Origin of the sequence: Streptomyces sp. NBC_01723 (assembly GCF_036246005.1) — a bacterium.
Lineage (GTDB): Bacteria > Actinomycetota > Actinomycetes > Streptomycetales > Streptomycetaceae > Streptomyces.
In genome coordinates this window covers 2,834,464-2,891,726 of record NZ_CP109171.1, presented here as the reverse complement: position 1 = coordinate 2,891,726, position 57,263 = coordinate 2,834,464, and the positions used below count along the sequence as shown (strand labels likewise).

Annotated in this window: 49 protein-coding genes, 1 tRNA gene and 1 pseudogene (2 of these 51 only partly in view); 21 read left to right on the top strand and 30 right to left on the bottom strand. The window is 72.1% G+C overall.

Features of this window, described 5'->3' with window-relative positions; genetic code table 11:
• On the bottom strand, positions 1–262 hold the 5' portion of the coding sequence (locus OIE75_RS13415; RefSeq protein ID WP_307012319.1) for an ABC transporter substrate-binding protein. 1,064 nt of this gene lie to the left of the window's left edge; the window shows 262 of its 1,326 coding nt (coding positions 1–262); the start codon lies at positions 260–262; its stop codon lies beyond the left edge, outside the window.
• Positions 263–627: 365 nt separating this feature from the next.
• On the opposite strand from OIE75_RS13415, the gene OIE75_RS13410 reads away from it, so the two are divergent.
• Positions 628–1,683 carry a LacI family DNA-binding transcriptional regulator gene (locus OIE75_RS13410; RefSeq protein ID WP_307012318.1) on the top strand — a complete coding sequence of 352 codons (1,056 nt, stop codon included), beginning with the start codon at positions 628–630 and terminating at the stop codon, positions 1,681–1,683.
• 186 nt (positions 1,684–1,869) lie between these two features.
• On the opposite strand, the gene OIE75_RS13405 is transcribed toward OIE75_RS13410, so the two are convergent.
• The 4 genes from OIE75_RS13405 to OIE75_RS13390 form a co-directional block, all read right to left on the bottom strand.
• Positions 1,870–1,942: transfer RNA gene (locus OIE75_RS13405), tRNA-His, on the bottom strand.
• Positions 1,943–2,065: 123 nt separating this feature from the next.
• Complete coding sequence (gene orn, locus OIE75_RS13400) at positions 2,066–2,668, bottom strand: oligoribonuclease (RefSeq protein ID WP_307012317.1); 603 nt, start codon at positions 2,666–2,668, stop codon at positions 2,066–2,068.
• Between the two features lie 197 nt (positions 2,669–2,865).
• Complete coding sequence (locus OIE75_RS13395; RefSeq protein WP_329471008.1) at positions 2,866–4,056, bottom strand: helix-turn-helix domain-containing protein; 1,191 nt, start codon at positions 4,054–4,056, stop codon at positions 2,866–2,868.
• A gap of 386 nt (positions 4,057–4,442) precedes the next feature.
• On the bottom strand, positions 4,443–4,769 hold the full coding sequence (locus tag OIE75_RS13390; RefSeq protein WP_307012314.1) for a hypothetical protein: 327 nt from the start codon (positions 4,767–4,769) through the stop codon (positions 4,443–4,445).
• A 293-nt stretch (positions 4,770–5,062) separates the two neighbouring features.
• On the opposite strand from OIE75_RS13390, the gene OIE75_RS13385 reads away from it, so the two are divergent.
• Positions 5,063–5,590, top strand: coding sequence for a universal stress protein (locus OIE75_RS13385; protein ID WP_122619963.1), 528 nt, complete (start codon positions 5,063–5,065; stop codon positions 5,588–5,590).
• Positions 5,591–5,739: 149 nt separating this feature from the next.
• Positions 5,740–6,297 (top strand): GPR1/FUN34/YaaH family transporter, encoded by a 558-nt coding sequence (locus tag OIE75_RS13380; RefSeq protein WP_329471006.1) that lies wholly within the window; start codon positions 5,740–5,742, stop codon positions 6,295–6,297.
• A gap of 157 nt (positions 6,298–6,454) precedes the next feature.
• Here OIE75_RS13380 and glmS read toward each other — a convergent pair whose 3' ends face one another.
• From glmS to OIE75_RS13365, 3 genes are all read right to left on the bottom strand, one after another.
• Complete coding sequence (gene glmS, locus OIE75_RS13375; protein ID WP_307012310.1) at positions 6,455–8,272, bottom strand: glutamine--fructose-6-phosphate transaminase (isomerizing); 1,818 nt, start codon at positions 8,270–8,272, stop codon at positions 6,455–6,457.
• A gap of 33 nt (positions 8,273–8,305) precedes the next feature.
• Positions 8,306–8,563: a hypothetical protein gene (locus tag OIE75_RS13370; protein WP_122619966.1), complete on the bottom strand. Its 258-nt coding sequence runs from the start codon at positions 8,561–8,563 to the stop codon at positions 8,306–8,308.
• A 76-nt stretch (positions 8,564–8,639) separates the two neighbouring features.
• On the bottom strand, positions 8,640–9,521 hold the full coding sequence (locus OIE75_RS13365; protein WP_329471004.1) for a DUF4429 domain-containing protein: 882 nt from the start codon (positions 9,519–9,521) through the stop codon (positions 8,640–8,642).
• 102 nt (positions 9,522–9,623) lie between these two features.
• Here OIE75_RS13365 and OIE75_RS13360 point away from each other — a divergent pair, with 102 nt between their 5' ends.
• Positions 9,624–11,225, top strand: coding sequence for a beta-N-acetylhexosaminidase (locus tag OIE75_RS13360; protein ID WP_329471003.1), 1,602 nt, complete (start codon positions 9,624–9,626; stop codon positions 11,223–11,225).
• An 84-nt stretch (positions 11,226–11,309) separates the two neighbouring features.
• On the opposite strand, the gene OIE75_RS13355 is transcribed toward OIE75_RS13360, so the two are convergent.
• From OIE75_RS13355 to OIE75_RS13310, 10 genes are all read right to left on the bottom strand, one after another.
• Positions 11,310–13,079, bottom strand: a complete 1,770-nt coding sequence (locus OIE75_RS13355) for an IucA/IucC family protein (protein WP_329471002.1) — start codon at positions 13,077–13,079, stop codon at positions 11,310–11,312.
• Positions 13,076–13,636 carry a GNAT family N-acetyltransferase gene (locus OIE75_RS13350; protein WP_307012303.1) on the bottom strand — a complete coding sequence of 187 codons (561 nt, stop codon included), beginning with the start codon at positions 13,634–13,636 and terminating at the stop codon, positions 13,076–13,078. Before OIE75_RS13350 ends, OIE75_RS13355 begins: the two co-directional genes overlap by 4 nt.
• The gene (locus tag OIE75_RS13345; RefSeq protein WP_329471001.1) at positions 13,633–14,913 is read right to left on the bottom strand and encodes a lysine N(6)-hydroxylase/L-ornithine N(5)-oxygenase family protein; all 1,281 of its coding nucleotides are present in this window, start codon (positions 14,911–14,913) and stop codon (positions 13,633–13,635) included. Before OIE75_RS13345 ends, OIE75_RS13350 begins: the two co-directional genes overlap by 4 nt.
• Entirely contained in the window at positions 14,897–16,339 is a 1,443-nt protein-coding gene (desA, locus tag OIE75_RS13340) for a lysine decarboxylase DesA (protein WP_329470999.1), read from the bottom strand. The genes OIE75_RS13345 and desA overlap by 17 nt, the downstream gene beginning before the upstream one ends.
• Positions 16,340–16,512: 173 nt before the next feature.
• Positions 16,513–17,373: a siderophore-interacting protein gene (locus tag OIE75_RS13335; protein ID WP_329470998.1), complete on the bottom strand. Its 861-nt coding sequence runs from the start codon at positions 17,371–17,373 to the stop codon at positions 16,513–16,515.
• A 25-nt stretch (positions 17,374–17,398) separates the two neighbouring features.
• Positions 17,399–18,442, bottom strand: a complete 1,044-nt coding sequence (locus tag OIE75_RS13330) for an ABC transporter substrate-binding protein (protein ID WP_307012296.1) — start codon at positions 18,440–18,442, stop codon at positions 17,399–17,401.
• A gap of 121 nt (positions 18,443–18,563) precedes the next feature.
• Positions 18,564–19,724, bottom strand: coding sequence for an acyl-CoA dehydrogenase family protein (locus OIE75_RS13325; RefSeq protein WP_307012294.1), 1,161 nt, complete (start codon positions 19,722–19,724; stop codon positions 18,564–18,566).
• Between the two features lie 6 nt (positions 19,725–19,730).
• Positions 19,731–20,696, bottom strand: coding sequence for a hydroxymethylglutaryl-CoA lyase (locus OIE75_RS13320; protein ID WP_329470997.1), 966 nt, complete (start codon positions 20,694–20,696; stop codon positions 19,731–19,733).
• Complete coding sequence (locus OIE75_RS13315; protein WP_329473981.1) at positions 20,693–22,639, bottom strand: acetyl/propionyl/methylcrotonyl-CoA carboxylase subunit alpha; 1,947 nt, start codon at positions 22,637–22,639, stop codon at positions 20,693–20,695. Before OIE75_RS13315 ends, OIE75_RS13320 begins: the two co-directional genes overlap by 4 nt.
• Before the next feature lie 25 nt (positions 22,640–22,664).
• A complete protein-coding gene (locus tag OIE75_RS13310) occupies positions 22,665–24,281 on the bottom strand; it encodes a carboxyl transferase domain-containing protein (RefSeq protein WP_307012289.1) in 1,617 nt (538 codons plus the stop codon).
• Between the two features lie 97 nt (positions 24,282–24,378).
• Between OIE75_RS13310 and OIE75_RS13305 the strand changes: the two genes are divergently transcribed.
• From OIE75_RS13305 to OIE75_RS13295, 3 genes are all read left to right on the top strand, one after another.
• Complete coding sequence (locus tag OIE75_RS13305) at positions 24,379–24,990, top strand: SACE_7040 family transcriptional regulator (protein ID WP_307012287.1); 612 nt, start codon at positions 24,379–24,381, stop codon at positions 24,988–24,990.
• Positions 24,991–25,087: 97 nt separating this feature from the next.
• Positions 25,088–26,245 carry an acyl-CoA dehydrogenase family protein gene (locus OIE75_RS13300; protein ID WP_122619978.1) on the top strand — a complete coding sequence of 386 codons (1,158 nt, stop codon included), beginning with the start codon at positions 25,088–25,090 and terminating at the stop codon, positions 26,243–26,245.
• Positions 26,246–26,275: 30 nt separating this feature from the next.
• Entirely contained in the window at positions 26,276–27,148 is an 873-nt protein-coding gene (locus tag OIE75_RS13295; protein WP_329470995.1) for an acyl-CoA thioesterase, read from the top strand.
• Between the two features lie 14 nt (positions 27,149–27,162).
• Here OIE75_RS13295 and OIE75_RS13290 read toward each other — a convergent pair whose 3' ends face one another.
• Together OIE75_RS13290 and OIE75_RS13285 are read right to left on the bottom strand one after the other, a co-directional pair.
• Positions 27,163–27,951, bottom strand: a complete 789-nt coding sequence (locus tag OIE75_RS13290; protein WP_307012283.1) for a phosphatase — start codon at positions 27,949–27,951, stop codon at positions 27,163–27,165.
• A 62-nt stretch (positions 27,952–28,013) separates the two neighbouring features.
• Positions 28,014–29,576, bottom strand: a complete 1,563-nt coding sequence (locus tag OIE75_RS13285) for a PucR family transcriptional regulator (protein WP_329470994.1) — start codon at positions 29,574–29,576, stop codon at positions 28,014–28,016.
• 194 nt (positions 29,577–29,770) lie between these two features.
• Here OIE75_RS13285 and OIE75_RS13280 point away from each other — a divergent pair, with 194 nt between their 5' ends.
• Genes OIE75_RS13280 through OIE75_RS13270 form a run of 3 tightly spaced genes read left to right on the top strand, consistent with a single transcriptional unit; the run spans position 29,771 to position 33,958 of the window.
• Complete coding sequence (locus OIE75_RS13280; RefSeq protein ID WP_307012280.1) at positions 29,771–31,234, top strand: sodium:solute symporter; 1,464 nt, start codon at positions 29,771–29,773, stop codon at positions 31,232–31,234.
• 52 nt (positions 31,235–31,286) lie between these two features.
• Positions 31,287–32,276 carry an agmatinase gene (gene speB / locus OIE75_RS13275; protein ID WP_307012279.1) on the top strand — a complete coding sequence of 330 codons (990 nt, stop codon included), beginning with the start codon at positions 31,287–31,289 and terminating at the stop codon, positions 32,274–32,276.
• On the top strand, positions 32,273–33,958 hold the full coding sequence (locus OIE75_RS13270) for a thiamine pyrophosphate-binding protein (protein ID WP_329470992.1): 1,686 nt from the start codon (positions 32,273–32,275) through the stop codon (positions 33,956–33,958). The genes speB and OIE75_RS13270 overlap by 4 nt, the downstream gene beginning before the upstream one ends.
• 13 nt (positions 33,959–33,971) lie before the next feature.
• Here OIE75_RS13270 and OIE75_RS13265 read toward each other — a convergent pair whose 3' ends face one another.
• The gene (locus tag OIE75_RS13265) at positions 33,972–34,793 is read right to left on the bottom strand and encodes an endonuclease I family protein (RefSeq protein ID WP_329470991.1); all 822 of its coding nucleotides are present in this window, start codon (positions 34,791–34,793) and stop codon (positions 33,972–33,974) included.
• Between the two features lie 217 nt (positions 34,794–35,010).
• Here OIE75_RS13265 and OIE75_RS13260 point away from each other — a divergent pair, with 217 nt between their 5' ends.
• The 3 genes from OIE75_RS13260 (at position 35,011) to OIE75_RS13250 (ending at position 40,740) form a co-directional block, all read left to right on the top strand.
• On the top strand, positions 35,011–38,730 hold the full coding sequence (locus OIE75_RS13260; protein WP_329470989.1) for an ABC transporter ATP-binding protein: 3,720 nt from the start codon (positions 35,011–35,013) through the stop codon (positions 38,728–38,730).
• A gap of 77 nt (positions 38,731–38,807) precedes the next feature.
• Positions 38,808–39,200: a hypothetical protein gene (locus tag OIE75_RS13255; protein ID WP_122619989.1), complete on the top strand. Its 393-nt coding sequence runs from the start codon at positions 38,808–38,810 to the stop codon at positions 39,198–39,200.
• A gap of 115 nt (positions 39,201–39,315) precedes the next feature.
• A complete protein-coding gene (locus OIE75_RS13250; protein ID WP_307012273.1) occupies positions 39,316–40,740 on the top strand; it encodes a S28 family serine protease in 1,425 nt (474 codons plus the stop codon).
• 22 nt (positions 40,741–40,762) lie between these two features.
• On the opposite strand, the gene OIE75_RS13245 is transcribed toward OIE75_RS13250, so the two are convergent.
• The 3 genes and pseudogenes from OIE75_RS13245 to OIE75_RS13235 all read right to left on the bottom strand — a co-directional run bounded on the left by OIE75_RS13245 (position 40,763) and on the right by OIE75_RS13235 (position 44,388).
• The gene (locus OIE75_RS13245; RefSeq protein ID WP_329470987.1) at positions 40,763–41,437 is read right to left on the bottom strand and encodes a hypothetical protein; all 675 of its coding nucleotides are present in this window, start codon (positions 41,435–41,437) and stop codon (positions 40,763–40,765) included.
• A 124-nt stretch (positions 41,438–41,561) separates the two neighbouring features.
• Positions 41,562–43,409: a glycoside hydrolase family 3 protein gene (locus OIE75_RS13240; RefSeq protein ID WP_307012269.1), complete on the bottom strand. Its 1,848-nt coding sequence runs from the start codon at positions 43,407–43,409 to the stop codon at positions 41,562–41,564.
• 252 nt (positions 43,410–43,661) lie between these two features.
• A pseudogene (locus OIE75_RS13235) lies at positions 43,662–44,388 on the bottom strand (alpha/beta hydrolase).
• A 174-nt stretch (positions 44,389–44,562) separates the two neighbouring features.
• Here OIE75_RS13235 and OIE75_RS13230 point away from each other — a divergent pair.
• The 3 genes from OIE75_RS13230 (at position 44,563) to OIE75_RS13220 (ending at position 46,685) form a co-directional block, all read left to right on the top strand.
• Positions 44,563–44,967, top strand: coding sequence for a winged helix-turn-helix transcriptional regulator (locus OIE75_RS13230; RefSeq protein WP_307012265.1), 405 nt, complete (start codon positions 44,563–44,565; stop codon positions 44,965–44,967).
• Positions 44,968–45,231: 264 nt separating this feature from the next.
• Positions 45,232–45,750 (top strand): hypothetical protein, encoded by a 519-nt coding sequence (locus OIE75_RS13225; RefSeq protein WP_329470984.1) that lies wholly within the window; start codon positions 45,232–45,234, stop codon positions 45,748–45,750.
• 92 nt (positions 45,751–45,842) lie between these two features.
• Positions 45,843–46,685, top strand: a complete 843-nt coding sequence (locus OIE75_RS13220) for a DUF4097 family beta strand repeat-containing protein (RefSeq protein WP_329470983.1) — start codon at positions 45,843–45,845, stop codon at positions 46,683–46,685.
• Positions 46,686–46,695: 10 nt separating this feature from the next.
• Here the strand turns inward: OIE75_RS13220 and OIE75_RS13215 are convergent, their stop codons facing one another.
• Entirely contained in the window at positions 46,696–47,613 is a 918-nt protein-coding gene (locus tag OIE75_RS13215; protein WP_329470981.1) for a LysR family transcriptional regulator, read from the bottom strand.
• A gap of 96 nt (positions 47,614–47,709) precedes the next feature.
• Here OIE75_RS13215 and OIE75_RS13210 point away from each other — a divergent pair, with 96 nt between their 5' ends.
• Positions 47,710–48,654, top strand: a complete 945-nt coding sequence (locus tag OIE75_RS13210; protein ID WP_307012261.1) for an EamA family transporter — start codon at positions 47,710–47,712, stop codon at positions 48,652–48,654.
• Entirely contained in the window at positions 48,651–49,292 is a 642-nt protein-coding gene (locus OIE75_RS13205) for a GNAT family N-acetyltransferase (RefSeq protein WP_329470979.1), read from the top strand. The genes OIE75_RS13210 and OIE75_RS13205 overlap by 4 nt, the downstream gene beginning before the upstream one ends.
• Here OIE75_RS13205 and OIE75_RS13200 read toward each other — a convergent pair.
• Positions 49,276–50,076, bottom strand: coding sequence for a sugar phosphate isomerase/epimerase family protein (locus OIE75_RS13200; protein ID WP_329470977.1), 801 nt, complete (start codon positions 50,074–50,076; stop codon positions 49,276–49,278). The two genes, OIE75_RS13205 and OIE75_RS13200, sit on opposite strands and share 17 nt — an antisense overlap.
• A 205-nt stretch (positions 50,077–50,281) precedes the next feature.
• A complete protein-coding gene (locus OIE75_RS13195; protein ID WP_329470975.1) occupies positions 50,282–51,328 on the bottom strand; it encodes a LacI family DNA-binding transcriptional regulator in 1,047 nt (348 codons plus the stop codon).
• 191 nt (positions 51,329–51,519) lie between these two features.
• Between OIE75_RS13195 and OIE75_RS13190 the strand changes: the two genes are divergently transcribed.
• The 3 genes from OIE75_RS13190 to OIE75_RS13180 are packed head-to-tail and all read left to right on the top strand — an operon-like array spanning position 51,520 to position 54,691.
• A complete protein-coding gene (locus OIE75_RS13190) occupies positions 51,520–52,671 on the top strand; it encodes a Gfo/Idh/MocA family protein (protein WP_307012252.1) in 1,152 nt (383 codons plus the stop codon).
• Positions 52,668–53,828, top strand: a complete 1,161-nt coding sequence (locus OIE75_RS13185; RefSeq protein ID WP_307012250.1) for a dihydrodipicolinate synthase family protein — start codon at positions 52,668–52,670, stop codon at positions 53,826–53,828. Before OIE75_RS13190 ends, OIE75_RS13185 begins: the two co-directional genes overlap by 4 nt.
• 47 nt (positions 53,829–53,875) lie before the next feature.
• A complete protein-coding gene (locus OIE75_RS13180; protein WP_307017914.1) occupies positions 53,876–54,691 on the top strand; it encodes a sugar phosphate isomerase/epimerase family protein in 816 nt (271 codons plus the stop codon).
• A gap of 162 nt (positions 54,692–54,853) precedes the next feature.
• Here OIE75_RS13180 and rbsD read toward each other — a convergent pair whose 3' ends face one another.
• The 3 genes from rbsD to OIE75_RS13165 all read right to left on the bottom strand — a co-directional run.
• Entirely contained in the window at positions 54,854–55,243 is a 390-nt protein-coding gene (gene rbsD, locus OIE75_RS13175) for a D-ribose pyranase (protein ID WP_307012248.1), read from the bottom strand.
• Entirely contained in the window at positions 55,240–56,142 is a 903-nt protein-coding gene (locus OIE75_RS13170; RefSeq protein ID WP_329470971.1) for a ribokinase, read from the bottom strand. The genes rbsD and OIE75_RS13170 overlap by 4 nt, the downstream gene beginning before the upstream one ends.
• A gap of 103 nt (positions 56,143–56,245) precedes the next feature.
• Positions 56,246–57,263: the 3' portion of an ABC transporter permease/substrate-binding protein gene (locus tag OIE75_RS13165; RefSeq protein WP_307012244.1), read on the bottom strand. Its footprint extends 938 nt past the window's final position; only the last 1,018 of its 1,956 coding nucleotides appear in the window; its start codon lies off the right edge, out of view — the gene reads right to left on this strand; it ends in the stop codon at positions 56,246–56,248.

Genomic DNA, 57,263 nt, shown 5'->3' with positions numbered 1-57,263 from the left:
TCTCGTTCCGCTCGGTGACCGTCTCCTCGATGTTGATGTCCGGGTTGAGCTTCTCGTACTCCTCGTAGAGGCCGGCCTCCTTGAAGCCCATCGTGCCGAACAGACCGAGGGTGATCGTGGTCTTGCCGCCGCCGTCGCCCGACGACGAACTGTCCTCGTCCTTCCCGTCATCGGCACAGCCGGCCAGCAGCCCGGCCCCCAGCGACGCGATGGCCGCCATGACCACCACCTTGCGGGCGGGTCGTATACGTGCTGCTCGCATTGCGTCCTCCTGTTGCCCTGACGTGCCGACCCCCCGGCCAACTACATGGTTGGACCCGCTGCTTCATGTCGTTCGTTCGTTGCTGCGGCTCGGGCGGGGAACGTGCGGGATGTGTATGTGCCAGGTAGTGTGGGAGCGCTCCCACAAGTGATGTGTTGAAGAGTCGTCGGTCCGGGCGGGGGTGTCAAGGGAGCGGACGCGACGAAACGCGTTCAGTTATCGGCCTGTTAACTGGAGGTGACGAGCGCTACGGAGGCACCTCCGCCACGGCGGGAGCGGACCCGGAGCCGGTCATTACACCCGACCGGCCTGTTAAATTCCAGGCCAGCCGCAGAGTGCGGGGGTGTCGACGGGAGGCGGAGCCGATGGCAAGCCACGGAGTACGTGGTCGGAGCGGTGGCCGGCCCACCCTCGAAGAGGTGGCGGCGCGGGCGGGCGTCGGCCGCGGCACGGTGTCCCGGGTGATCAACGGTTCGCCCCGGGTCAGTGACGCCACCCGGGCGGTCGTCGAGGCGGCGGTCGCGGAACTCGGCTACGTCCCGAACACGGCGGCCCGGGCGCTGGCGGCCAACCGCACCGACGCGATCGCGCTGGTCGTGCCCGAACCGGAGACCCGGTTCTTCGCGGAACCGTACTTCTCGGACATGCTGAAGGGCGTCGGCTCCGAACTCTCCGACACCGAGATGCAACTGCTCCTGATCTTCGCGGGCAGTGACCGGGAGCGCGAGCGGCTCGCCCAGTACCTGGCCGCGCACCGTGTGGACGGCGTCCTGCTGGTCTCGGTGCACGCCGACGACCCGCTGCCCGACCTGCTGACCCAGCTGGAGATCCCCGCCGTGATCAGCGGCCCGCGCTCGGCCACGGAGTCGCTGGCCTCGGTGGACTCGGACAACTACGGCGGCGCCCGCTCCGCCGTCGAGCACCTGCTGACCCGGGGCTGCCGCCGCATCGCCCACATCACCGGCCGCCTCGACGTCTACGGCGCCCAGCGCCGCGTCGACGGCTACCGCGAGGCCCTGCGCGACGCGGGCCACGCGGTGGACGAGGGGCTGATCGAGGCCGGTGACTTCACCGAGGAAGGCGGGCGCCGCGCGATGGAGGAGCTGCTGCGCCGCAGTCCCGACGTGGACGCGGTCTTCGCCGCCTCGGACGTCACCGCGGCGGGTGCCCGCCAGGCGCTGCGCGAGGCGGGGCGGCGCATCCCGGACGACGTGGCGCTGGTCGGTTACGACGACTCGGCGATAGCCCGCCACATGGAGCCGCCCCTGACCAGCGTCCGCCAGCCCATCGAGGAGATGGGCCGCGCCATGATCGACCTGCTGCTGGCCGAGATCGCGGACCGCCGTCCGGCGGCATCGCGGGGGCTGGAGCGGCACCAGGTGGTGCTGGCGACGGAGTTGGTGGAGCGTACGTCGTCCTGAGGGGGTGCCGCGGTGACGCCGACGGGCGTCGGGGCCCCGGCCCCGGGGTGGACGTCGGCGCCCGCCCGGCGGGGCGGGGCCGGCTCCGGTCCGTGATCCACCGCCCGCCGCGGCCCGGTGGGCGGCGGACCGCCCGGAACGCCGTCGGCCGGTGACCTTCGTGAAGGTCACCGGCCGACGGATCAGGGTGAGTGACGGGACTTGAACCCGCGGCCACCTGGACCACAACCAGGTGCTCTACCAACTGAGCTACACCCACCAAGGCCGGTGCTCGAATCCCGCGTGGGCGGGGTTTCCCGACCGGCTGAGAAAAAGTGTACAGGGTCCGAAGGGGTGCTCGCGCCCGGCTTTCCGGGCGCCGCTCCCCGGCGTGCCGGGGCCCCTACCTGGCCGCTACGACGTGCTTCGCGGCGATCGCCTTGGCGGTGTCGGAGTCCGGTCCGGGCTGCGGGACGAAGACCGCCTCCCGGTAGTAGCGCAGTTCGGCGATGGACTCGCGGATGTCGGCGAGCGCGCGGTGGTTGCCGTTCTTCTCGGGGCTGTTGAAGTACGCCCGCGGGTACCAGCGGCGGGCCAGCTCCTTGATCGAGGAGACGTCGACGATCCGGTAGTGGAGGTAGTCCTCGAGCGTGGGCATGTCCCGCAGCAGGAAGCCGCGGTCGGTGCCGACCGAGTTCCCGCACAGGGGGGCCTTGCCGGGCTCCTTCACGTGCTCGCGTACGTACGCGAGGACCTGCGCCTCGGCGTCCGCGAGCGTCGTGCCGCCGTCCAGCTCCGCGAGCAGGCCGGACGAGGTGTGCATCTCACGCACCACGTCGGGCATCGTCTCCAGGGCCCGCTCCGGCGGGCGGACGACGATGTCGACGCCCTCGCCGAGGATGTTCAGCTCGGAGTCGGTGACGAGGGCGGCAACCTCGATGAGCGCGTCGTCGGACAGCGAGAGGCCGGTCATCTCGCAGTCGATCCACACCATGCGATCGTTCATGCGGCCACTGTACGGTGGGCGCCTGTTTCCCGGGCCCCCGGCGTCGGTGTGGACGTCACGGGGGCTGCCGCCCCTGAACCCCCCGCTTCGGCCCGACGGCCTCGTCCTCAAACGCCGGACGGGCTGAATCGGTCCGCCCGGCGTAGAAGGTGAACGCCGGACGGTTGAAAAGCCCGTCCGGCGTTCCGCGCGCTACGTCACGACGCGCCCCGCTGCCCGGGGACGCCGGCCGTCGCCGGGACCGGGGCCGGGGTGCGGCGGGACTGGAACGGGACCGAACTCTCCGGCGGCAGCGCGGCCGGTTCCGCGGGGGCGAGGGGCCTCGGCGCCCCCGCTCCCGCCGGATCCTGGTCCACCGGGCGCTCGCTCTGCGGGCGCCGTGCCCGGTAGGCGGCACGGTAGGCGGCGGGCGAGGACCCCAGCTGGCGGCGGAAGTGACCGCGCAGGGCCACCGGCGAGCGGAATCCGCAGCGGCCCGCGACCTCGTCCACCGAGTAGTCCGACGTCTCCAGCAGGCGCTGCGCCTGCAGCACCCGCTGGGTGATCAGCCACTGGAGCGGCGCGCTGCCGGTCAGCGACCGGAAGCGGCGGTCGAAGGTGCGGCGGCTCATGTAGGCGCGCGCGGCCAGCGTCTCCACGTCGAACTGCTCGTGGAGGTGTTCCAGCGCCCAGGCGACGACCTCGGCGAGCGGGTCGGCGCCGATCTCCTCCGGTAAAGACCTGTCCAGGTAGCGCTCCTGGCCTCCGCTCCGGCGCGGCGGCACCACCAGGCGGCGGGCCAGCGCGCCGGCCGCCTCGTTTCCGTGGTCGGTGCGCACGATGTGCAGGCACAGGTCGATCCCGGCGGCGGTGCCCGCGGACGTCAGCACGTCGCCGTCGTCCACGAACAGCTCGCGCGGGTCCACGTGCACCGACGGATAGCGCTTGGCCAGCGTCGGCGCGTACATCCAGTGCGTGGTCGCCGGGCGGCTGTCCAGCAGGCCGGCCGCGGCCAGCACGAAGGCGCCGGTGCACAGGCCGACGATGCGGGCGCCCTCCTCGTGCGCCCGGCGCAGGGCGTCGAGCGCCTCCTCCGGTGGCGGCGAGGTGATCGACCGCCAGGCCGGCACGACGACGGTGCCCGCGCGTGAGATCGCCTCCAGGCCCTGCGGCGCGGTCAGTTCGAGGCCCCCCGTGGTCCGCAGCGGGCCGTCCTCACCGGCACACACCAGCAAGCGGTAGCGCGGCACGCCGGCGTCCTGGCGGTCGATCCCGAACACCGACAGCGGTATGGAACTCTCGAAGATGGGGCCGCCGCTGAACAGCAGCACCGCGACGATCTCCTTGCGGCGTCGCCCGGAGAGCTTCCGGGCGGTGCTTTCCGGCGCGGCAGTGGAGTCGTGGCTCATACTGCTAAGCCCCCCTCGGTGGTCGCGGCACCCTCTACCCTTCGGGTCTGTCGCTCCAACACGTTTCCCCTCGGTCCTGCACGAGTCCCCCGCCGTAGACAGTCAAGATCGAATCTACTGTGTCCCGTCGCGCCGGGATGGCCGGTTCGGCACTTGGGACATTGTCGACATGGCAACTTGGCGTGAAGCAGTCGATCACGAAGCGTTGCACTCTGGGGCGCCCCAGGGAAGTGCGCCTTGTGTCAGTGGCCAATCCCCGTAGGGTGCGCGGGGTCCCCGAGACCCTGTCCGTGCAGGTGGAACGGGGGTTTGGGGGTGGTGAGGGGGGTAGATGAGCCACCCCTGGAAGTTGGCTGAAAAGAAGCGGAACTGTGCGCGGAAACCGGTCAGTCGACCGGTGTGTTTTCCCCAGCGTGCCGTCCGCGCCCGCGCGCCCGCGCCGCGGGCCTGCGCCGGCGGCCGCCCCGCCCCGGGCGCCCCCCGCCGCACGGGTGCGCGGCGAGGCGTTCGGACCGCCGCAGCAGCAGACGGCACACGCCGGTGACGGCGGCCAGGCCGAGGGCGGTGCCGGCCGTGCCGGCGAAGGACGTGCCGTACCAGAGGAGCGCGACCGGGACCAGGAAGCAGCTGAACGCCGCCCAGCGGACGAGGTCGGTCACGCCGTCACGGGAGGGTGCGGACGTCGGCTCGGCGGGGCGGTGCGGTCCGGACACGAGTGCTCCCTGGGGCTGGCTGCATGGAGATCAACGCCCGCGCGGCGCGTCGGTCACGACCGGTCACCGACAGTTGAATCCTGTGCAAACCGCCTGTACAGGGCAGCAACCATTGCGTTGCGGGCGCCCCTCGGGCATGCTCCGGTGAACCCCGCGGCGGACCCTCCGCGGGATCTGGGCGAAGGAGGCGTGGCGCCGTACCCTTGGGGGTATGGGGTTGGGAAGACCATTCCCGGACACAGCTCAGCCGCCCACTGTTGGCCCCCCTAGAGGATAAAAACGCCGAGACAGCCATGGCCGGTCACGAATTCTTCGAACCCGCGGACCGCAAGCGGCCCGTCGCCGAACCTACGGCGGCCGAGCCCCTGGCGGCCGAAGAGCCACGTCAGTCGTGCGACCCCGCCTTCAAGCACGGGGTCGTGGTCGGCTTCGACGGCTCCACATCCAGTGAGCGTGCCCTCGCGTACGCCATCGGCATGGCGTCCCGACTGGGCTCCGGCCTGGTCATCGTGCATGTCGCCAACCGGCTGCCCACCACGGTGTGGGCCGGCTGCGAGCCTCCCGTCTTCGTGGACGTGCCGGACCACCGCACCGAGGTGCTGGGTCTGGAACTGGCGTGCGCCGACTATCTCGCCGACGTCTCCTGGATCCTGGTCGAGCGCGGCGGCGACATCTGCCACGAACTCGAAGAGGTGGGCCGGGAGTACGCGGCGGACGCCATCGTCGTCGGCTCCAGTCACGGTCTCGTGGGCCGGCTCTTCGGCTCCGTCGCCGGGCGGCTCGCCAAGCGGGCGAAGCGGCCCGTGGTGATCATTCCGTAGCGTCCCGGGGCGGCTCGGCCGTCCCCGCCGTCCCAGGCGGCGCCCCTGTTCATGCAGCGTGAAGCTACCGACGCGTAGAGGTATTTGTGCCTTTGTGAAGGGCATATACGTGTCACCGCACAACCGCACATGCACGAAGGGAGCCCGCCGTGGACAACGACGTCTCCGCGGGAAGCACCACCACCATCGTCGGCCGACTCGCCCTCGGCATCACCCTGCTGGCCTTCGGCCTCGGTCACACCGCCGTGATCGACCAGGTGACGGCGGCGGACGCCGTGACCGTCGCCCAGTACGTCGGCGGCGTCGCGCTCTTCGTCGCCGGTCTGCTCGCACTGCGCGACCGCGACACCGCCTCCGGCGCGGCCTTCACCGTCCTGGGCGCGCTCTGGTTCACCTGGGCCGTCTCCGCCGACAACCAGGTCTCCGCCAACGCGGCGGGACTCTTCCTGCTCCTGTTCGCCCTCGTCGCCCTCACCCTCACGTTCGCCGGCGGCGACGCGCTCGGGCAGGGGACGTACGGGCTGCTCTGCGTGTCCCTGCTGCTGCTCGCCGTCGGTTCGTTCGCGGACAGTACGGCGCTGGGCAAGGCGGGCGGGTGGTTCGCCGTCGGGGCGGGGGCGGTCGCCTGGTACGCGGCGACCGCGGTCCTGGCCCACTGGCCCACGTCGATGCCGAGGCGCGCTGCGGGCCGGGGAGTGACGGTGTAGCTGCCGCCGGCCGGGGGGTGTGGCGGCTCCCCGGCGATGGGACGGCCCCCCGCGTGTCTGGTGGCACACGTGGGGGGCCGTTCGGTTGTCTTGCCTGTGCGGTGCGTCGTGGCTGGTCGCGCAGTTCCCCGCGCCCCTCAAAGCCACAAACGGGCCGCTACTCCACCGTGACCGACTTTGCCAGGTTCCGCGGCTTGTCGATGTCCCTGCCCAGGGCCAGGGCCGTGTGGTAGGCGAGGAGTTGGAGGGGGATGCCCATCAGGATGGGGTCCAGCTCGTCCTCGTTCTTCGGGACGACGATGGTGTGGTCGGCCTTCTCCTGCTCCTGGTGGGCGACGGCGAGGATCTGGCCGCTGCGGGCCTTGATCTCCTCCATGGCCGCGCGGTTCTTCTCCAGCAGGTCGTCGTCCGGCACGATCGCGACCGTCGGCAGGGCGGGCTCGATCAGGGCGAGCGGGCCGTGCTTCAGCTCGGAGGCCGGGTAGGCCTCGGCGTGGATGTACGAGACCTCCTTGAGCTTCAGGGAGGCCTCACGGGCGACCGGGTAGCCGCGGACGCGGCCGATGAAGAGCATCGAGCGGGCGTCGGCGTACTGCGCGGCCAGCTTCCTGACGTCCTCCTCCTGCTCCAGCATCTCGGCGATCTGCGCGGGCAGCTTGCGCAGGCCCTCGATGATCCGCTTGCCGTCGCGGACCGAGAGGTCGCGGGTGCGGCCCAGGTGCAGGGCGAGCAGCGCGAAGGCGACGCAGGTGTTGGTGAAGCACTTGGTGGAGACGACGCAGACCTCGGGCCCGGCGTGCACGTACATGCCGCCGTCGGCCTCGCGGGCGATCGCCGAGCCGACCACGTTGACGATGCCGAGGACGCGGGCGCCCTTGCGCTTCAGCTCCTGCACGGCGGCCAGCACGTCGTACGTCTCGCCGGACTGGGAGACGGCGATGTACAGGGTGTCGGGGTCGACGACCGCGTTGCGGTACCGGAACTCGGAGGCGGGCTCGGCGTCCGCGGGGATGCGGGCCAGCTCCTCGATCATCTGGGCGCCGATCTGGCCCGCGTGGTACGAGGTGCCACAGCCGAGGATCTTCACGCGGCGCACGGCGCGCGCGTCGCGGGCGTCCAGGTTGAGGCCGCCGAGGTGCACGGTGGAGAAGCGGTCGTCGATCCGGCCGCGCAGCACGCGGTCCACGGCCTCGGCCTGCTCGTGGATCTCCTTGTGCATGTAGGTGTCGTGGCCGCCCATGTCGTAGGAGGCGGCCTCCCACTCCACCGTGGTGGGCTCGGCGGTGGTGCGGGTTCCCTCGGTGGTGTACGTGCGGAAGTCGTCCGCCTTGAGGGTGGCCATCTCGCCGTCGTCGAGGGTGACTATCTGGCGGGTGTGGGCGACCAGCGCGGCGATGTCCGAGGCGACGAACATCTCCTTCTCGCCGATGCCGAGGACGACCGGCGAGCCGTTGCGGGCGACGACGATGCGCTCGGGGAAGTCGGCGTGCATCACGGCGATGCCGTAGGTGCCCTCGATGACCCGCAGGGTCTCGCGGACCTTGTCCTCCAGCTTCTCCGCCTCGGAGCGGGCGATGAGGTGGACGAGGACCTCGGTGTCGGTCTCGGAGAGGAACTCGACGCCGTCCGCCTCCAGCTTGCGGCGCAGGTCGGCGGCATTGTCGATGATGCCGTTGTGGACGACGGCGACCTTCTGGTCGGCCGACATGTGCGGGTGGGCGTTCGCGTCGGACGGGGCGCCGTGGGTGGCCCAGCGGGTGTGGGCGATGCCGGTGGTGCCCTTGAAGCGCGCCGGGACCTTGGCCTCCAGGTCGCGGACCCGGCCCTTGGCCTTGACCATCTTCAGGCCGGCCGCCTTCGGGGACGTGACGACGATGCCCGCCGAGTCGTAGCCGCGGTACTCCAGGCGCTGGAGGCCCTCCAGGAGCAGGGGCGCGACGTCACGCTTGCCGATGTATCCGACGATTCCGCACATGTATACGTAAACCTCGTGTTCCTCTTCGGCTTCTCAGCCGTAGACGATGCGGCGCAGCTGACGGAGCGACAGCTCCGCCGGTGCCACCGCCCGGTATTTCAGCTCCGCCCCGATCCGTTCGAAGATCGTCGCGTTCACCAGGCCCTGGGTCTGGAGTTCGCGGTGGCGGCGACGGACGAATTCCTCGGTCGTCTCGTCGAAGTAGGCGAGCACGTCCTGGATCACACGCAGCGCCTCGCCCCGGTTCAGGGGGGTGGACCGCGTCAGATGATCAACGAGTTCGTCGTGCACCCGGTAGATCCTGGAGTACGGGACACGGTTATGCAAGAATCCTGCCCGATTTCGGGCAGGGGTCGGCGGAGGCCGGTCAGAAGCGCTTCAGTACCGCCTGCTTGGCCAGGTTGAACTCCTCCTCCGTCAGGACCCCGGAGCGGTGCAGTTCACCCAGCTCCCGCAGCCGGCGCAGCAGCGCGTCGTGGTCGTCCTCGGCCGCGGGGGCCAGGGTCGGTGTGTCCCCGGGCGGGAGGGTCTTCTCCGGGGCGGCGGGGGCGGCCGGGTGCGGGAGGCGGGCCTGCACGGCCGCGGCGACCAGGGCCATCAGCGGGTCCTTCTTGAACCCCCACAGCTCCACCGCGTTCGGGTCGTACTTGGGCGGCACCTTGCTCGGCGCGCCCCGCACGGTGAACCGGAGGTGGCCGTTCTCCATGCCCACCTCCGGCTGCCACTCCACCGAGAGGATGTCGCCGAGGGGGAGGGTGCGCGGGCCCCCGGCCGACTTGGCGTCCTCCGCCTGCCACTTCCACTCCAGGCGCACCCGCTCGCCGTCGAAGCTCGCGATGCCGTCCCCGGCCGACACCGACAGCGGGACGGCGGGGCCCGGCAGCAGGTACGCGTCCACCGGGCCGGACGGAACCTGGTCCAGGAGCAGGGCGTTGCGCACCTCGTCCACGAAGTACTCGGCCACGCCGTACCGGTCGGACTCCACGAGGAGCTGGTACGGGTCGTGCGGCTCGGTCAGCCGGCCGCCCGTCGCGTGCAGCAGCGGGTCGGCGCCGTCCCGCAGGCGCAGCCGCAGCCGGCCGGACTTGCGGCCCTGCTCGAACGATATGCCCGCCAACGCCGAGAGCGGGACGAGCAGTTCACCCAACTCCCGGCGCAGCAGGGCGACGCTCTTGTCGCGTCCAGGAGTCAGCCGCAGCGAGTCGCCGTCGAAGACCCACGTTCCGTCCTTCTGGATGATTTCCGCCATGCGCGGATTGTTTCATCGCTTCTGTGGGCGGCGATGGTGCGGGAGAGTGGTCTACACCCGTCCCCAACCCCCTTACCGCACACCCGCGAAGGGAGCGCGCACGTGAGAGCTCATCGACGGCACCACCGAACGACTCCCCGCACCAGCCGGCTGCTGGGATCGCTGCTTCTGGTGGCGACGGCCTGCGCCATCACCACCGGCGCGGCACCCGCGCACAAAACGGCCGCGACCCCCCTGGACCAGGTGATCCCGGCCCCCGCCTCGGTCGACCCGGGCGGTGCCCCCTACCGCATCACCCGCTCCACCCACATCCGCGTCGACGACTCGCGCGAGGCCCGCCGCGTCGGCGACTACCTGGCCGGGGTCCTGCGGCCGTCCACCGGCTACCGGCTGCCCGTCACCTCCCACGGCCACGGCGGCATCCAGCTGCGCCTGGCCAAGGGCTCCTACGGCGACGAGGGCTACCGCCTCGACAGCGGCCGCTCCGGCGTCACCATCACCGCCCGCGCGGCGGCCGGCCTCTTCCACGGCGTCCAGACCCTCCGTCAGCTCCTGCCCGCCGCCGTCGAGAAGGACTCCGTGCAGCCCGGCCCCTGGCTGGTGGCCGGCGGCACCGTCGAGGACACCCCCCGCTACGGCTGGCGCGCCGCCATGCTGGACGTCTCCCGGCACTTCTTCACCGTCGACGAGGTGAAGCACTACATCGACCGCGTCGCCCTCTACAAGTACAACAAGCTCCACCTGCACCTCAGCGACGACCAGGGCTGGCGCATCGCCATCGACTCCTGGCCGCGCCTGGCGACGTACGGCGGCTCCACCGAGGTCGGCGGCGGCCCCGGCGGCTACTACACCAAGGACGACTACAAGGAGATCCTGCGCCACGCCGCCTCCCGCCACCTGGAGGTCGTGCCCGAGATCGACATGCCGGGCCACACCAACGCGGCCCTCGCCTCCTACGCCGAGCTGAACTGCGACGGCGTCGCGCCGCCGCTGTACACCGGCACCAAGGTCGGCTTCAGCTCGCTGTGCGTCGGCAAGGAGGTCACGTACGACTTCGTCGACGACGTCGTGCGCGAGCTGGCCGCGCTCACCCCGGGCCGCTACCTCCACATCGGCGGCGACGAGGCGCACTCCACGCCCCACGAGGACTTCGTCGCCTTCATGAAGCGGGTGCAGCCGATCGTCGCGAAGTACGGCAAGACGGTCGTCGGCTGGCACCAGCTGGCGAGCGCCGAACCGGTCGAGGGCGCGCTCGTCCAGTACTGGGGCCTGGACCGCACCAGTGACGCGGAGAAGGCCCAGGTCGCCGAGGCCGCGCGGAACGGGACCGGGCTGATCCTGTCCCCGGCCGACCGGACGTACCTGGACATGAAGTACACCAAGGACACCCCGCTGGGTCTGTCCTGGGCGGGCTATGTCGAGGTGCAGCGGTCCTACGACTGGGACCCGGCCGCCTATCTGCCGGGCGCCCCGGCCTCCGCGGTGCGCGGTGTCGAGGCGCCGCTGTGGACGGAGACCCTCTCCGACCCGGAGCAGCTGGAGTTCATGGCCTTCCCGAGGCTGCCGGGCGTCGCCGAACTGGGCTGGTCCCCGGCGTCGACGCACGACTGGGACACCTACAAGGTGCGGCTGGCCGCCCAGGCGCCGCGCTGGGAGGCGATGGGCATCGACTACTACCGCTCGCCGCAGGTCCCCTGGACCTGATCCGGACCTGATCCGGACTCGCGGACATGACGACGGGCACCCCGGAGGACCGTCTCCGGGGTGCCCGCCCGTCCCTGGGCCCGGCTACCGGCCCGCGAGCGGGTTCTCCAGCCGGCCGACCAGCTGGAGCGCGCCGGACGGGTCGGCGAGGTCCACCATCTGCCGGTTGTCGCGCAGCTGGAGCCGGTTGAGGCAGGACAGCGCGAACTCGGGCGCGAACATGTCGTACCGCTCGAACTTCTCGGCCAGTTCCGGCACCGACTCCTGGTACTCGCGGGTGACCTCCGCGACCGTCCGCCAGAAGGCGTCCTCCTCCACGATGCCCTCGCCCGCCAGGTTCGCGGCGAGGAAGCGGAAGAAGCAGTCGAAGACGTCCGTGAAGATGGACAGGAGCTTCTTGTCCTCGGGCACGTCCACGGCGATCCGGGCGACCTCCGGCGGCAGTGCCGCGTCCGGGTCCATCACCGCGATCTCCTCGGCGATGTCCTTGTAGATCGCGCGCCGCACCACCCCGTCCTCCAGGACCAGGATCACGTTCTCGCCGTGCGGCATGTACACCAGGTCGTAGGCGTAGAAGCTGTGCAGCAGCGGGACGTAGTAGGCGCGCAGGTAGTGCCGCAGCCACTCGGCGGGCGCGAGGCCCGACCGCTCGATCAGCGCGCCCGCGAAGGAGGCGCCCTCGTGGTCGACGTGGACGAGGGAGGCCATGGTGGCGAGCGTCTCGCCCTCCTCGAGGGAGGGCACCGGGCTCTCCCGCCAGAGCGCGGCCAGCATCTTGCGGTACGGCGAGTAGCGGTCGGTGGCCTGCTCGTACTCCAGGTGCCGGTAGCCGACGGCGGCCCGCTCCCGGATGATGCTCAGGCCCGTCGACCTGAGCACCGGGTCGCCCTCGATGAGCTGGGCGAGCCAGTCGTTGATGGCCGGGGTGGCCTCCATGTAGGCAGCCGACAGGCCGCGCATGAAGCCCATGTTGAGGACGGACAGGGCCGTCTTCACGTAGTGCTTCTCGGGGTGCGAGGCGTTGAAGAAGGTGCGGATGGACTGCTGGGCCAGGTACTCGTCGTCGCCCTCGCCGAGGCAGACCAGGTGCCCGCGGGCGACCTCGGCGGCGAAGGTCACGGTGAGCTTGTTCCACCACTGCCAGGGGTGGACCGGGATGAACAGGTAGTCGGCCGGGTCCAGGCCCCGCTCGCGCAGGACGCCGTGGAAGCGGTCGACGGTCCGTTCGCCCAGCTCGTCGCGGACGAAGGACTCGTACTCGATGCCCACGCCCGCCGTGAACGCCGCGCGGGAGCGGTGCGCGGCCAGCCACACCAGCCGGACCGGGCTCGCGGTCTCGGGGGCGTAGGACAGGTACTCGTGGATGCCGAAGCCGAGCCGCCCGTTGTTGGCGACGAAGCACGGGTGGCCCTCGGTCATACCGGTCTCGACGGCCTGGAAGCCGGCGCGGGCCAGCTCGGCGGAGGTGACCTTCGGCTTGGTGAGCTTGTAGCAGGTGCCGGAGAGGGTGGAGGAGATCTCCTCCAGGTAGACCGGCAGGATCTCCTCACTCAGGCCCAGCGTCTTCTGCAGCTCGACGAAGAAGTCCAGCGCGGCGAGCGGGAGGTCGGCCCCGTCGCGGTGGCGGGTGATCGAGGCGGCGTCCACCTGCCAGTGGTCCAGGGCGCGGACGGTGGCCGTGAAGCGGTAGCGGGTCTGGCCGTCGTCGCTGAGGACGACGTACTCCTCGCCGTCCCGTTCGGGGGAGAGCAGCCTCTCGTGCGTGAACTCGGCCAGGGCCTTGCGGATCAGGAGGCGGTTGGCCTGCTCCCAGCGCTCGGGGGAGAGGTGGGCGACGGCGTCGGCGAGGCTCATGCGGACACCGCCTTCTCGAACTGGTCGCGGGTGCAGAAGCTCAGCAACGCCTTCTTCTCCGGCTTCTGGATCTCGCGCTCGGGCACGAATCCGACGGCTGCGTTCAGGGCGTGGACGGCCTTGTTGCCGACGTCCGGCTCGACGACGACGCGGGCGGTGGCCGGGTCGGCGAACAGCTCGGTCATGACGGCGGTGATGACGGCGCGGGTGAAGCCGTGCACCGGCCGGTCGGTGGGGGCGACCAGGAAATGCATGCCGACGTCACCGGGGGCCGGCTCGTACAGGCCGGTCAGCTCGCGGTGGACCGGGTCGTACCGCTCCATCAGGAAGGCGGGGACGCCGTCGTGCAGGCCGATGAACGCGTCCTGGTGCGGGTCGGCGGCCACGTCCATGTAGGCCCGCTCGACGTCGACCAGTTTCGCCTCCTGCATCATCCAGAACGCGGACTTGGGGTGGGTGAGCCAGCCGTGCAGCAGCTCGGCGTCCCTGAGCGGGTCGAGGGGGCGCAGGGTGAGGGCACCGATCCTCCTGGTGGCGGATGTCGTGGGGGTGGTCATGCGCTGAACTCCTGGAACGCGATCGACTTCTCGACCGGGTAGTACTCGGTGCCGAGCAGCTCTCGGACGATGTAGCTGTTGCGGTAGGCGCCCATACCCAGGTCGGGGCTGGTGACGCTGTGCGTGTGGACACCCGCGTTCTGAAGGAACACGCCGCTGCCCGTGACGTCCACGGCGTAGTTGCGGGCCACGTCGAAGTTGCCGCGGGAGTCGTAGCACAGCCGGTCGCGGACGGGCTTGAGGAACTCCGGCTCGGTGTACCGGTACCCGGTGGCCAGGATCAGGCCCTCGGTGTCGATCTCGAAGTCCGTGCCCTGCTCCTCCTGGCGGAAGCCCAGGGTGTACGTGCCGTCCGCGTACCGGGCGCTGGTCAGGGCCGAGTTGGTGAGCAGGCGGGTGGGGACCGGTCCGCCCAGCTTCTTCTGGTAGAGCAGGTCGAAGATGTCGTTGATCAGGTCGCCGTCGATGCCCTTGAACAGGCCCTTCTGCTCCGCCGTGAGGCGGTAGCGGGTGGGCTCCGGCAGCGCGTGGTAGTAGTCCACGTACTCCGGCGAGGTCATCTCCAGCGTGAGCTTGGTGTACTCCAGCGGGAAGAAGCGCGGGGAGCGCGTCACCCAGTTGAGCCGGTAGCCGTGGACGTCGATCTCGCTGAGCAGGTCCTGGTAGATCTCGGCGGCGGACTGGCCGCTGCCGACCAGCGTGATCGACTCCTTCTTCACCAGCTCCGCGCGGTGCTGGACGTACTGGGAGTTGTGGAGGAAGTCGCCGGCCAGACCGCGGCAGGCGTCCGGGATGTGCGGCGGGGTGCCGGTGCCGAGGACGAGGCGGCGGGCGCGGTAGGTGTCGCCGGCCGTGGTGGCGACGGCGTACAGCTCCTCGCGCTCGTCGTACGTCACCTCGGTGACCGTCGTGGAGAAGCGGACGCTGCTCAGTTTGTTCGCGGCCCAGCGGCAGTAGTCGTCGTACTCGACACGCAGCGGGTAGAAGTTCTCCCGGATGTAGAACGAGTACAGCCGGCCCTGCTCCTTCAGGTAGTTGAGGAAGGAGTACGGGGAGGTCGGGTCGGCGAGCGTGACCAGGTCCGACATGAACGGGGTCTGGAGGTGGGCGCCGTCCAGGAACATGCCGGCGTGCCACTCGAAGTCCGGCTTGGACTCCAGGAAGACGCCGTTCAGCCCGTCGATGGGCTCGGTGAGGCAGGCGAGGCCGAGGTTGAAGGGGCCGAGGCCGATCCCCACGAAGTCGTACGGGGCACTGGCTTCAGGAAGCGCGGTCAAGGGACTCTCCCAGGTACTGCTCGGCGTGGCCGGCGATCAGGTCGAGGACGGCGGCGATGTCGGCCGTGGTCGTCTCGGGGTTGAGCAGGGTGAACTTCAGGTAGTGGCGTCCGGCCACCTTGGTGCCCGCGACCACGGCGTCGCCGGAGGCGAACAGGGCCCGGCGGGCGTACAGGTTGGCGCGGTCGATCTCGGCGGGGTCGGTGACGGCCGCCGGGATGTAGCGGAAGACCAGGGTGGACAGGCTCGGCTCCACGACGACGTCGTAGCGCGGGTCGGCGGCGATCATCCGCCAGCCCTCGGCGGCCAGGTCGCACACCTCGTCGAAGAGCTGCCCGATGCCGTCGGCGCCCATCACGCGCAGCGTCATCCACAGCTTGAGCGCGTCGAAGCGGCGGGTGGTCTGGAGCGACTTGTCCACCTGGTTGGGGATACGTTCCTGCACCATGCGGCGCGGGTTGAGGTACTCCGCGTGGTAGGTGGCGTGGCGCAGGGTGGCCGCGTCCCGGACCAGCACGGCGGAGGAACTCACCGGCTGGAAGAAGGACTTGTGGTAGTCGACCGTGACCGAGTCGGCCCGCTCGATGCCGGCCAGCCGGTCCCGGTACTTCAGGGAGGCGAGCAGCCCGCAGCCGTAGGCCGCGTCCACGTGCATCCACACGCCGTACTGCTCGCAGAGCGCGGCGATCTCCGGGAGCGGGTCGATGGAGCCGAAGTCGGTGGTGCCGCCGGTGGCGACGACGGCCATGGGGACGAGGCCGTCCTGCGCGCAGCGCTCCAGCTCACGGGCGAGGGCCACGGTGTGCAGGCGCTTGTCCTGGTCGACGGGGATCGAGACGACGGCGTCCGGGCCGAGGCCGAGGAGTTTCGCGGACTTCTGCACGCTGAAGTGGCTGACCTCGGAGGCGAAGATGCGCAGTTTGCCCAGGGAGTCGGTCTTGGCCTCCTCGCGGGCCAGCAGCAGTGCCTGGAGGTTGGACTGGGTGCCCCCGGAGGTGAACACGCCGTCGGCGGCGGGGCCGAGGCCGATGCGGGCGGTGGTCCAGTCGATCAGTTTCCGCTCGATGAGCGTGCCGCCGGCCGACTGGTCCCAGGTGTCCAGGGAGGAGTTGACGGCGGACAGTACCGCCTCGCCGAGCACCGCCGGTATGACGACCGGGCAGTTGAGGTGGGCGAGGTAGCGGGGGTGGTGGAAGTAGACGGCGTCGCGGAGGTAGACGTCCTCCAGCTCGTCGAGGACCGCGGCCGTGTCGTGCAGCGGCCGGTCGAGGTCGATCTCGTCGATGCGGGGGGAGAGGGCGTCGACCGTGACGCCGGTGAACGGGCGGTCGGTGGTGGCGATTCTGGCGGCCACCCGCTCGACTCCTTCGATCACGGAGCGGCGGTACTGCTCCGCGGTGGTGTCGTTGAGCAGGTGCGAGCGCATGTGGGGGTCCTCCGGTGGGGACGGTCCGAGAGGGAGGGGGAAGGGCGGGAAAGGGCGTAAGGGGCGGAGCCCTTGCTTCGACTTAGGTTAGCCTAACCTAAGTCGAGTGGATCAAACGCGGCCCCTTGCGTGACTGCCGTCACTCAGGTGCGCGGCAGCAAGGGCCGGTGGTCTCAGCCCTGTTCGCGGAGCTGTTCCTCCGTCAGCCCCTGGCGCCAGTAGCCGACGAAGGTGATGCGCCGCCGGTCGATGCCGCGCTCGCGCACGAAGTGCCGCCGCAGCGCCTTGACGCAGCCGGACTCGCCCGCGATCCAGACGTAGGGGCGCTCGGCGTCCGGCAGCCGCGCGTCCCGCAGGGTGGTCAGGGTGGCCTCGGGGCCGCCGGTGGCGTCCCGGACCAGCCAGGTGATCTCGGCGTCCGCCGCCGTCTCGAGGTCCTGCGCGTCCTCGGCGTGCGGCACTTCCAGCCAGACCCGGGCGCGGGTGCCGGCGGGCAGCGACTCGACGATCGCGCAGGCGGCCGGTACGGCGGTCTCGTCGCCCCAGATCACCACCAGGTCGGTGTCCTCGGGCGGCCGGAAGCGGATCGCCCGGTTGTCGGCGATCGCCGGGCCGAGCAGCAGGACGCGGTCCCCGGCGGTGGCGGCGGCGGCCCAGCGGGCGGCGGGGCCGGCCTCGAAGGCGGCGCCGGGTTCGACGCCGTGCAGCACGAAGTCGACGTCGATCTCGGCGGTGTCGCCGTCGGCGTCGCGCCGGAGCGCCCGCAGCGTGTACGAGCGCATCACCGCCCGTACGTCGTCCGGGAGTTCACGCCATGCCTGCCACCACCCGTCGCCCTGCTCCAGGGGCACCGCGGGCTCGGACTGGCCCGGGTGCGGCAGGAACAGCGACAGGGACTGGTCGCGGCCGTCCGAGTGGAAGGCGCTCAGGTCGTTCCCGGCGAAGGTGACACGGGTCAGAGACGGACCGAGCCGCCTCGTCCGTACGACCTGGAGGGAGAAGAAACGGAACGGGGCGGCTACGGCCGTCGTCATGGCGTGCTCCGGGAGACGGAGAAGGTCAGCCGACCTTCTTGGCGTTCTCGATGGCCTCGGCGAGGTTGTTCAGCAGTGGCGTGCACTTGTCGTAGGACAGGATCGGCTCGGGGGAACGGGCGATGACCTGGCCGGCCTTGACCGCCGGGAGCTGCTTCCAGGTGCCCTCGGTGATGTCCGCGGGCTGGATGGTGGAGGCGCGGTCGTCCATGATGATCACGTCGGCCGGGTGCTTGTCGACGTTCTCCCAGCTCAGGCTCTCGAACCAGCCGCCGGTCGCCTTCTTCGCCTCCTCCGAGGGCTCGACGAAGTTCACGCCGAGGGCCTTGAAGTACTCCAGGTCCACCGACAGGTTGGTGCCGGAGACGTAGAAGAGGTCGGCGCTCGCGGAGCCGGCCAGGACCCTGATCTCGGGCTTGGCCTTGGCGGCGGCGCGCAGCCGGGCGGCGGCCTTCTCGAAGGCGGCCTTGGCGTCGGTGACCTTCTTGGCCCTCATGTCGGCGCCCAGCGACTCGGCCAGCTCCCACATGCGCTGGAGCGGCTGGGTGAGCTGGCGGTCGAAGACCGAGACGGCCACGCTCGGCGCGAGTTTGGCGACCTTGTCCTTGGACTCCTCCGGGACCGACCAGAGGGTGCCCGCGGTGTCGAACGTCGTGGTGATGAGCACCTCGGGGGCGAGGGTCGCGTACTTCTCGACGTTGAGCTTGCCCCACTCGTTGCCGAGGACGGTGACCTTGTCGACGTCGAGGTCGCCGGCCTGGACGTCGGGCTTGCCGTCCTTGGTCGTGGTGGGCCCGAAGACGCCCTTGACCTGGACGCCGTAGTCCCAGAGGGCGGCCGCGACACCGGTGAAGGCGACGATGTTCTTCGGTACCGAGTCCAGCTTCACGGTCGTGCCGCGGTCGTCCTTGAAGGACCAGGGGCCGGACTTGCCGGCGCCCGCGTCGTCGCCCGAGCCGCTCTTCGCGTCGTCGTCCCCGCAGGCCGCGAGCGCGGCACCGAGGCCGAGGGCGCCGCCGGCGGCGAGGATTCCGCGACGGGTCGGGTGGGCAGCTCTGGCGTTGCGCATGGTGGTGACTGCTTTCGAACGGTGCGGAGCTCCGCGGGACAATTCGAGGGTAGGTTAGCCTAACCTCAGATCTTGTCCAGGGGTGGGGCCGTCCGGCCCCGCCCCGCGACGGCGTCCCGTCTCAGCTCACCAGCCCCAACTCCCGTGCGATCAGCATCCGCTGGACCTCGCTGGTGCCCTCGCCGATCTCCAGGATCTTCGCGTCCCGCCACATGCGGGCGACCGGGTACTCGTTCATGAACCCGTAGCCGCCGTGGATCTGGGTGGCGTCCCGGGCGTTGTCCACGGCCACCGTCGACGAGTACAGCTTCGCCAGCGCCGCCTCCTTCTTGAACGGCTCGCCCGTCACCAGGCGGGAGGCCGCGTCCCGCCAGGCGAGGCGGGAGGTGTGCGCCTTCATCTCCATGTCCGCGATCTTGAACTGGATGGCCTGGTTGGCACCGATGGGCTTGCCGAAGGCGTGACGTTCCTTCGCATACCTGACCGACTCGTCCACACAGCCCTGCGCGAGTCCCGTACCCAGCGCGGCGATGGCGATGCGTCCCTCGTCCAGGATGCGCAGGAACTGCGCGTAGCCGCGTCCCTTCTCGCCCAGCAGGTTCGCCGCCGGGACCCTGACGTCGGAGAAGGACAGCTCGCGGGTGTCCGACGCGTTCCAGCCGACCTTCGAGTACGGGGCGGCCACCGTGAAGCCCGGCGTGCCCGACGGGACGATGATGGCCGAGATCAGCGGCCGGCCGTCCGGCTTGCGGCCGGTGACCGCCGTGACCGTCACCAGGCCCGTGATGTCCGTGCCCGAGTTGGTGATGAAGCACTTGGTGCCGTTGATCACCCACTCGCCGGTCGCCTCGTCGAGCCGCGCCGTCGTCCGCGTCGCGCCCGCGTCCGAGCCGCCGTCCGGCTCGGTCAGGCCGAAGGCGCCCAGGATCTCGCCCGAGCACAGCCGGGGCAGCCACTCGCGCTTCTGCTCCTCGGTGCCGAACAGGTGGACGGGCATCGCGCCCAGCGAGACCCCCGCCTCCAACGTGATCGCCACCGACGAGTCGACCCGCGCCAGCTCCTCCAGGGCGATGCCGAGGGCCAGGTAGTCGCCGCCCATGCCGCCGTACTCCTCCGGGAACGGCAGCCCGAACAGGCCCATGCGGCCCATCTCGCGGACGATCTCGTACGGGAACTCGTGCCGCTCGTAGAAGTCGCCGATCTTGGGCGCCACGACGTCGTGGGCGAACGCCTCCACCGTGCGGCGGAGTTCTTCCAGTTCGGGGGAGAGCTTGTGGTCCATGGCTGTTCACTGCTCCTGGTGGGAGTCGGCGCCCGAGCCGGCGAGGGCTCGTACGGTGCGGGACGGGCTGGGTCGGCCCAGGTGGGCGGCCATCCAGACGCTGGTGGCGACGAGACGGCCGAGGTCGACGCCGGTGTCGATGCCGAGGCCGCGCAGCATCCACACGAGGTCTTCGGTGGCGAGGTTGCCGGTGGCGGACTTGGCGTACGGGCAGCCGCCCAGGCCGCCGGCGGAGGCGTCGACCGTCGTCACGCCGTGCCGCAGCGCGGTCAGCGTGTTGGACAGGGCCTGGCCGTAGGTGTCGTGGAAGTGCACGCCGAGCGCTTCCACGGGGACGCCCGCCTCGGTGAGCGCGGTGAGCAGGGCCCCGACGTGGCCCGGGGTCGCCACCCCGATGGTGTCGCCGAGGCTCAACTCGTCGCAGCCCATGTCCAGCAGGGCCCGGCAGACCCGCACCACCTGCGGGACGGGGACCGCGCCCTCCCAGGGGTCGCCGAAGCACATCGACAGGTAGCCCCGCACGTGCACGTCCGCCGCCTTCGCCCGCGCCACCACCGGCGCGAACATGGCCAGGGCCTCGTCCACCGTGCGGTTCAGGTTGGCCTTGGCGAAGGACTCCGTGGCACTGGCGAAGACCGCCACCCGCCGGGCGCCCAGCGCCAGCGCGCGGTCCAGGCCGCGCTCGTTCGGCACCAGGACGGGGAGGTCGACCGGCAGGTCCGCGACCGCCGGGAACAGCTCCTCCGCGTCCGCCAGCTGCGGCACCCACTCGGGGTGCACGAAGCTCGTCGCCTCGATGGTGGTCAGGCCGGTCCCGGCGAGGCGGCGGACGAACTCCGCCTTCACCGCCGCCGGGACGATCGCCTTCTCGTTCTGGAGGCCGTCTCGGGCGCCGACCTCGTGGATGCGGACGCGGGCGGGCAGGCCCTCGGCCGGCACCGTCATGGGCAGGACCGGGTCGGGGGTGCTCATGCCGTCTCCTCCTCTTCGTCCGCCACCGGGGTGATGACCGCCAGCACCTGGTCCATGGCGACCGTGGTGCCGGGCGCGACGTCCAGTTCGGCGACGGTGCCGGCGTGCGGGGCGGAGATGACGTGCTCCATCTTCATCGCCTCCACGACCAGCAGGCTCTGTCCGGCGGTCACCTCGTCGCCGACGGCGACCTTCACCACCGTCACCGTGCCCGGCATGGGCGCGGTGAGCGAGTCGGCGCCCGCGTGGGCGGAGCGGGTGAGTGACGCGGCGACCGGGTCGTGGTCGCGCACCTGCCAGGCGTCGCCGTCGCGGCCCAGCCAGTCGGCGACGCGGTGGAAGGTGTGCCGGACGCCGTCGAGGGTGACGGCCACCTGGTCGTCGGCGACGGTGTGGGTGCCGCGCGGGGAGTGCGTGACGGGGTCGAGCCCCGGCGCCCGCATCGGGAAGGCCGCCGGCTTCGGCTCGCCGCCCGTGCGCCAGCCGTCCGGCACCGAGAACGGGTCCGTCCAGCCGTCCCCGCGCGGACGCAGCGCGTCCAGCCGTACGGCCGCCGCCGCCTCGTACACCTCCTCCGGTACGTCCGTGGTGACCAGGCCGTCGGCCTCGCGCTCCACCAGCCCGGTGTCCAGGTCGCCCGCCACCACCGCCGGGTGCGCGAGCAGCCGCCGCAGGAACCCGGCGTTGGTCTGCACGCCCAGCGTCACCGTCCTGGCCAGGGCCGCCCGCAGCTTGCGCAGCGCCGTCTCCCGGTCGGGGCCGTACGCGATCACCTTGGACAGCATCGGGTCGTAGAGGCTGCCGACCTCGCTGCCCTCGCTGAGCCCGGAGTCGGTGCGTACCCCGTCGCCCTCGGGCTCGCGCAGCCGCAGCACCGTGCCGCCGGAGGGGAGGAAGCCGCGCGCCGGGTCCTCGGCGCACAGCCGGGCCTCCACCGCGTGCCCGGTCAGCCGGACGTCCTCCTGCGCGAAGCCGAGCGGTTCACCCGCCGCCACCCGCAGCTGCCACTCCACCAGGTCGAGGCCGGTGACCAGCTCGGTCACCGGGTGCTCCACCTGGAGGCGGGTGTTCATCTCCATGAAGTAGTACGACGACGGGTCGCTGCCCGGCACGATGAACTCCACCGTGCCCGCGCCCCGGTACCCGCACGAGCGCGCCGCCTGCACGGCGGCCTCGCCCATCGCGGCGCGGGTCGCCTCGTCGAGGAGCACGCTGGGCGCCTCCTCGATGATCTTCTGGTGCCGGCGCTGGAGGGAGCACTCGCGCTCGCCCAGGTGCACCACGTTCCCGTGGCCGTCGGCCAGGACCTGGATCTCGATGTGCCGGGGCCGGTCGATCCAGCGCTCCACGAGGAGCGTGTCGTCGCCGAAGGAGGCGCGGGCCTCGCGGCGGGCGGCGGCGATCTCGTCGGCGAGCACGGCGGCGTCCCGTACCAGCCGCATCCCCTTGCCGCCACCGCCGGCCGACGGCTTGAGCAGCACCGGGGTGCCGATCTCGCGGGCGGCGTCGGCGAGCTGGGCGTCCGTCAGCCCGCTGCCGCTGGAGCCCGGCACCACCGGCACCCCGGCCGCCCGCACCGTCTCCTTGGCCCGGATCTTGTCGCCCATCAGGGCGATGGCGTCGGCGGGCGGCCCGATGAAGACCAGCCCCGCCTCCTCGCAGGCCCGCGCGAACCCCGCGTTCTCGGCGAGGAAGCCGTACCCCGGGTGGACGGCCTGCGCGCCGGTGCGGGCGGCGGCCTCCAGCAGCCGCTCGGCGGACAGATAGCTCTCCGCCGCCGGCGCCGGGCCGATCCGTACCGCCTCGTCGGCCTCGCGCACGTGCCGCGCGTCCGCGTCGGCGTCGGAGAAGACCGCCACCGAGCGCACGCCCATCGCGCGCAGCGTCCGGACGACCCGCACCGCGATCTCGCCGCGGTTGGCCACCAGTACCGTGTCGAACATCAGGCTCCCCATCGAAGTCCCCTCCTCACATCCGGAAGACGCCGAACTGGGGGTCACCCAGCGGCGCGTTGGCACAGGCGGTCAGGGCCAGACCCAGCACCCGCCGGGTGTCGGCGGGCTCGATCACCCCGTCGTCCCACAGGCGGGCGGTCGCGTAGTAGGCGTTCCCCTGGCGCTCGTACTGCGCGCGGACCGGCGCCTTGAAGGTCTCCTCCTCCTCGGCCGGCCACTCCTCGCCGCGCGCCTCCAGCTGGTCCCGCTTGACCGTGGCCAGCACGGACGCGGCCTGCTCGCCGCCCATCACGGAGATCTTCGCGTTGGGCCACATCCACAGGAAGCGGGGTGAATAGGCCCGCCCGCACATCGAGTAGTTCCCCGCGCCGTACGAGCCGCCGACGACCACCGTCAGCTTCGGCACGCGCGTGCACGCCACCGCCGTCACCATCTTGGCGCCGTGCTTGGCGATGCCGCCGGCCTCGTAGTCCCGGCCGACCATGAACCCGGAGATGTTCTGCAGGAACACCAGCGGGATGCCGCGCTGGTCGCACAGCTCGATGAAGTGGGCGCCCTTCTGGGCCGACTCGGCGAACAGGATGCCGTTGTTGGCGACGATGCCCACCGGGTGGCCGTGGACGCGGGCGAAGCCCGTGACGAGGGTCTGCCCGAACTCCGACTTGAACTCGGCGAACCGGGACCCGTCCACCACGCGCGCGATGACCTCGCGGACGTCGTAGGGGGTGCGGGAGTCGACCGGCACCACGCCGTACAGCCCCTGCGGGTCGGCCTTCGGCTCGACGGCGGGCTCCACGCCCCAGGGGAGCGCGCCGCGCCGGGGCAGTGTGGAGACGATCTGCCGCACGATCCGCAGTGCGTGCGCGTCGTCCTCGGCCAGGTGGTCGGTCACGCCGGACACCCGCGAGTGGACCTCGCCGCCGCCCAGCTCCTCCGCCGTGACCACCTCGCCGGTGGCCGCCTTCACCAGCGGCGGGCCGCCCAGGAAGATCGTGCCCTGATTGCGGACGATCACGGCCTCGTCGCTCATCGCCGGGACGTACGCGCCGCCCGCCGTGCAGGAGCCGAGGACGGCGGCGATCTGCGGGATGCCGGCGCCGGACATCCGGGCCTGGTTGTAGAAGATCCGCCCGAAGTGCTCGCGGTCGGGGAAGACCTCGTCCTGCATCGGCAGGAAGGCGCCGCCCGAGTCGACCAGGTACAGGCACGGCAGCCGGTTCTCCAGCGCCACCTCCTGCGCCCGCAGGTGCTTCTTCACGGTCATCGGGTAGTACGTGCCGCCCTTGACGGTGGCGTCGTTGGCGACGACCACGCACTCCCGGCCGCTCACCCGCCCGATGCCGGCGATCACGCCGGCCGCCGGGGCCTGTCCGTCGTAGAGCCCGTCGGCCGCGAGCGGCGCCAGCTCCAGGAACGGCGATCCCGGGTCGAGCAGCGTGTCCACGCGGTCGCGCGGCAGCAGCTTGCCGCGCGCGGTGTGCCGGGCCCGAGCCCGCTCCCCGCCGCCGAGCCGGGCCGCGGCGAGCTTGGCCCGCAGCTCCTGAACGAGGACGCCGTGCGCCTCCTCGTTGGCCCGAAAGGCCTCGGACGCGGGATCTGCCGCCGTCGTCAGCTCCGGTGCCTCGTGCATCCTGCGGTCCCCTCACCCAGTGATCGACCAGTTAATGAGCGTTAACGCGTTTCCTTCAGGTTAACGACCGCTAACCTCCCTGTCTAGAATTGCTCCCATGGCCACCAGAACCGACGCCCCCACCCGCCGCGAGCAGATCCTCAAGGAGGCCGCCCGGCTCTTCGCCGAGCGCGGTTTCCACGGTGTCGGCGTCGACGAGATAGGCGCCGCGGTCGGCATCAGCGGCCCCGGTCTGTACCGGCACTTCGCCGGCAAGGACGCGATGCTCGCGGAGCTGCTGGTCGGGATCAGCGGACAGCTGCTGACGGGGGCCAAGCGGCGACTGGCGGAGGCCGAGGGGGTGACCGGCTCCGGGTCCGGCAACGCGGAGGCGGTCCTCGACTCGCTCATCGAGGGGCACATCGACTTCGCGCTCGACGACCGCCCGCTCATCACCCTGCACGACCGCGAGCTGGACCGCCTCCGGGACGCCGACCGCAAGATGGTGCGCCAGCTCCAGCGGCAGTACGTCGAGCTGTGGGTCGGGGTGGTCCGCGAGGTCTATCCGGCGGTCACGGAACCGAGCGCCCGCTCGGCCGTCCACTCGGTCTTCGGCCTCCTGAACTCCACGCCCCACCTGGGCCGCCCCGGCGCCCTCCCCGGCCGCGCGGTGACGTCGGAACTGCTGCACCGGATGGCCCGGGGGGCGTTCGCGGCCGTGGGGGAGTGACGAGGGTTACCCACGGCCCACTCTGGACGCCCCTCCCTACCCGCCGGTACGGTGAAGTCTGAGCAAGCGCTTAGATACGTACCCTGGAGGTGGCGCGGTGCGCCGTACGGTGTTCAACGAGGACCACGAGGCGTTCCGGGAGACCATCCGCGCCTTCATCGAGGCCGAGGTCGTCCCCGTCTACGACGAGTGGTTCGCCGCCGGCCAGGCGCCGCGCGACTTCTACCACAAGCTCGGCGACCTGGGCATCTTCGGCATCAACGTGCCCGAGGAGTTCGGCGGCGCCGGCATGGACAGCCACAAGTTCGAGGCCGTCCTCTACGAGGAGACCGCCCGCGCGGGCGTCCAGTTCGGCGGCTCCGGCGTGCACGTGCTGCTCGCCCTGCCCTACATCAAGATGCTGGCCACCGACGAGCAGAAGAAGCGCTTCCTGCCGAAGTTCGTCAGCGGCGAGGAGATGTGGGCCATCGCCATGACGGAGCCCGGCACCGGCTCCGACCTCGCGGGCATGAAGTCCACCGCCAAGCTCTCCGAGGACGGCACCCACTACGTCCTCAACGGCGCCAAGACCTTCATCACCGGCGGCGTGCACGCCGACAAGGTCATCGTCTGCGCCCGCACCGCCGCGCCCACCGCCGAGGACCGCCGCCACGGCATCTCGCTGTTCGCCGTGGACACCAAGTCCGAGGGTTACTCGGTCGGCCGCAAGCTGGACAAGCTCGGCCTGCGCACCTCCGACACCGCCGAGCTGGCCTTCGTCGACGTCAAGGTGCCCGTCGAGGACCTGCTCGGCGAGGAGAACAAGGGCTTCTCCTACCTCGGCCACAACCTGGCCTCCGAGCGCTGGGGCATCGCCTTCGGCGCCTACGCCCAGGCCAAGGCCGCCGTCCGGTTCGCCAAGCAGTACGTGCAGGACCGCACCGTCTTCGGCAAGCCGGTCGCCCACTTCCAGAACACCAAGTTCGAGCTGGCCGCCTGCCAGGCCGAGGTGGACGCCGCCGAGGCCGTCGCCGACCGCGCCACCGAGGCGCTGGACGCCGGTGAGCTGACCCCCGCCGAGGCCGCCAGCGCCAAGCTCTTCTGCACCGAGGTCGCCCACCGCGTCATCGACCGCTGCCTCCAGCTGCACGGCGGCTACGGCTACATGAACGAGTACCCGATCGCCCGCCTGTACGCGGACAACCGGGTCAACCGCATCTACGGCGGCACCAGCGAGATCATGAAGTCGATCATCGCGAAGAACATGGGCCTGTAGACCGGTCTGTAGACCACAGAATCACAGGACATGAGCGAAGCACTCCAGTCCCTCCTCGACCTGCTCGACCTCGAGCGGATCGAGGAGGACATCTACCGCGGCCACTCCCGCTCCGCCGTCGTCCCCCGGGTCTTCGGCGGGCAGGTGGCCGCCCAGGCGCTGGTCGCCGCCGGACGCACGGTCCCCGCGGACCGGCACGCGCACTCCCTGCACGCGTACTTCCTGCGCCCCGGCGATCCGGACGCCCCCATCGTCTACAACGTCGACCGGCTGCGCGACGGCCGCTCCTTCACCACCCGCCGGGTGGTCGCCGTCCAGCACGGCAAGCCGATCTTCGGCCTGTCGGCGTCCTTCCAGACGTACGAGGAGGGCCTGGACCACCAGGCCCCCATGCCGCCCGCCCCGGACCCGGCGACGCTGCCCACCGGCGAGGAGCGGCTGCGGAGCTACCCGCACCTGCCCGCCGACACCGTCGAACGGTTCCTGGAGGCCCGCGCCGCCATCGACCTGCGCTACGTCGACGACCCGCCGTTCGGCGACTTCGGCACCCCGCGCGACCCGCACTCCCAGGTGTGGTTCCGCACCAACGGCAAGCTCGCGGACGACCCCCTCCTGCACGTCGTCCTCGCCACCTACGTCTCCGACATGACGCTCCTCGACTCGGTGCTGCTCGCGCACGGGCGCGGCGGCTGGGCCGTCGGGGACGTGGTCGGTGCCTCGCTGGACCACGCCATGTGGTTCCACCGGCCGTTCCGCGCCGACGAGTGGCTGCTGTACGACCAGCAGTCCCCGTCCGCGTCCGGCGGCCGGGGACTGGGTCAGGCCCGGATCCACACCCAGGACGGGCGGCTCGCCATCTCGGTCGTCCAGGAAGGCGTGGTGCGCGTCCCCCGGGAGGCCTGAGGACGCGCGGCGGGCTACTTCAGCCCCGCCTCCGTCAGCAGGTAGGCCGTCATCGGGTCGTAGTAGCGCGGGCTGACCACGTGGTCGTCCAGCGGCACCGCGACCTGGAGGGTGCCCTCGGACTCTGCGAGGAAGAGGGCCGGGTCGTTGCAGTCCGCGTAGCCGACGGAGTCGACGCCGTGCTGGGCGGCGCAACCGGCCCAGCCGTGGTCGGCGACGACCAGGTCGGGCAGTGGGCGGCCCGCGCGCTCCAGGCCGGTGAGGATCGCCTTCATCGGCTCGCCGGAGTGGGTGTGCCACAGCGAGGCACCGTGCTCCAGCACGGCCACGTCCGCGAACTGCTGGACGTAACCCTCCTCCGTCGTCAGCCCCTCCGGGATCACGACGATCTCGCAACCGGCGGTGCGCAGCGCGTCGGCCGTGGCGCGGTGCACGTCGAGCAGCCCGCCCGGGTGGCCGGTGGCGAACAGCACCCGCTGCTCGCCGTCGGCGGCCTTGCGCAGCCGCCCCGCCATCCGCTCCAGCGCGGCCACCGTCAGCTCGGGGTCGATGGTGTCCTGGCCGTACCGGTATTCCGGGTCGTCGTTGACGCCGACCCGCTCCGCCATCACCGCGAGCACGTCCTGCTCGTCGGTCCAGCGGTCGCCCAGCTCCAGACCGAGCCAGAAGTTGCGGTCGCCGTTCGCCAGCTTCCGGTAGTGGGAGAGGTTGTTCTCGCGGGGCGTGGCCACGTCGCCCGCGATACGGGTTCTGACGAGGTGCTCGGCGAGTTCGGCGCGGCTGGGTGTCCCGGGTATCGGCATGACTCCCATTGTGAGGCAGCCGCCGGTCGGCGTCTCCGGCATGTCCCGCGCTGGGACGCGGGTCACCTCCGCAGCGCGAACCACAGTTCCATCCGTACGTCCGGGTCGTCGAGGTCGGTGTCCAGCAGGGCCGCGCAGCGGGCGATGCGCTGCCGGACGGTGTTGCGGTGCACGGACAGGGCGACGGCGGTGCGGTCCCAGCTGCCGTGCAGGGAGAGCCAGGTGCGCAGCGTCTCGGTGAGCGCCGGGACGTCCGCGACCGGCGCGAGCAGCGCACGCGCGTGCGCCTCGGCGTCGCCGTCCGGCACCAGGTCGGCCAGCGCGGGCCGCGCGCCGTGCCGGACCAGCGGCACCCGCGTGGCCCGCGCCCGGGCCAGCGCCCGGGCCGCCTGCGCGTCGCCGGCCGGCCACTCGGCGGGGGTGACGGCCGCACTGACACCGAGCACCCACCCACCCTGCGACACCGGCCCCACCTCGCCCCCGCCGCGGGCGGACACGGCCGGAGGGGTCACCGGCGCGCCCTCCGTTTCGCGGCCGTCCGGCGGGGCCGCCGGTGAGGCCGGGACGAGTACGCGTACGACGTCCTCGGTCGTGTCGACGAGTGGGGAGCCGAGGGCCGCGCCCAGGGCGGAGGCGGAGACCGGGTCGGGTGTTCCGGTGTCCGGGCGGGCGTGGACGACGTGCCAGTGGGTGACGCCCCCGCCGCCGAGGAGCGGCGCGGCCTCCTCGGGGCGGGCGCCCAGCAGCAGCCGTACGAGTGCCGAGGAGCGGGCCGCGCCCGTGCCGCTCTGGTGCTCGCCGGTGAGCAGCGAGAGCAGGACGGCGGCGACCGACGCGATGGTGTGGTCCCCGGATTCCCGGTGCGGCGCGGCGACCCCGAGGACGAAGCCCTGCCCGGTGCCGAGCGCGTACGCGGCGAGATGTGTGCCGGCCACCGTGTCCGTGGCGGTGGTGGAGGTGTGGCCGGTGACGAACCGGGACAGCTCTGCCAGCGCCCGCCGCACCTCGCCCCCGGGTTCCCGCCCCGCCGCCGCGATCTCCGTGCCCTCCGGCCCGTACAGCACCGCCCGCCCGTCGAGCCGCCCCGCCAGCCGGCGCAGGACCGACGGCACCGGGTCCGGACGGGAGGCCGCCGCGGCCAGACCCTGCTGCGCCTCGGAGACCCGCCGCAGCTCCGCCAGCCGTGCCTGCGCCATCAGCTGCCACACCGCGCGGGCCACGCCCGAGAACGTCGTCCGCGGTGGCACCTCCACCAGCGGCAGCCCGTGCGCGTCGCAGGCCGCGACCAGCGCCCGCGGCACCGTGTCGTGCACCGGCGCCACCCCGAAGCCGAGCGCCGCGCCGCCCGCCGCCACGATCCGCCCGACGTAGGCGTCGAAGTAGGCCGGGCCCGGGTCCGTGCCGCGCGGTACGTGCACCCCCGCCGTCAGCAGCAGTTCGCCGCCGAGCAGGTACGGATAGGGGTCGGCCATCTCCGAGGTGTGCGCCCAGTGCACCGCCACGCCCGCCGGGGACGGCCCCGCCATCCGGCGCAGCCCCAGGTCGTCGCGGGCCAGCAGGGCCGCGAGGGAGACCGGCGGCGTCGGGGGCGTGGAAGGGCCGGGCGGAACGGTCGGCTCCGGCATGATGGACGTTTCCTCCACTTCAGTGGATGCGACTGGATGAAACGTACACTTCGCAGCCGCTTTCCAGCCACCTAGTGTCAACCCGGACCGGAATCCAGACCGGCGGCCGCGGGTACGGGCGGATGTCCCCGCGACCAGCCACCGGACCACCCCCAGCACGACCCGCCACCGACAGTGCGCGAAGGAGGCCCCCCATGGCCGTCGACTACATCGTGATCGTCGTCTATCTCGCCGGCATGCTCGCCATGGGCTGGTGGGGCATGCGCCGTGCCAAGTCCAAGAGCGAGTTCCTCGTCGCGGGGCGCCGGCTCGGCCCCGCGATGTACTCCGGGACCATGGCGGCGATCGTCCTCGGCGGCGCGTCCACCATCGGCGGCGTCGGCCTCGGCTACCAGTACGGCTTCTCGGGCGCCTGGATGGTCGTCACCATCGGCCTCGGCCTGCTCGCCCTGTCCGTCTTCTTCTCTGCCCGCATCGCCCGCCTGAAGGTCTACACCGTCTCCGAGATGCTCGACCTGCGCTACGGCGGCAAGGCCGGCGTCATCTCCGGCGTCGTCATGTGGGCGTACACCCTGATGCTCGCGGTCACCTCGACCATCGCCTACGCCACGATCTTCGACGTCCTCTTCGACGTGAACCGCACCCTCGCGATCATCCTGGGCGGCTCCATCGTCGTCGCCTACTCCACGCTCGGCGGCATGTGGTCCATCACGCTCACCGACATGGTGCAGTTCGTCGTGAAGACCATCGGCGTACTGCTCCTGCTGCTGCCCATCGCGGTGGTCAAGGCCGGCGGCTTCAGCGAGATGAAGGACCGGCTTCCGACCGAGTACTTCGACCCGCTGGGCATCGGCGGCGAGACGATCTTCACCTACGTCCTGATCTACACCTTCGGCATGCTCATCGGTCAGGACATCTGGCAGCGCGTCTTCACCGCGGGCAGTGACCGCACCGCGAAGTGGGGCGGCACCATCGCCGGCACCTACTGCCTCGTCTACGCCGTCGCCGGCGCCGTCATCGGCACCGCGGCCAAGGTGCTCTACCCGAACCTCGCCAGCCCCGACGACGCCTTCGCCACCATCGTCAAGGACGAACTGCCCATGGGCGTGCGCGGACTGGTGCTGGCCGCCGCCCTGGCCGCCGTGATGTCCACGTCCTCCGGCGCCCTCATCGCCTGCGCCACCGTCGCCAACAACGACATCTGGTCCCGGCTGCGCGGCGTCCTGCGTAAGACGGACGGCGAACACGACGAGGTGAAGGGCAACCGCGCCTTCATCCTCGCGATGGGCGTCGCGGTCGTCGTCATCGCGATCGCCCTCAACAACGTCGTCGAGGCCCTCACCGTCGCCTACAACCTGCTCGTCGGCGGCCTCCTCGTCCCCATCCTCGGCGGACTGCTGTGGAAGCGCGGCACGGCGCACGGCGCCCTCGCCGCCGTGGCGGTCGGCGGCCTCACCGTCGTCGGACTGATGGCCGGCTACGGCGTCCTCGCCAACGAGCCGATCTACTACGGCCTGCTGGCCTCCCTCGTCGTCTACGTCGCCGTCTCCCTGGCCACCCGCCCCACCGACGAGGCGATCCTCGCCGCGTGGCGCGAACGCCTCGCCGGACGGTCTCCCGAATCCCCGTCCGAACCGCCGGTCCCGGCACACCAGTAGAGTCGGACGGCAGTAGTACATACGCGACGAAGCGTAAGAAGGAAGGCAGTACATGAGCAGCAACGAGACGCCCCGCGGCCCCGTCGACTCCTCCCGGATCCCGCGCTACGCCGGACCCGCGACCTTCGCCCGGCTGCCCCGCCTGGACGAGGTCTCCTCCGCCGACGTCGCCGTGGTCGGCGTGCCGTTCGACTCCGGCGTCTCGTACCGGCCCGGCGCGCGGTTCGGCGGCAACGCCATCCGCGAGGCCTCCCGCCTGCTGCGCCCGTACAACCCGGCGCAGGACGCCTCCCCCTTCGCCCTCGCCCAGGTCGCCGACGGCGGCGACATAGCGGTCAACCCCTTCAACATCAACGAGGCCGTCGAGACCGTGGAGGCCGCCGCCGACGACCTCCTCGGCACCGGCGCCCGCCTGATGACGCTGGGCGGCGACCACACCATCGCCCTGCCGCTGCTGCGCTCGGTCGCGAAGAAGCACGGCCCGGTCGCCCTGCTCCACTTCGACGCCCACCTGGACACCTGGGACACCTACTTCGGCGCCGAGTACACGCACGGCACGCCGTTCCGGCGCGCGGTGGAGGAGGGCGTCCTCGACACGTCCGCGCTCTCCCACGTGGGCACCCGCGGCCCGCTGTACGGCAAGCAGGACCTCACCGACGACGAGAAGATGGGCTTCGGCATCGTCACCTCCGCCGACGTCTACCGGCGCGGCGCGGACGAGGTCGCCGACCAGCTCCGCCAGCGCATCGGCGACCGTCCCCTCTACATCTCCATCGACATCGACTGCCTGGACCCCGCCCACGCGCCCGGCACCGGCACCCCCGAGGCCGGCGGCATGACCTCCCGCGAACTGCTGGAGATCCTGCGCGGGCTGGCATCCTGCAACCTGGTCTCCGCCGACGTCGTCGAGGTGGCACCCGCCTACGACCACGCCGAGATCACCTCGGTGGCGGCCTCCCACACCGCGTACGAACTCACCACGATCATGTCCCGCCAGATCGCGCAGGCCCGCGCGACCGACCAGGAGGCCGAGAGCAAGTGACCCACGACCACGACCTGGTACTCCGTCCGACCGCCGCCCAGACGGAGGCCGCGCTGAACCCTCCCCCCGGCCGCAACGGCGGAGACCTGGTCGTGGAGACCCTGGCCGGGCTCGGCGCGACCACCGTCTTCGGCCTGCCCGGTCAGCACGCCCTCGGCATGTTCGACGCGCTGCGCCGCTCGGACCTGCGCTACATCGGCCTGCGGGTGGAGAACAACGCCGGTTTCGCGGCCGACGCGTACGGCCGGATCACCGGCGAGGCGGCCCCGCTGCTCCTGTCCACCGGCCCGGGAGCCCTCACCTCCCTCGCCGCGCTCCAGGAGGCGCGGGCGGCCTCCGCCCCGGTCCTCGCGATCAGCAGCCAGATCCCCACGGCCGGCCTCGGCGGCGGCCGCCACGGCTACCTCCACGAACTCCCGGACCAGGCGGCCTCGTTCCGGGGCGTGGTGAAGTCCGTCCACACGGTCCGCACCCAGTCCCAGATCCCGTCCGCGATCGCGGAGGCGTGGACGTCCGCGCTGACCGTCCCGCACGGACCGGTGTGGGTGGAGATCCCGCAGGACGTCCTCCTGTCCGAGACCCCGGTCCCGGTGGTGACCGGCGGCGACACCTTCCCCGAGGAACTGCCCCCGCGCCCCGAACTGACGGCGGTGGCGGCCGACCTGCTGTCCCGCGCGGAACGCCCCGCGATCATCGCGGGCGGCGGCGTCGTACGCGCCGACGCCTCGGGCAAGCTGAGGCAGCTCGCGGAGCGGCTCGCGGCCCCCGTCGTGACGACCTTCGGCGGCAAGGGCGCGTTCCCTTGGGCGCACCCCCTGTCCCTCCAGTCCTGGCTGGAGGACCGTCACACGACGGACTTCCTGGAGGACGCCGACGTCCTCCTGGTGGTCGGCTCGGGTCTCGGCGAACTCTCCTCGAACTACCACACGTTCAAGCCGCGCGGCCGGGTCGTCCAGATCGAGGCCGACCTCGGCAAGCTGGAGTCCAACCACCCGGCCCTCGGCATCCACGCCGACGCCCGCCTCGCCCTCCAGGCCCTGCTGGAGACGGTCGAGGAGCGCACCGACCCCACCGCCCCCGAACGCGTACGGGAGGTGCTGGACAAGGTCCGCGAGCGCATCGCGTCCCAGGAACTCACCCTGGAACAGGACGTCCTGGCCGCCGTCCGAGGAGCCCTGCCGCCCGGCGCCCCGTCCTTCTGGGACATGACCATCCTGGCCTACTGGGCGTGGTCGGCCTTCGACGCCAAGGCCCCCAACACCATGCACTCCGCCCAGGGCGCGGGCGGCCTCGGCTACGGCTTCCCGGCGGCCCTCGGCGCCGCCGCCGCCGACCCGACCCGCCCGGTGCTGGCGGTCTCCGGCGACGGGGGCGCCCTGTACTCCATCGCGGAGCTGGCCACCGCCCGCCAGTACGACCTGAACGTCACCTGGCTGATCGTCGACGACGGCGGCTACGGCATCCTGCGCGAGTACATGACCGACGCCTTCGGACAGCCGACGGCCACGGAACTGACCCGCCCGGACTACGTGGCCCTGGCGGAGTCCTTCGGCGTGCCGGGCACGCGTACGTCACCGGAGACGCTGGAGGCCGACCTGGCGAAGGCCCTGGCCGCACCGGGACCGTCCGTGGTCGTCCTCCCCGCCGTCCTGCGGATGTTCGCGCCGACACACCTCGACTGAGGCGGCGGAACGCCTACCAGATCGCCTCGACCCACTCCGGGTGGTCGACGAACGGGTTGCGGTTGTGCTGGTAGGTGTCGTAGATGACCTGGTTGCGGCTTTCCTCGAAGGCGTCCGGCGGGTCCTCGTCGTTCCAGGCCTTCAGGACGGAGAGCCTGCCTATGTACGGGTTGCTGCCGTTGTCGACGCTGCCGTTGACCTCCAGGTCGGGGAAGCCCTCGCCGCCCTCGTAGCGGGTCGCCATGTAGAAGATCATGCGGGCCACGTCGCCCTTGACCGCGTCGCGGGGCTCGAAGGAGTCGGCGTCGGTGAGGCTGCCGCCGCTGTCGGTGAAGGCGCCGCCGCCGTCGTCGAAGTCCTTGTTGCCCCGCACGCTGTTGACCCCGACGTCCTCGGGGCGCAGGTGGTGGATGTCCGTGCCCGGGCCGGTCGCGGTGCCGAAGTCGCCGTGGGACTTGGCCCACACGTGCTCGCGGTTCCAGTCGCCGGTGTCGCCGCCGTTCGACGACTTGCTGCGGGAGAGGCCCGAGTAGAGCAGGATCACGCTGCCGCTGTCGGCGGGGTCCTGGTCGGTCGTCTTCAGGGCGTCCCAGACCGCGTCGTAGGAGAGCTTGGTCTGGTCGCTGATGATCGTGTGGAGCGAGGCCTTGAGGTCGTCGCCGGTCTTGCCGACGGCGTCCTTGTAGTAGGTGTCGTCGTAGTCCGCCGTGGTCTTCGCCGCCGGGCCGGTCGCCGTGGCCGTGTTCGCGGCCAGTGAGGGGGCGGCGAGTCCGGTGAGGACGGCGGCCGTGGCGAGCGCGGCCGCCCTGCGGCGCCCGATGCGTATCGCGAGCATGTGGGGTGTCCGATCTACGCGTGTTGAGGAGAACGGTGGATCGAGCGTGACATGGACATGTTGGAGGTCGGGTGTACGCGACGTGTCGATTGCGTGCCGGGTGCGGCACCGGTGCGCCGCCGGCCCGAAATGTTGCGACGGGATGAAATCCCCACTCGCGGGCGTTGGTGCCTTCCGGTAGATCAGGTGAAGCGGGACGACCGACCGGAGGACACGCGTGGACGCGCAACGGGGATGGACACGACGACTGGCGGGATACGCCTGGCGCTACCCCAAGGACGTCGTCCTCGCCCTCGGTGCCTCGCTGGGCGGCATGGCCGTCATGGCCCTGGTCCCCCTGATCACCAAGGTGATCATCGACGACGTGATCGGCGACAAGACCAGGGACATGGCCGTCTGGGCCGGTCTCCTCGTCGGCGCCGCGGCCGTCGTCTACGTCCTGACCTACATCCGGCGCTACTACGGCGGCCGGCTCGCCCTCGACGTCCAGCACGACCTGCGCACCGACATGTACGGGACGATCACCCGGCTCGACGGGCGGCGGCAGGACGAGCTGTCCACGGGTCAGGTGGTGGGCCGGGCGACCAGCGACCTCCAGCTGATCCAGGGCCTGCTCTTCATGCTGCCGATGACCATCGGGAACATCCTGCTCTTCCTGATCTCCCTGGTCATCATGGCGTGGCTGTCCCTGCCGCTGACGCTGGTGGCCGTCGCCGTCGCCCCCGCGCTGTGGTTCATCGCCCGCCGCAGCCGCACCCGCCTGCACCCCGCCACCTGGTACGCGCAGGCGCAGGCCGCCGCCGTGGCGGGCGTCGTCGACGGCTCGGTGAGCGGCGTCCGCGTGGTGAAGGGCTTCGGGCAGGAGGAGCAGGAGACCGGGAAGCTCCGGGAGGTCGGGCGCAGGCTCTTCGCCGGGCGGCTGCGGACGATCAGGCTGAACGCCGCGTACACCCCGGCCCTCCAGGCGGTCCCGGCACTCGGCCAGGTCGCCATGCTCGCCCTCGGCGGGTGGCTGGCCGTGGGCGGGAACATCACGCTCGGCACGTTCGTGGCCTTCTCCACCTACCTCGCCCAGCTCGTCGGCCCGGTCCGGATGCTCGCCGTGGTCCTCACCGTCGGCCAGCAGGCCCGCGCCGGTACCGAACGCGTCCTGGAGCTGATCGACACCGAGCCCTCGATCGAGGACGGCACCAAGACCCTGCCGGCCGACGCGCCCGCGACCGTCGAGTTCGACGACGTGTCCTTCGGTTACGACGCCGAGCGGCCCGTCCTCGACGGCCTCTCCTTCGAGATCCGCGCCGGGGAGACCCTCGCCGTCGTCGGCTCCTCCGGCTCCGGCAAGTCCACGGTGTCGCTGCTCCTGCCGCGCTTCTACGACGTGACGCGCGGCGCCGTCCTCGTCGGCGGCCACGACGTGCGCGAGCTGACGACCGACTCGCTCCGGGCCGCCGTCGGGCTGGTGCCCGAGGACTCGTTCCTCTTCTCGGACACCGTCCGCGCCAACATCGCGTACGGCCGTCCGGACGCCACCGACGAGGAGATCGAGGCCGCCGCGCGGGCCGCGCAGGCGCACGGGTTCGTCAGCGAGCTGCCCGACGGCTACGACACGACCGTCGGCGAGCACGGCCTGACCCTCTCCGGCGGCCAGCGCCAGCGCGTCGCGCTCGCCCGCGCCATCCTCACCGACCCCCGGCTGCTCGTCCTCGACGACGCCACCTCCGCCGTCGACGCCCGCGTGGAGCACGAGATCCACGAGGCGCTGAAGCAGGTCATGCGGGGCCGCACCACGCTGCTCATCGCGCACCGCCGCTCCACCCTGGGCCTCGCCGACCGCATCGCGGTCCTCGACCGCGGCCGCCTCGCCGACCTCGGCACCCACGAGGAACTCCAGGAGCGCTCCGCCCTCTACCGCCGCCTGCTCACCGACCCCGACGAGCTGGGCGGCGTCTCACCGGGGCACACCCTCGCCGCCGTACCGCGGGAGGACACCTCCGTCCGCGAGGAACTGGACGCCGAGTTCGACGCCGAGCGCGGCGTCACCCCACGCCTGTGGACCGGCGACCGCACCCCGAAGGACACCGCCCTCGCCGGCACCCCGGCCACCCCCGAACTGCTCGCCCAGGTCGACGCGCTGCCCCCGGCGGACGGCACCCCGGACATCGACGAGACGCGGGCGGTCCAGCCCGAGGAGTCGTACGGTCTGCGCCGCCTGCTGCGCGGCTTCCGCACCCCCCTGCTGATCAGCCTCGCCCTCGTGGCCGTGGACGCCGGCATGGGTCTGCTGCTGCCGGTGCTGATCCGGCACGGCATCGACGAGGGCGTCACCCAGCTCTCGCTCGGCGCGGTCTGGGCGGTCTCGCTGCTCGGCCTGCTCGCGGTGCTCGCCCAGTGGACGGCGCAGACCGGTGAGATCCGCATGACCGGCCGGACGGGGGAGCGGATCCTGTACTCGCTCCGCCTGAAGATCTTCGCCCAGCTCCAGCGGCTCGGCCTCGACTACTACGAGCGTGAGCTGACCGGCCGGATCATGACCCGGATGACCACCGACGTGGACGCCCTGTCGACGTTCCTCCAGACGGGACTCGTCACCGCCTTCGTCTCCATCGTCACCTTCTTCGGCATCCTGGTCGCCCTGCTGGTCATCGACGTACAGCTCGCCTTCGTCGTCTTCGCGACGCTGCCGCCGCTGATCATCGCCACGTACTTCTTCCGCAAGGCCAGCGTGAAGGCGTACGAACTGGCCCGGGAGCGGGTCTCCACGGTCAACGCCGACCTCCAGGAGTCGGTGGCGGGGCTGCGGATCGTGCAGGCGTTCCGGCGCGAGGGCGACGGCGGGCGGCGGTTCGCCGAGCGCAGCGACGGCTACCGGCAGGCCCGCATCAGGGGACAGTGGCTCATCTCGATCTACTTCCCGTTCGTGCAGCTGCTCTCCTCGGGCGCCGCCGCGGCCGTACTGATCGTGGGCGGCGGCCGGATCGACGACGCGACGCTGACCACCGGCGCGCTGGTGGCGTACCTGCTCTACATCGACCTGTTCTTCGCGCCCGTCCAGCAGCTTTCCCAGGTCTTCGACGGCTACCAGCAGGCGTCCGTCTCACTGGGCCGCATCCAGGAGCTGCTGCGCGAGCCGACCTCCACCCGGGCCGCCGAGAAGCCCGCCGAGGTCACCTCCCTGGACGGCGACATCGCCTTCGAGGACGTGCGCTTCAGCTACGGCGACGACGAGGAGGCCCTCACCGGCATCGACCTGCGCATCCCCGCCGGGCAGACCGTCGCCTTCGTCGGCGAGACCGGCGCGGGCAAGTCGACCCTGGTGAAGCTGGTGGCCCGGTTCTACGACCCGACCGGCGGCCGGGTCACGGTCGACGGGCAGGACCTGCGCGCCCTGGACCTCACCTCCTACCGGCACCGGCTGGGGGTCGTCCCGCAGGAGGCGTACCTCTTCCCGGGCACCGTGCGGGACGCCATCGCCTACGGGCGCCCGGACGCCACCGACGCCGACGTGGAGGCGGCGGCGCGGGCGGTCGGCGCGCACGAGATGATCGCCACGCTCACCGGTGGCTACCTCCACGAGGTCGCCGAACGGGGCCGCAACCTCTCCGCCGGGCAGCGGCAGCTGATCGCGCTGGCCCGCGCCGAGCTGGTCGACCCGGACGTGCTGCTCCTCGACGAGGCGACGGCCGCGCTGGACCTGGCCACGGAGGCACAGGTCAACCAGGCCACCGACCGGATAGCGGGCCGGCGGACGACGCTGGTCGTCGCCCACCGGCTGACCACGGCCGCCCGCGCGGACCGCGTCGTCGTCATGGACGGCGGGCGGGTCGCCGAGGACGGCACGCACGACGAGCTGCTGGCCCTCGACGGACGGTACGCGCGGCTGTGGCGGACCTTCGTCGGCGCGGCGGAGCCCGAGGAACCGGTCGGCGCGGCACACTGACGCTCGCGCAACCATTCGACACCCGGCACGCGTCCGTACATCCGTACGCCAGTGACCGCCGTACGGAGGGGACGACAGTGGGCCGAGCCGGTGCTGGGACACGACGCGGGCCGGCGCTCGTCACGGCCCTCCTCGTGGCGGCCGGGCTGCTCGCCGTGGCGACGCCGCAGGAGGCCCATGCCGCCACGGCGTGCGGGGGCCGCAAGGTGCGCACGCTCCCGTTCGCGACGGGGTCGGTCCTCGTCCACAGGCGCGGCGGCTACGTCTGTGCCGTCACCGTCCCCAAGAGGCCCGGCACCAAGCGGCAGATGTCGGTGAGCGTGCGGGCGCGCGGGGGCCGTGCGGTGGTGGACTCGGGGCGGTACGCCTACCGGGCGGGGCCCGTGACGGTGCACGCCGGCAAGCGCTGCGTATGGGTGACCGGCAAGGTCTCCGGCCGCTCGGTCAGCTCCGGCTGGATCCTGTGCTGAGACGGCCCGCCCCCCCCCCCCCGGGAACCAAGCAGGCCATTTCCCCATCCACCCTGGTGCGCGCGCGACTTGCTCCGATAGCTTCCGGCGGACATCCGTTTCACTGGGAGGGTGCATGCGCAAGGCGCTCAGATGGCTGCTGGCGCTCGTGGTGCTCATAGGCACCGTCAGCACGGCGGGGGCGGCCACCGCCGCCGAGCCGAAGGCCGTCGACATCAAGGACCGGCTGCTGTCCATACCGGGCATGAGCCTGATCGAGGAGAAGCCGTACACCGGCTACCGCTTCTTCGTCCTCAACTACACGCAGCCGGTCGACCACCGGCGTCCGTCCAAGGGCACGTTCCAGCAGCGGATCACCGTTCTGCACAAGGACGTGAACCGCCCGACGGTCTTCTACACCGGCGGCTACAACGTCTCCACGACCCCGAGCCGGCGCGAGCCGACCCAGATCGTGGACGGCAACCAGGTCTCCATGGAGTACCGCTACTTCACCCCGTCCCGGCCGGCCCCGGCCGACTGGTCGAAGCTGGACATCTGGCAGGCCGCCAGCGACCAGCACCGCATCTTCGAGGCGCTGAAGCCGGTCTACTCCAAGAACTGGATCTCCACCGGCGGCTCCAAGGGCGGCATGACCGCCACCTACTACGAGCGCTTCTACCCGCGTGACATGGACGGCGTCGTCGCCTACGTCGCCCCCAACGACGTGGTGAACAAGGAGGACTCGGCCTACGACCGCTTCTTCGCCCGCGTCGGCACCGAGGAGTGCCGCGACAAGCTGAACGGGGTGCAGCGCGAGGCGCTGGTGCGCCGTGCGCCGCTCAAGAAGAAGTACGAGGCGTACGCGGCCGAGAACGGCTACACCTTCGACACCATCGGCAGCCTGGACCGCGCCTACGAGGCAGTCGTCCTCGACTACGTCTGGGGCTTCTGGCAGTACAGCACCCTCGACGACTGCGCCGACATCCCGGCCGACGCCAAGAACGCCACCGACGAGGCGATCTGGGGCTCCGTCGACTCGATCTCCGGCTTCTCCGCCTACACGGACCAGGGCCTGGAGACCTACACGCCGTACTACTACCAGGCGGGCACCCAGCTGGGCGCCCCGACGATCCACTTCCCGCACATCGAGAAGAAGTACATCCGCTACGGCTACCAGCCGCCGCGCAACTTCGTGCCCCGGTCGATCCCGATGCGGTTCGAGCCGTGGGCCATGCGGGACGTCGACAGCTGGGTGAGGAACAACGCCCGGCAGATGCTCTTCGTGTACGGCGAGAACGACCCGTGGGGCGCCGAGCCCTTCCGCCTCGGCCACGGCGCACGCGACTCCCACGTGCTCACCGCGCCCGGCATGAACCACGGGGCCAACGTCGCCGGCCTGGTCCCCGACCAGAAGGCGAAGGCCACCGCCCGCATCCTCGACTGGGCGGGCGTCGCCTCCGACAAGGTCCAGGCGAACCCGTCGGCGGCCAAGCCGCTGGCGACGTTCGACGCCAAGCTGGACAAGCGGGACGTCGAGCGCGAGCCGGCGCTGCGCCCGTAGCACGGTGACTGTGCCCGGCCGCTCACAGGGGCCGGGCACAGCCCACCGGCCGGGCACCGCCGAGGCGGACGTACAGACCGGTCGAGGCGGGGCAGTCGGCCCGGTCGGCGACGGCCTCGACCACCTCGAACTGGGGCTCGCGTTCACCCGTGCCGTCGCACGCGGTCTCGCGGACCTTGCCGTCGCCGGTGTCGTGGACGCAGTCGCCGACGATGGTGCGCGGTCCGCCACCACCCCCCGGGTCGCCGGGGTGCGGTGGCTGGAGGTTGCGCATGCAGGCGTAGCCCTGGGGCACGGTCCCGTCGCCGTCCTCGTCGGCGGAGGGGCGCTGCTCGCTGATGTGCAGGACGAAGTCGGTGGTGGCGGGGCACGGCGGCCCGTCGCTCGCGCGGCCGTCCTCCCGGGCCACGACCCGCGCCGCCGCCCGCTCGCTGTCGCACGGCACCTCGGTGGAGCCGACCGTGCCGAACGAGCCGCACTCGTCGACCGCCAGGAACACCGCCCCGTACCCGGACGCCGGCACCGCGGCCGACGCCGACCGCGACGCCGTGGCCCCGCCGGACCGCCCGTCCCCGGAGGCCGTGCCGCCGGTGTCCCCACCGGCCGGTCCAGCCGGGCTCTGGCAGCCCGTCAGGAGCAGGGCGCACAGCACCGGCAGCAGCGCCCACCGCACTCCCGCGGCCCGTCTCTCACGCATCGCCGTCCCCCTGGATCCCCGGTCCAGCGTGACCCGCCGCAGCGGGCGCACGCCAGACGCGCGGGGTGCTTCGGGCACGGTCGCCGGGGGCGCCCCCGGCGCGTGACGTAGGCCGCGCTACGCCCTACGACCGGTAGGACAGCCCGTGCCCGAGGGGGTAGAGCACCGTGTCCGGATCGTCCGCCCGGACCACCGGCACCGGCAGCCGCCCGCGTGGCCGGACCCGCCCGGCGATCACCCGGGCCGCCGCCCGCACCTCGACGTCGGTCCAGGAGTAGGCGGCCAAGTAGCCGCGGACGCCGGGGAGGTGGGCCACGTCGTAGGGGTTGCGGATCGCGACCGCGACGACGGGTTTCCCGGTCTCCAGCAGCCGCGTGACCAGGGTGCGCTGACTGCTCGCCGCCGTGACGTTGTACGTCGCGACCACCACCGCGTCCGCGTCCCCGGCGGCCGCGACCGCGCCGTCGATCACGGCGGCGGAGGGGGCGGTGCCGGTGGACAGGGCGGTGGCCGTGAAGCCCAGCTCCGTCAGTTCGCCCGCGAGCACCCCCGTGGGCGGCCCGGTCGTGCCCGAAGGCGAGGCGGGGTCGGCGCCCACGACGAGCACCCTGCGATGCTCGCGCCGCGACAGCGGCAGCAGCCGGTCCTCGTTGACCAGCAGGGTGGTGGTCCGCTCGGCGATCCGGTCGGCCGCCGCCAGGTGCGCCCGGGTGCCCACCGTCCGGTCGACGTCCCGCCGGCTGGTGTAGGCGTCCCGGAACAGCCCCAGCTTCGCCTTCAGCCGCAGCACCCGCAGGATCGATTCGTCGAGCCGCGCCTCGGTGAGTTCGCCTTCCCGTACGGCCGTCAGGACCGCGTTCCAGGCGAGGTCCAGGTGCGGCGGGTTGAGCAGCTGGTCGACGCCCGCCTTCAGCGCCAGCACCGGCACCCGGTCGTCGCCGTACTTGGTCCGCACGCCCTCCATGCCGAGCGAGTCGGTGACCACGACGCCGTCGTAGCCCAGTTCCTCGCGCAGGATGCCGGTGAGGATGGGGCGGGAGAGGGTGGCCGGGTCGCCGGAGTCGTCGAGCGCCGGGACCACCAGGTGGGCGGTCATGATCGCGTCGATGCCGGCGTCGATCGCCGCGCGGAAGGGCGGCGCGTCCAGCGTCTCCCACTCCTCGCGGGTGTGCGTGATCTCCGGCAGGCCGGTGTGGCTGTCGGTGGCGGTGTCGCCGTGCCCGGGGAAGTGCTTGGCGCACGCGGCGACCCCGGACCGCTGGTACCCCGTCACCTCGGCGGCCACCATCTCCGCCACCGCCTCCGGATCGGCGCCGAAGGACCGCACGCCGATCACGGGGTTGGCCGGGTTGACGTTCACGTCGGCGTCGGGGGCGTAGTCCTGGCGGATGCCCATCGCGCGCAGCTCCGCGCCGGCGATCCGGCCGAGGGTGCGGGCGTCGGACCGCGATCCGCCGGCGCCGACGGCCATCGCGCCCGGGAAGAGGGTCGCCGGTTCGCCCACGCGGGCCACTATGCCGTGTTCCTGGTCGGTGGAGATCAGCACCGGGAGGCCGCGCGGCAGCTCCAGGGACGCCTTCTGGATGCCGTTGGAGAGGTCGGCGATCTGGTGCGGGTCGCGGGTGTTGTGCGCCCAGGCGAAGTAGATGACGCCGCCTACCCGGTACTTGGCGACCAGCTCGGCCGCGGTGCGGACGCCGATCTCCTTGAGGTTGGCGTCGACGTCGGCCTGGTCGGGGGCGGTGGCGGAGTGGCCGTAGACCCGCATGACGAAGAGCTGGCCGACCTTCTCCTCCAGCGTCATGCGGGAGATCAGGGCGCGGAGCTTGGCGTCGTCGGGCCGGTGCGGGTCGGCGTGGGCCGTGCCGCCGCCGGCCGCCAGGGCCGCGGTGACGACCGCGGTGGCGGTGAGGACGGTACGTCTGGAGGGGTGTGCGGTGCTTCCCGTGCCGGCCGTGCTGCTGTGGTGCACGTGCGCTCCTTCCGGAGTGATCCGCTGGGGATCGCTGGAGAGCTGCTGAAGGAAACTGCCAAGGAGCCACCAATATCCAGGAAGTTTCTGCCAGTCAAGGGGCCGCACAGGAGTAGCCCGAAGCCGCGCGGGGGCGGGCGAGCAGGGGGTGAGGGGCCGCCGTCGGCGCCGGGCCGCGTCTCCACTCGATCTCGCGTCAGCACGGGAACGGCCCTGGCGGGATGTGCCCGAGCGTGTGGACGGCCCCCCTGGCTAGGAGAGCTTGAGCAGCAGTTCGCCGAGTTCGTCCGGCATGGTGATCATGCTGTCGTGGCCGGTCGGCAGCTCCCAGACCTGGGCGGCGGTGCCGTTGGGCTGGATCGGGGGGGACGGGGCGACGGGTGACGCCCGCCGGCATGGCGCCGACATTGTGGATGTGCGTGCGCGGGATCGCGTCAAGGGCCGGGTTGTCCAGTCGCGCCGGCTGCTGCAGACAGCGCACCGGCTGGTCCGAGAGCATGCCGCGCAGCCAGGCGACGTCGGCCGGGTCGGTGACGCCGAACAGGCCGAAGGGCGCGGGCTGCTCGGGCATCGGCGGCACCCGCCAGCCGCTCTCGGACTTCTCGGCGAGCTCGATCAGCTGCCGTGACACGGGCTGGACGTCGACCGCGGACTCGCCGTCCTCCGGGACCATCGCGTCGAGGTAGACCAGGTGCGCGACGCGCTCCGGAATCCGGTTGGCGGCGGAGGAGATCACCAGCCCCGCGTAGCTGTGGCCGACGAGTACGACGTCGCCGAGGTTCTCCTCGGTGATCAGCCCGACCACGTCGTCGACGTGCGTGTCGAGACCCACCTCCGGGCCCAGCAGGTGCGCCTTGTCGCCATATCCGGTCAGGGACGGCGCGAACACCCGGTGCCCGGCGGCCTCCAGCAGCGGTACCACCCGCTCCCAGCACCGCCCGTTGTGCCAAGCGCCGTGGACCAGCAGAAATGTGGACATCGATGTTCCTTCGCGGGAGCAGAAGAGCACGGTCACGCGCGTGCCGCTGGTGCGCGGCACCGGCGGTTACCTTTTGTGCTTCGGTACTGTTTGAGTACTAGGAGCATGCTGGTGCACACGACGCGCCGCGGGCAATAAGGCACTTTTCGGTGACCCGGTTCTCTGGAGGTAACCATGGACGCGGCACAGCGCGATCCTCAGTCGGCCGCGGTGCCCAGCGACGCGTGCCGGACCCGGGTGGTGCTCGACATCGTCGGCGACAAGTGGTCGCTGCTGGTCGTGCGCAATCTCAGGGACGGACCGCGTCGTTTCACCGAACTCAAGAGGGCCGTCGACGGGATCAGCCAGCGCATGCTCACCGTGACGCTGCGCAGCCTGGAGCGCGACGGAATCCTGACCCGCACCGTCCACGAGGTGATGCCGCCACGGGTGAGCTACGAGCTCACCGAGATGGGCTTCACCCTGCGCGAGGCCACCGCGCCCCTGCTCGAATGGAGCATGGCGCACCTCGCCCGTATCGACGATGCCCGCGCCGTCTACGACGCCCGCACGGCTTCCCGCGGTGAAGACACGGCTTAGGGGCGCGCCGGCGGAGACGGGGTGTCGGCCGCAGCGTACTGCCGCGCTTGGCGCCAAGTGGCACCACGTGGTGCCATGTGGTACCGGATGATGCCATTCCGTACCTCCGTCAGTGGTCGACCAGGTGTGGAGCCCGGGTCGGTCAAGTTGATGGCGTCCCCTTTTCCCAGGTCAGGTGCGGACGGGCGAGGTCGGAGGGGTGAGGGGGCCGGGATGGCGCCGTGGGGCTTGCGTATGACGTCATCATGGTGCCATGATGACGTCATGGACCTCACGCCGTATGTCGACACCCTCCGCCGCGAACTCGCGGTGGCCGCCGAGGCCGGCGGCGAAGAAGCCCGCGAACTGGCCGAACGGCTCACCGCCCCACTGGAGTCGGCGACCAGGCTGACCATGCTCAACGTGCTCTCCGCGGCCATGGACGAGATCACCCGCGAACTGGCCCCGGGCTCGGTCGACCTGAGGCTGCGGGGGCTGGACCCCGACTTCGTGGTGACCGTGCCGCCCACCGACGGCGGCGGCCTCGGGGAACCGGCCGCACCCGTCGAACCGCTCAGGCCGCAGGCACCCGCCGAAGGCGACGAGGGCGGCACCGCCCGCGTCAACCTGCGCCTGCCCGCCCATCTCAAGTCCCGTGCCGAGGAGGCCGCGAGCCGCGAGGGCCTGTCGGTCAACGCCTGGCTGGTGCGGGCCGTGTCGGCCGCCGTCGAGGGCGCCGGCCGCCCGCGCACGACGGAACGCACCCAGAACGTCGGACAGAGCTTCACGGGCTGGGTGCGCTGAGCAGCCGTCGCGCGCCGCACACCCGCTCCACCTCACCCACACCACGTCCCACCAGCGGGGGCGACCCAACGACTCACGAGGACGGGACAGCCATGCCTTCTTTCGACACTCCCGAACCGATCTCGGTCACCGCGCACGTGGAGGCCGGTTCCATCCAGTTCACGGCGGGCGACCGCACCGACACCGTCGTCGAGGTCCGGCCCCGCAACGCGAAGAAAGACATCGACGGCCGCACCGCGGAACAGACCGAGGTCACCTGCGCGGGCGGCGCGCTGACCGTCAGGACCCCCAAGGCCGGACTGTTCGGCCGCTCCGGCACCGTCGACGTGACCGTCGAACTGCCCGCCGGCTCGCGCGTCGACCTGACCGGCGCCTGGACCCAGGTGCTCGGCGAGGGCCGGCTCGGCGAGGTCCGCGTGAAGGTCTCGTCCGGCGACGTCCGCCTCGACGCGACCGGCCCGCTCAACCTGACGGCGTCCCACGGCTCCATCACCGTGGACCGCGTCGAGGGCGCAGCGGAGATCGCCACCAGCTCCGGCAGCCTGCGCGTCGGCGTGCTCGACGGCTCCGCCGTCCTGAAGAACTCGCACGGCACCACGACCGTCGGCACCGCCGTCGGGGAGCTGCGGGTCAACGGCGCCAACGGAGACATCGACGTCGCCCGCGCCGAGGACTCCGTCACCGCCACCACGGCCCACGGCACCCTGCGGGTGGGGCGCGTGACCCGCGGCTCCGTCCAGTTGCAGACCAGCTACGGCGCCATCGAGGTCGGCGTCGCCGAGGGCACGGCCGCCTGGCTCGACGTCAACTCGCGTTCGGGGCAGGTCCGCAACACGCTCACCGCGTCCGGGAGCCCGGAGAAGACCGAGGAGGCCGTCGAGGTCCGCGCCCGCACCCGGCACGGCAACATCGACATCCGCCGCGCCCGGGACTGACCACGCCCGGCTACGGGACGGTGTGCGCCGAGGCCGCCGGCCAGTGGGCCCGCAGCGTGCGCACCGTCTCCGCGATCGCCGGACGGCGCGCCGCGCCCGCCCGCCACAGCGCGTACAGCCGCCGTACCGGCATCGGGTCGAGCGGCACCTCCACCACCCCGGCCGGCAGCGGGCCCCGCCCCAGCCGGGGGATCAGGGCGATGCCCAGCCCGGCCGCGACCAGCGCGACGAGCGTCGGGTTCTCGTCCGCCTGGTGGACGATGTCCGGCTCGTGCCCGGCGCCCCGCAGGGTCCGCATCAGCCAGTCGTGGCAGACCCGGCCGGGCGGCTGGCAGATCCACCGCTCCCCGCCCAGCTCCGCACGCCGCACGCCGGACCGCCCGGCGAAGCGGTGCCCCTCGGGCACGAGCAGATCGCACAGGTCCTCACCGATCGGCGCCTGCTCCACCCCGGCCGGGGCCGGCAGCGGGGCGATGTCCCAGTCGTGCGCCACCACCAGGTCCACGGCGCCCTTCGCCACCAGGTCCACGGACAGATGCGGGTCGACCTCGGTGAGCCGGGCGTCGAGCGCCGGATGACGGGCGGCCAGGTCGGCCAGGACCGAGGGCAGCAGACCGCGCGCCGCCGACGCGAACGCGGCCACGGTCAGCCGCCCCGAGGGCACCCCGCGCCGCTCCTCCAGCCGGGTCTCCGCCCGCTCCACCAGGGCCAGCAGCTCGACGGCCGTGGCGGCCAGCTGCCACGCCTCGTCGGTGAGCCGGACCCCGCGCCCCTCCCGCTCCAGGAGCACCGTCCTGGTCTCCCGCTCCAACTTGGCGATCTGCTGCGACACCGCGGACGGCGTGAACCCGAGGGCGGCGGCGGCCGCGCCCACCGTGCCGTGCACGGACACGGCGTGCAGGGCACGCAGACGCTGAAGATCGAGCACGACGCCTCCCGACGGCGAAACAGTTAGCAGTCCTTCATCCAACCATGCAGCAATCATCGCTGGTGCTACACAGTCCGGTGGCGCGATCCTCGACGCATGCGACCTTCCCACCTCCTCCTCGCCGTGCTCGTCGCCGCCGTCTGGGGCGTGAACTTCACGGTCATCGAGGTCGGCCTCGACCACTTTCCGCCGCTGCTCTTCTCCGCCCTGCGCTTCCTGGCGGCCGCCCTGCCCGCCGTCTTCCTGGTGGGCCGGCCCAAGGTCGCGTGGAAGTGGATCGTGGCGGTGGGGCTGGTGCTGGGCGTGGCCAAGTTCGGCCTGGTCTTCGTGGGCATGGACGCGGGCATGCCGGCCGGCCTGTCCTCCCTGGTCCTGCAGATCCAGGCGGTGTTCACCGCGGTGATCGCCGCCGCGGTCCTGGGCGAACGCCCCTCCCGCCTCCAGGCGGCGGGCATGCTCGTCGCGCTGGCCGGCATCGGTGTCGCGGCGGTCGACGAGGGCGCGTCCGGTCCGCTGGGCGCCTTCGTGATGGTCGTCGGAGCGGCCGCCGCGTGGGGACTGTCCAACGTCCTCACCCGCAAGGCGTCCCCGCCCGACGCCCTGAACTTCATGGTGTGGGTGTGCGCCGTCCCGGTACTGCCGCTACTGGCCCTCTCCCTGCTGACGGAGGGCCCGGAAGCAGACCTCGCGGCACTGCGCGGCCTGGACTGGCAGGGCGGGAGCACGATCCTCTACGTGGCCTGGGTCTCGACCGTCTTCGGCTTCGGCGCCTGGGGCTGGCTGCTGCGCCGTCACCCCGCGTCGACGGTCGCGCCCTTCTCGCTCCTGGTCCCGGTCTTCGGGATGTCCTCGGCGGCCCTCTTCCTCGGTGAGGCGGTGACACCCCTGCGCTGGTGCGCGGCGGCGCTGCTGGTGGGCGGGGTGGCGCTGACGACGCTCACGGGCCGGCGCGCCCGCGACCGGACGCCGTACGTGATCGCGTCGGCCCGCCCGGAAATCATTGGACGGCCCTCCGTGCCGGCGGAAGAATCCGTCCGGTGACGTTCGCACTGCAGGGCCCGCCCCTCGAAGGCACGCTGGTACGACTGGAGCCGCTGGGCCACCGGCACGCGGCCGACCTCGCGGTGGCGGCGGAGGAGGACCGCGGCGGCTACGCGTACACGTGGGTGCCGAGGGCCGACGAGGTCGGCGGCTACATCGACGCCCAACTGGCCCGCGCGGCCTCGGGGCGGCTGGCGCCCTACGCGCAGATCTCCCTCGCCACCGGGCGGGCGGTCGGCGCCACCGCCTACTGGGAACCCCGCTCCTGGCTCACCGACGGCGTCCTCGACGCGATCGAGGTCGGCTTCACCTGGCTGGCCCGCTCCGCCCAGGGCACCGGCACGAACGCCGAGGCCAAGCTGCTCCTGTTCCGCCACGCCTTCGAGGTCTGGCAGGTGTCCCGGGTCGACCTCAAGACCGACGCCCGCAACGCCCGTTCCCGGGCGGCGATCGAGAAGACCGGCGCCCGCCTCGAGGGCGTCCTGCGCAACTGGTCCCGCTCCTGGGCGCCGGGCGAGGAGGGCCGGCTGCGCGACTCCGCGATCTACTCCATCACGGCGGCGGAGTGGCCCGAGCGCCAGGAGCGGCTGGAGCGCCGGGTCCGGTCGGCGGCGGGCGCCCTCACGCCGCGTCGGTGAGCAGCCGGGTCAGGTGCTCGCGGCCGGCCGCCAGCAGGTCGGGCAACGGGGCGGCGGACTCGTACCACCGCTTCTCGTACTCCCAGCACAGCCAGCCGTCCCAGCCGTGCCGGGAGAGGACGTCCACCACCTCGGTGAGCGGCAGCACGCCCGCGCCCAGCGGCAGCGGTGTGGTGTCCTCGGCGGAGGCGATGTCCTTGACCTGGACGTAGCCGAGGTGCGGGGCGAGGGCCCCGTACGACTCGAAGGGCTGCTCGCCGCCCAGCCAGGTGTGCATCACGTCCCACAGGGCGCCGACCTGGAGGTGCCCGACCAGGCCCAGGACGCGCATCGCGTCGGCGCCCGTGCGGTGCGAGTCGTGGGTCTCCAGCAGGATGCGGACGCCGAGGTCGGCGGCGTACTCGGCGGCCGTGCCCAGCCGCCGGGCGGCCGTCGCGTCGGCCTCCTCGGCGCTCTGCTCGGTGCCGCCGCCGGGGAAGACGCGGATGTAGGGGGCGCCCAGGTCGCGGGCGAGTTCGAGCAGGGCGCGGACCTCGGCGAGGACCGGCTCGTCGTCACCGGGCGCGGCCACCCGCGCGTACCCCGCCACACCGAGCAGTTCCACGCCGGACGCCTTGAACTCGGCCGCCACGACCGCCCGTTCGTCCGGGGACAGGCCCGGGTTCACGGGTTCCTCCGGATGGGCGCGCAACTCGACACCGTGGTAGCCGTGCGCGGTCGCGAGGCCCAGCACATCGGTCAGGGGCAGCCCGGGGACACCAAGGGTGGAGAACGCCAGCTTCATGACCCCGGAGCGTACCCGGCTCCGCCGCCCGCATTCCTGCCCGTCACCTGGTGTCGCCGACCGGCACCACCAGCCCGCCCGGCCTGTTCTTCTCAGCCCGTCCGGCGTTTGAGTACGAGCCCGCCCAGGCCGAAGCGGGGGTGTGGGGGCGGCAGGCCCCCACCGAGGCCCACACCGACGCGCGCCACCCATACAACGCCGGCACCTACCCCCGAGGAACCCCGGTGGACCCCCGCACCATCAACTCCCCCCGCACCGTCGCGATCCCCCCGGCCGGCGCCTCCTCCCGCCCCATCGCCACCCGACCCGCCCGCGCGCCCGCCTCCGCCAGCGGCAGCCGGACCGTCGTCAGCGCGGGCACCGCGTCGATGCTGAACGGCAGATCGTCGAAGCCCGCCACGGACACGTCGTCCGGGATCCGCAGCCCCGAGTCCCGCAGCGCCGCGCACGCGCCCAGCGCGACGGAGTCGTTCGCGGCGACGACAGCCGTCAGGGACGGATCCCTGCGCAGGAGTTCCAGCGTCGCCTCGTACCCGGACTGCCGGTCGTAGCGGCCGTGGACGGTCCAGCGGGGGTCCTCCTCGACGCCGTGCGCGGCGAGCGCGGCGCGGTGGCCCTCCAGCCGGTGCCGGGTGGTGGTCCGCTCCTGGGGGCCGGCGATGTAGCCGAGCCGGCGGTGGCCGAGCCCGAGCAGGTGCTCGGTCAGCTCCCGGCCGCCCCCGCGGTTGTCGAACGTCAGCGCCATGGCCCCGGTCTCCGGCGCCGGCGGCCGCCCGCACAGCACCACCCGCGTCCCGGCCTCCGTCAGCTTCCGCAGCTTCGCCGCCACCGCCGCCTGGTGCGTCGCGTCCTCCATCGCCCCGCCGGTCAGCACGACGGCCGCCGCGCGCTGGCGTTGCAGCAGGGTGAGGTAGGTCAGCTCGCGCTCCGGGGAGCCGCCGGTGTTGCAGACCACCGCGAGCCGCTCGCCGCCCGCTCTGCCGCCCGGGCCGCCGATCTCGGACTGGATGGCGCCGGCCATGATGCCGAAGAAGGGGTCGGCGATGTCGTTGACCAGGATGCCGACCAGATCGGACGTGGCCGCGGCCAGGGCGCTCGCGGGGCCGTTGAGCACGTAGTCCAGCTCGTCGACCGCCTTCAGCACCCGGTCCCGGGTGGTGGCGGCCACCGGGTAGTTCCCGTTCAGCACGCGCGACACCGTCGCGGGGGAGACCTGGGCGCGGGCCGCCACGTCCGCAAGTGTCACCGTCATGTCCTCGTCCTCCGCATCGCGCGTGAGCCGAACGCCGTCGCGGTGACCCTACGGCCACCACGCGTCGTCGTTCGCCCCCTCGAACAACTCACCCGAATCGCGGTCTTGTCCAGACCACCGTTCACAGGCTAGCTTCGTTCTGTATAGAAAGCGCTTGCTGCATGACGTACGGCTCGTACGAAGGGAATGACGTGACACGCAAGACGGTGCGTATCGCCATGAACGGCGTGACCGGGCGCATGGGCTACCGCCAGCACCTCGTCCGCTCCATCCTGGCCCTCCGCGAACAGGGCGGCCTCGACCTCGGCGACGGCACCGTGCTGTGGCCGGAGCCGGTCCTGGTCGGCCGCCGCGAACACGCGCTGAAGGCGCTCGCCGAACGGCACGGACTCGACCACGTCTCCACGGACCTGGACGCGGTCCTGGCCGACGACAGCGTCGACATCTACTTCGACGCCCAGGTCACCTCGGCCCGCGAGGAGGCGATCAAGAAGGCGATCGCCGCGGGCAAGCACATCTACACCGAGAAGCCCACCGCCACCGGCCTGGACGGAGCCCTCGACCTCGCCCGCCTCGCCCACGCGAAGGGCGTCCGGCACGGCGTCGTCCAGGACAAGCTCTTCCTCCCCGGCCTGCTCAAGCTCAAGCGCCTCATCGACGGCGGCTTCTTCGGCCGGATCCTGTCCGTGCGCGGCGAGTTCGGCTACTGGGTCTTCGAGGGCGACTGGCAGGAGGCCCAGCGCCCCTCGTGGAACTACCGCACCGAGGACGGCGGCGGCATCGTCGTCGACATGTTCCCGCACTGGGAGTACGTCCTGCACGAGCTGTTCGGCCGGGTGAAGTCCGTGCAGGCCCTCACCGCCACCCACGTCCCGCAGCGCTGGGACGAGAACGGCAAGCCCTACGACGCCACCGCCGACGACGCCGCCTACGGCGTCTTCGAGCTGGACGGGGGCGCGATCGCGCAGATCAACTCCTCCTGGGCGGTGCGGGTCAACCGCGACGAGCTGGTCGAGTTCCAGGTCGACGGCACCGAGGGCTCGGCGGTGGCCGGCCTGCGCAACTGCCGCGTCCAGCACCGCTCCGCCACCCCCAAGCCGGTCTGGAACCCGGACATCCCCGCCACCGAGGCCTTCCGCGACCAGTGGCAGGAGGTCCCGGACAACGGCGACTTCGACAACGGCTTCAAGGCCCAGTGGGAGCTGTTCCTCAAGCACGTCTACGCCGACGCCCCCTACCACTGGGACCTGCTGGCCGGCGCCCGCGGCGTCCAGCTCGCCGAACTGGGCCTGAGGTCCTCGGCGGAGGGCCGCCGCCTCGACGTACCGGAGATCTCGCTGTGACCCTCCACCTGCCGGGCGCGGACGGCACCCTGCGCGCCCACGAGCCGCGCACCGAGCCGCTCGCCGTCACCCGGGAAGCCCCGGGAAGCGCTTTCACCTCCCGGACGGTCTTCTCGGCGGCGCACGTGGTCGCCGACCCGTTCGCCGACACCACCCCCGACTCACCCGCCGCCGTCGACTGGGACGCCACCCTCGCCTTCCGCCGCCACCTGTGGTCCCACGGACTCGGCGTCGCCGAGGCGATGGACACCGCCCAGCGCGGCATGGGCCTGGACTGGGCCACGGCGGCCGAGCTGATCCGCCGCTCCGCCGCCGAGGCGCGGGCGACCGGCGGCCGCATCGCGTGCGGCGTCGGCACCGACCAGCTCACGGCCGGCACTCTCGCCGAGGTCCGGGCGGCCTACGAGGAACAGCTCGCCGTCGTCGAGGAGTCGGGCGCCCAGGCCATCCTCATGGCCTCCCGCGCCCTCGCCGCGACCGCGAAGGGCCCGGACGACTACCTGGAGGTCTACGGCCACCTCCTCCGCCAGTCCGCCGAACCGGTCGTCCTGCACTGGCTGGGCCCGATGTTCGACCCGGCGCTGGAGGGCTACTGGGGCTCGTCCGACCTCGACACGGCGACGGACACCTTCCTGGAGGTCATCGCCGCCCACCCCGACAAGGTCGACGGCATCAAGGTCTCCCTCCTGGACGCCCGGCGCGAGATCGACCTGCGCCGCCGCCTCCCGCGGGGCGTGCGCTGCTACACCGGGGACGACTTCAACTACCCGGAGCTGATCGCGGGCGACGAACAGGGCTTCAGCCACGCCCTGCTCGGCATCTTCGACCCCCTGGGCCCGCTGGCCGCCGAGGCGGTCCGCCACCTCGACACCGGCGACACGGAGGGCTTCCGCGCCCTCCTCGACCCCACCGTCGAACTCTCCCGCCACCTCTTCCGGGCCCCCACCCGCTACTACAAGACGGGCGTGGTGTTCCTGGCCTGGCTGGCCGGCCACCAGAGCCACTTCACGATGGTCGGCGGCCTCCAGTCGGCCCGCTCCCTGCCGCACCTCGCCCGCGCCTACGAACTCGCCGACGGTCTCGGCCTGTTCCCGGACCCGAAACTCGCCGAGGAGCGCATGCGGACCCTGCTCGACCTGTACGGAGTCACCCGGTGAGCGACACCCGTCCCGCCCCCGACCTGACCCGCTTCAGCATCAACCAGATGACGGTCAAGCAGCTGACGCTGCCCGAACTGACCACCGCCTGCCGCGACCTGGGCATCGGCAACGTCGGCCTGTGGCGCGAACCGGTCCAGGCGTACGGCGTCGAGGCGGCGGCCAAGCTGGTCCGCGACGCGGGCCTGACCGTCACCACCCTGTGCCGCGGCGGATTCCTCACGGCCGTCGACCCGGAGGCGCGCGCCGCCGCCCTGGCCGACAACCGCCGCGCCGTCGACGAGGCCGCAGCCCTCGGCACCGACACCCTCGTCCTGGTCTCCGGCGGCCTCCCGGCCGGCCACAGGGACCTGCGCGCCGCCCGCGAACGCATCGCGGACGCGCTCACCGAACTCGCCCCCTACGCCGAGCAGCACGGCGTACGCCTCGCCATCGAGCCGCTGCACCCGATGTACGCCTCGGACCGCTGCGTGGTCTCCACCCTCGCCCAGGCCCTGGACCTGGCCGAACGCTTCCCCGCCCACCAGGTCGGCGTCACCGTCGACACGTACCACATCTGGTGGGACGACCGGGCGCCCGAGCAGATCGCCCGGGCCGGGGCGGGCGGCCGCATCCACACCTTCCAGCTCGCCGACTGGACCACCCCCCTGCCCGAGGGCGTCCTCAACGGCCGCGGCCAGATCGGCGACGGCGCGATCGACATGCGGGAGTGGAAGGGCTACGTGGAGGCGGCCGGATACACCGGCGCCATCGAGGTCGAACTGTTCAACGAGGCGCTGTGGGCGCGCGACGGACGCGAGGTACTCGCCGAGACGGCGGAGCGGTTCGCCGCGCACGCGGGGGACGCCGGGCCGGAAAAATAATCACGGTGACGCGTGCAACCCTTTCGGCGTCCCGCGGGTCGTACGTGGCATCAGAACCCCTGCGGGGGACCCGGGGGGGATCCGTGGGGTTCTGAAGGGGAGGGGAAACCCGAGAGGGCCCGGTCGCGACCGGGCCCTCTCAAAGTTGTGGACGGGCGCCCGTCAGAAGAAGACCCCGCACCGCAGCAGCACGTTCGCGTACGGCCGGGCCTCGCCGGTGCGGACGATCAGACGCGCACCCGCCGACAGCTCCTTGAGCCGCTCGTGCGGGACCAGGGTCAGGCCGGGGAAGTGGCCGTCGAGCAGTGCCGCGGCGCCGGCGTTGGCCTCCCGCACCTCCGTCGCCGCCACCGCGCCCTCCACGACCAGCTCGGCGAGCAGACCGTCCAGCACCTCAGCGAAGGACGGCACCCCGGCGCGGAAGGCCAGGTCGACGACGCGCGGGCCGTTCGGGATGGGCATGCCCGCGTCGCACACCAGGACCCCGTCGCCGTGCCCGAGTTCGGCGAGCGCGCCCGCGAGGTGGCGGTTGAGTATCCCTGCCCTCTTCACAGCGCCTCGGCCTCCGCCGCGGTGGGGTACGACTCCTGCGCCCCCGCCTTCGTGACCGCCGCCGCGCCCACCCGGGCCGCGTACGCCGCCGCCTCGGCGAGGGAGTCGCCGGTGCCGAGCCGCCAGGCCAGCGCCGCGGTGAACGCGTCGCCCGCGCCCGTCGTGTCCACGGCGTCCACCTTCACCGACGGCACCCGCGAGACGCCCTCGCCCGACGCCACCAGCGCGCCCTCGGCGCCCAGGGTCACGACCACCGAACGCGGGCCCTTGGCCAGCAGGATGCGGGCCCAGTCCTCGGGGCGCTCGCTGACCAGGGCGTCGCCGAGGATCACCTTCGCCTCGTGCTCGTTGACGATCAGCGGGTCGCAGGCCGCGAGGACCTCCGGCGGCAGCGGGCGCGGCGGCGACGGGTTGAGCACGAAGCGGCTGTCCGGCGCCAGACTCCGGACCACCTCCACGACCGTCTCCAGCGGGATCTCCAACTGCGTGGAGACGACCCGGGAGGCGTGGAAGAGGCTGGCGGCCGCGCGGACGTCGCCCGGCGCCAGCCGGCCGTTGGCGCCCGGCGAGACCACGATGCTGTTGTCCCCCGACGGGTCGACGGTGATCAGCGCGACGCCGGTCGGGGCGCCGCCCACCAGCACGCCGACCGTGTCGACACCGGCCGCGCGCTGCGAGTCGAGGAGCAGCCGCCCGTGGCCGTCGTCGCCGACCCGGGCCAGCAGGGCCGTACGGGCGCCGAGCCGGGCGGCGGCCACCGCCTGGTTCCCGCCCTTGCCTCCCGGGTGGACGCTCAGGTCGGAGCCGAGCACCGTCTCCCCGGCGCCCGGCCGCCGTTCCACGCCGATCACGAGGTCGGCGTTGGCCGACCCCACGACCAGGAGGTCGTAGTCGTACATCAGTCGTTCTCCGATCCAAGTGAACCGAGTGATCCGAGTGAACCCAGTGAGGTGGGCGGACGGTCGCCGTGACCGTCCGCCCGTGCACTCCCGTGCGCCCCTGTCAGCCCTCGAAGCCGGCCACGTTCTCCTTGGTGACCACCTTCACGGGCACCTTCACCGTCTGCTCCACCTTCTTGTCCTCGGCCGCCCGCAGCGCGTTCTGTACGGCGATCCTGCCCAGTTCCTTCGGCTGCTGCGCGACGGACGCGAACAACGTGCCCTCCTGGACCGCCTTCAGCCCGTCCGGCGTGCCGTCGAAGCCGACGACCTGGACCGACCTGCCCGCCTTGGAACCCAGCGCCTTGATCGCGCCGAGCGCCATCTCGTCGTTCTCCGCGAAGACACCGTCGATGTCCGGGTGCGCCTGGAGCAGGTTGGTCATCACGTCCAGGCCCTTGGTGCGGTCGAAGTCCGCGGGCTGCTTGGCGACCACCTTGATCCCCGGGTACTCCTTGAGGCCGGCCGCGAAGCCCGCCCCGCGCTCGCGGCTGGCGGAGGTGCCGGCCTGGCCCTGGAGGATGGCGATGGTGCCCTTGCCGCCGAGCTTCTCGGCGAGGGCCTTGGCGCCCAGCTCACCGCCCTCGACGTTGTCGGAGGCGACCAGCGCGGCGGTCTCGGCGTCGTTGACGCCGCGGTCCACGGCGATGACGGGGATGTCGTCCTTGTTCGCCGAGCGCACCGAGGGGCCCGCGGCGTCCGAGTCCACCGGGTTGACGATGATCGAGGACAGGCCCTCGCTGGTGAAGTTCTGCAACTGGTTCGCCTGCTGGGAGGCGTCGTTCTGCGCGTCGGTGACGGTCAGGTCCACGCCCAGCTTCTTCGCCTGTTCCTCCGCTCCGTCCCGGATCTGGACGAAGAACGGGTTGTTGAGCGTCGACAGCGACAGGCCGACCTTCTGCGTCTTGCCGCCCGAGGACCCGTTGTGCAGCAGCGAGGTCGCGCCGACCACCGCGACGGCGACGACCGCCGCGATGACGTACGTCAGCGCCTGCTTGCCCCGGTTCCCGCCGCCGGAGGTCCCGGCCGCCGGGGTGGTCGCGCCGGCCTTGCGCCGAAGGGTGTCCAGGAGCACCGCCAGC

Coding starts and splice junctions, on each gene's coding strand:
- OIE75_RS13410 (WP_307012318.1), top strand. CDS start 628: ATGGCAAGCCACGGAGTACGTGGTCGGAGCGGTGGCCGGCCCACCCTC.
- orn (WP_307012317.1), bottom strand. CDS start 2,668: ATGAACGATCGCATGGTGTGGATCGACTGCGAGATGACCGGCCTCTCG.
- OIE75_RS13395 (WP_329471008.1), bottom strand. CDS start 4,056: ATGAGCCACGACTCCACTGCCGCGCCGGAAAGCACCGCCCGGAAGCTC.
- OIE75_RS13385 (WP_122619963.1), top strand. CDS start 5,063: ATGGCCGGTCACGAATTCTTCGAACCCGCGGACCGCAAGCGGCCCGTC.
- glmS (WP_307012310.1), bottom strand. CDS start 8,272: ATGTGCGGAATCGTCGGATACATCGGCAAGCGTGACGTCGCGCCCCTG.
- OIE75_RS13365 (WP_329471004.1), bottom strand. CDS start 9,521: ATGGCGGAAATCATCCAGAAGGACGGAACGTGGGTCTTCGACGGCGAC.
- OIE75_RS13355 (WP_329471002.1), bottom strand. CDS start 13,079: ATGAGCCTCGCCGACGCCGTCGCCCACCTCTCCCCCGAGCGCTGGGAG.
- OIE75_RS13350 (WP_307012303.1), bottom strand. CDS start 13,636: ATGACCACCCCCACGACATCCGCCACCAGGAGGATCGGTGCCCTCACC.
- desA (WP_329470999.1), bottom strand. CDS start 16,339: ATGCGCTCGCACCTGCTCAACGACACCACCGCGGAGCAGTACCGCCGC.
- OIE75_RS13335 (WP_329470998.1), bottom strand. CDS start 17,373: ATGACGACGGCCGTAGCCGCCCCGTTCCGTTTCTTCTCCCTCCAGGTC.
- OIE75_RS13330 (WP_307012296.1), bottom strand. CDS start 18,442: ATGCGCAACGCCAGAGCTGCCCACCCGACCCGTCGCGGAATCCTCGCC.
- OIE75_RS13325 (WP_307012294.1), bottom strand. CDS start 19,724: ATGGACCACAAGCTCTCCCCCGAACTGGAAGAACTCCGCCGCACGGTG.
- OIE75_RS13320 (WP_329470997.1), bottom strand. CDS start 20,696: ATGAGCACCCCCGACCCGGTCCTGCCCATGACGGTGCCGGCCGAGGGC.
- OIE75_RS13315 (WP_329473981.1), bottom strand. CDS start 22,639: ATGTTCGACACGGTACTGGTGGCCAACCGCGGCGAGATCGCGGTGCGG.
- OIE75_RS13310 (WP_307012289.1), bottom strand. CDS start 24,281: ATGCACGAGGCACCGGAGCTGACGACGGCGGCAGATCCCGCGTCCGAG.
- OIE75_RS13305 (WP_307012287.1), top strand. CDS start 24,379: ATGGCCACCAGAACCGACGCCCCCACCCGCCGCGAGCAGATCCTCAAG.
- OIE75_RS13295 (WP_329470995.1), top strand. CDS start 26,276: ATGAGCGAAGCACTCCAGTCCCTCCTCGACCTGCTCGACCTCGAGCGG.
- OIE75_RS13290 (WP_307012283.1), bottom strand. CDS start 27,951: ATGCCGATACCCGGGACACCCAGCCGCGCCGAACTCGCCGAGCACCTC.
- OIE75_RS13285 (WP_329470994.1), bottom strand. CDS start 29,576: ATGCCGGAGCCGACCGTTCCGCCCGGCCCTTCCACGCCCCCGACGCCG.
- OIE75_RS13280 (WP_307012280.1), top strand. CDS start 29,771: ATGGCCGTCGACTACATCGTGATCGTCGTCTATCTCGCCGGCATGCTC.
- speB (WP_307012279.1), top strand. CDS start 31,287: ATGAGCAGCAACGAGACGCCCCGCGGCCCCGTCGACTCCTCCCGGATC.
- OIE75_RS13265 (WP_329470991.1), bottom strand. CDS start 34,793: ATGCTCGCGATACGCATCGGGCGCCGCAGGGCGGCCGCGCTCGCCACG.
- OIE75_RS13250 (WP_307012273.1), top strand. CDS start 39,316: ATGCGCAAGGCGCTCAGATGGCTGCTGGCGCTCGTGGTGCTCATAGGC.
- OIE75_RS13245 (WP_329470987.1), bottom strand. CDS start 41,437: ATGCGTGAGAGACGGGCCGCGGGAGTGCGGTGGGCGCTGCTGCCGGTG.
- OIE75_RS13230 (WP_307012265.1), top strand. CDS start 44,563: ATGGACGCGGCACAGCGCGATCCTCAGTCGGCCGCGGTGCCCAGCGAC.
- OIE75_RS13225 (WP_329470984.1), top strand. CDS start 45,232: ATGGACCTCACGCCGTATGTCGACACCCTCCGCCGCGAACTCGCGGTG.
- OIE75_RS13220 (WP_329470983.1), top strand. CDS start 45,843: ATGCCTTCTTTCGACACTCCCGAACCGATCTCGGTCACCGCGCACGTG.
- OIE75_RS13210 (WP_307012261.1), top strand. CDS start 47,710: ATGCGACCTTCCCACCTCCTCCTCGCCGTGCTCGTCGCCGCCGTCTGG.
- OIE75_RS13200 (WP_329470977.1), bottom strand. CDS start 50,076: ATGAAGCTGGCGTTCTCCACCCTTGGTGTCCCCGGGCTGCCCCTGACC.
- OIE75_RS13195 (WP_329470975.1), bottom strand. CDS start 51,328: ATGACGGTGACACTTGCGGACGTGGCGGCCCGCGCCCAGGTCTCCCCC.
- OIE75_RS13180 (WP_307017914.1), top strand. CDS start 53,876: ATGACGGTCAAGCAGCTGACGCTGCCCGAACTGACCACCGCCTGCCGC.
- OIE75_RS13170 (WP_329470971.1), bottom strand. CDS start 56,142: ATGTACGACTACGACCTCCTGGTCGTGGGGTCGGCCAACGCCGACCTC.